Annotated in this window: 44 protein-coding genes and 1 tRNA gene (1 of these 45 running past the window's edge); 25 read left to right on the top strand and 20 right to left on the bottom strand. The window is 62.0% G+C overall.

Features of this window, described 5'->3' with window-relative positions; all coding sequences use genetic code 11:
- The 4 genes from betC to betB all read left to right on the top strand — a co-directional run.
- Window positions 1–491, top strand: the 3' end of a protein-coding gene (gene betC / locus EN824_RS08565; protein WP_127277706.1) for a choline-sulfatase. The gene continues 1,039 nt to the left of window position 1, outside the view; only the last 491 of its 1,530 coding nucleotides appear in the window; its start codon lies beyond the left edge, outside the window; it ends in the stop codon at window positions 489–491.
- Window positions 488–1,492: a threonine/serine dehydratase gene (locus tag EN824_RS08560; protein WP_189343612.1), complete on the top strand. Its 1,005-nt coding sequence runs from the start codon at window positions 488–490 to the stop codon at window positions 1,490–1,492. The genes betC and EN824_RS08560 overlap by 4 nt, the downstream gene beginning before the upstream one ends.
- Window positions 1,485–3,137, top strand: coding sequence for a choline dehydrogenase (betA, locus tag EN824_RS08555; protein ID WP_135863648.1), 1,653 nt, complete (start codon window positions 1,485–1,487; stop codon window positions 3,135–3,137). Before EN824_RS08560 ends, betA begins: the two co-directional genes overlap by 8 nt.
- Before the next feature lie 78 nt (window positions 3,138–3,215).
- On the top strand, window positions 3,216–4,679 hold the full coding sequence (gene betB, locus EN824_RS08550) for a betaine-aldehyde dehydrogenase (RefSeq protein WP_127277705.1): 1,464 nt from the start codon (window positions 3,216–3,218) through the stop codon (window positions 4,677–4,679).
- Between the two features lie 6 nt (window positions 4,680–4,685).
- Here the strand turns inward: betB and EN824_RS08545 are convergent, their stop codons facing one another.
- Window positions 4,686–6,920: a mannose-1-phosphate guanylyltransferase/mannose-6-phosphate isomerase gene (locus EN824_RS08545; RefSeq protein ID WP_127277704.1), complete on the bottom strand. Its 2,235-nt coding sequence runs from the start codon at window positions 6,918–6,920 to the stop codon at window positions 4,686–4,688.
- A 51-nt stretch (window positions 6,921–6,971) separates the two neighbouring features.
- Window positions 6,972–7,871: a LysR family transcriptional regulator gene (locus EN824_RS08540; RefSeq protein ID WP_127871316.1), complete on the bottom strand. Its 900-nt coding sequence runs from the start codon at window positions 7,869–7,871 to the stop codon at window positions 6,972–6,974.
- A gap of 113 nt (window positions 7,872–7,984) precedes the next feature.
- Here EN824_RS08540 and EN824_RS08535 point away from each other — a divergent pair, with 113 nt between their 5' ends.
- Complete coding sequence (locus EN824_RS08535; protein ID WP_135863645.1) at window positions 7,985–8,878, top strand: NmrA/HSCARG family protein; 894 nt, start codon at window positions 7,985–7,987, stop codon at window positions 8,876–8,878.
- 1 nt (window position 8,879) lies between these two features.
- On the opposite strand, the gene EN824_RS08530 is transcribed toward EN824_RS08535, so the two are convergent.
- A complete protein-coding gene (locus EN824_RS08530) occupies window positions 8,880–10,400 on the bottom strand; it encodes a phosphomannomutase/phosphoglucomutase (protein ID WP_127277703.1) in 1,521 nt (506 codons plus the stop codon).
- A 199-nt stretch (window positions 10,401–10,599) separates the two neighbouring features.
- Between EN824_RS08530 and EN824_RS08525 the strand changes: the two genes are divergently transcribed.
- The 7 genes from EN824_RS08525 (at window position 10,600) to EN824_RS08495 (ending at window position 19,721) form a co-directional block, all read left to right on the top strand.
- A tRNA-Pro gene (locus tag EN824_RS08525) sits at window positions 10,600–10,676 on the top strand.
- A 221-nt stretch (window positions 10,677–10,897) separates the two neighbouring features.
- A complete protein-coding gene (locus tag EN824_RS08520) occupies window positions 10,898–11,587 on the top strand; it encodes a response regulator (RefSeq protein ID WP_135932145.1) in 690 nt (229 codons plus the stop codon).
- A complete protein-coding gene (locus EN824_RS08515) occupies window positions 11,587–12,624 on the top strand; it encodes a HAMP domain-containing sensor histidine kinase (protein WP_135932144.1) in 1,038 nt (345 codons plus the stop codon). The genes EN824_RS08520 and EN824_RS08515 overlap by 1 nt, the downstream gene beginning before the upstream one ends.
- A 117-nt stretch (window positions 12,625–12,741) precedes the next feature.
- Window positions 12,742–13,011, top strand: a complete 270-nt coding sequence (locus EN824_RS08510) for a hypothetical protein (RefSeq protein WP_135932143.1) — start codon at window positions 12,742–12,744, stop codon at window positions 13,009–13,011.
- 97 nt (window positions 13,012–13,108) lie between these two features.
- Complete coding sequence (locus EN824_RS08505; protein ID WP_135932142.1) at window positions 13,109–14,665, top strand: class I SAM-dependent DNA methyltransferase; 1,557 nt, start codon at window positions 13,109–13,111, stop codon at window positions 14,663–14,665.
- The gene (locus tag EN824_RS08500; RefSeq protein ID WP_189522143.1) at window positions 14,662–16,023 is read left to right on the top strand and encodes a restriction endonuclease subunit S; all 1,362 of its coding nucleotides are present in this window, start codon (window positions 14,662–14,664) and stop codon (window positions 16,021–16,023) included. The genes EN824_RS08505 and EN824_RS08500 overlap by 4 nt, the downstream gene beginning before the upstream one ends.
- Window positions 16,024–16,517: 494 nt before the next feature.
- A complete protein-coding gene (locus EN824_RS08495) occupies window positions 16,518–19,721 on the top strand; it encodes a type I restriction endonuclease subunit R (protein ID WP_245520963.1) in 3,204 nt (1,067 codons plus the stop codon).
- Between the two features lie 12 nt (window positions 19,722–19,733).
- On the opposite strand, the gene EN824_RS08490 is transcribed toward EN824_RS08495, so the two are convergent.
- Window positions 19,734–20,342, bottom strand: a complete 609-nt coding sequence (locus EN824_RS08490) for a recombinase family protein (RefSeq protein WP_135932140.1) — start codon at window positions 20,340–20,342, stop codon at window positions 19,734–19,736.
- A 371-nt stretch (window positions 20,343–20,713) separates the two neighbouring features.
- On the opposite strand from EN824_RS08490, the gene EN824_RS08485 reads away from it, so the two are divergent.
- The 7 genes from EN824_RS08485 (at window position 20,714) to EN824_RS08455 (ending at window position 26,997) form a co-directional block, all read left to right on the top strand.
- The gene (locus EN824_RS08485; protein WP_135932139.1) at window positions 20,714–20,914 is read left to right on the top strand and encodes a hypothetical protein; all 201 of its coding nucleotides are present in this window, start codon (window positions 20,714–20,716) and stop codon (window positions 20,912–20,914) included.
- A gap of 260 nt (window positions 20,915–21,174) precedes the next feature.
- On the top strand, window positions 21,175–21,813 hold the full coding sequence (locus EN824_RS08480; RefSeq protein ID WP_135932138.1) for a hypothetical protein: 639 nt from the start codon (window positions 21,175–21,177) through the stop codon (window positions 21,811–21,813).
- 1,084 nt (window positions 21,814–22,897) lie between these two features.
- A complete protein-coding gene (locus EN824_RS08475; protein ID WP_135932137.1) occupies window positions 22,898–24,124 on the top strand; it encodes a site-specific integrase in 1,227 nt (408 codons plus the stop codon).
- 845 nt (window positions 24,125–24,969) lie between these two features.
- A complete protein-coding gene (locus tag EN824_RS08470; RefSeq protein WP_127278660.1) occupies window positions 24,970–25,260 on the top strand; it encodes a hypothetical protein in 291 nt (96 codons plus the stop codon).
- Between the two features lie 578 nt (window positions 25,261–25,838).
- On the top strand, window positions 25,839–26,069 hold the full coding sequence (locus EN824_RS08465) for a hypothetical protein (protein WP_127278659.1): 231 nt from the start codon (window positions 25,839–25,841) through the stop codon (window positions 26,067–26,069).
- On the top strand, window positions 26,066–26,515 hold the full coding sequence (locus EN824_RS08460; RefSeq protein ID WP_245464386.1) for a hypothetical protein: 450 nt from the start codon (window positions 26,066–26,068) through the stop codon (window positions 26,513–26,515). The genes EN824_RS08465 and EN824_RS08460 overlap by 4 nt, the downstream gene beginning before the upstream one ends.
- A gap of 137 nt (window positions 26,516–26,652) precedes the next feature.
- Window positions 26,653–26,997, top strand: a complete 345-nt coding sequence (locus EN824_RS08455; RefSeq protein ID WP_135867594.1) for a hypothetical protein — start codon at window positions 26,653–26,655, stop codon at window positions 26,995–26,997.
- 28 nt (window positions 26,998–27,025) lie between these two features.
- Here the strand turns inward: EN824_RS08455 and EN824_RS08450 are convergent, their stop codons facing one another.
- The 4 genes from EN824_RS08450 to EN824_RS08435 all read right to left on the bottom strand — a co-directional run bounded on the left by EN824_RS08450 (window position 27,026) and on the right by EN824_RS08435 (window position 32,489).
- Window positions 27,026–28,645: an ABC transporter ATP-binding protein gene (locus EN824_RS08450; protein ID WP_127871312.1), complete on the bottom strand. Its 1,620-nt coding sequence runs from the start codon at window positions 28,643–28,645 to the stop codon at window positions 27,026–27,028.
- A gap of 49 nt (window positions 28,646–28,694) precedes the next feature.
- Window positions 28,695–29,816, bottom strand: a complete 1,122-nt coding sequence (locus tag EN824_RS08445) for an ABC transporter permease subunit (protein WP_127279556.1) — start codon at window positions 29,814–29,816, stop codon at window positions 28,695–28,697.
- Entirely contained in the window at window positions 29,809–30,732 is a 924-nt protein-coding gene (locus EN824_RS08440; protein ID WP_127279557.1) for an ABC transporter permease subunit, read from the bottom strand. The genes EN824_RS08445 and EN824_RS08440 overlap by 8 nt, the downstream gene beginning before the upstream one ends.
- Before the next feature lie 164 nt (window positions 30,733–30,896).
- Entirely contained in the window at window positions 30,897–32,489 is a 1,593-nt protein-coding gene (locus EN824_RS08435) for a peptide ABC transporter substrate-binding protein (protein WP_135867593.1), read from the bottom strand.
- Between the two features lie 283 nt (window positions 32,490–32,772).
- On the opposite strand from EN824_RS08435, the gene EN824_RS08430 reads away from it, so the two are divergent.
- Both EN824_RS08430 and EN824_RS08425 read left to right on the top strand, forming a co-directional pair.
- Window positions 32,773–33,219: a TadE/TadG family type IV pilus assembly protein gene (locus tag EN824_RS08430; protein WP_189343786.1), complete on the top strand. Its 447-nt coding sequence runs from the start codon at window positions 32,773–32,775 to the stop codon at window positions 33,217–33,219.
- Window positions 33,220–34,989, top strand: coding sequence for a TadG family pilus assembly protein (locus EN824_RS08425; protein ID WP_127279559.1), 1,770 nt, complete (start codon window positions 33,220–33,222; stop codon window positions 34,987–34,989).
- Window positions 34,990–35,017: 28 nt separating this feature from the next.
- Here the strand turns inward: EN824_RS08425 and EN824_RS08420 are convergent, their stop codons facing one another.
- From EN824_RS08420 to EN824_RS08375, 10 genes are all read right to left on the bottom strand, one after another.
- Window positions 35,018–36,652, bottom strand: a complete 1,635-nt coding sequence (locus tag EN824_RS08420; RefSeq protein ID WP_127871308.1) for an alpha-glucosidase family protein — start codon at window positions 36,650–36,652, stop codon at window positions 35,018–35,020.
- On the bottom strand, window positions 36,652–38,649 hold the full coding sequence (glgX, locus tag EN824_RS08415) for a glycogen debranching protein GlgX (RefSeq protein ID WP_127276088.1): 1,998 nt from the start codon (window positions 38,647–38,649) through the stop codon (window positions 36,652–36,654). Before glgX ends, EN824_RS08420 begins: the two co-directional genes overlap by 1 nt.
- Before the next feature lie 196 nt (window positions 38,650–38,845).
- The gene (locus EN824_RS08410) at window positions 38,846–40,474 is read right to left on the bottom strand and encodes an alpha-D-glucose phosphate-specific phosphoglucomutase (protein ID WP_127276089.1); all 1,629 of its coding nucleotides are present in this window, start codon (window positions 40,472–40,474) and stop codon (window positions 38,846–38,848) included.
- Window positions 40,475–40,477: 3 nt separating this feature from the next.
- The gene (gene glgA, locus EN824_RS08405) at window positions 40,478–41,923 is read right to left on the bottom strand and encodes a glycogen synthase GlgA (protein ID WP_127276090.1); all 1,446 of its coding nucleotides are present in this window, start codon (window positions 41,921–41,923) and stop codon (window positions 40,478–40,480) included.
- 21 nt (window positions 41,924–41,944) lie between these two features.
- Window positions 41,945–43,210: a glucose-1-phosphate adenylyltransferase gene (gene glgC / locus EN824_RS08400; RefSeq protein WP_127276091.1), complete on the bottom strand. Its 1,266-nt coding sequence runs from the start codon at window positions 43,208–43,210 to the stop codon at window positions 41,945–41,947.
- Window positions 43,211–43,261: 51 nt separating this feature from the next.
- On the bottom strand, window positions 43,262–45,475 hold the full coding sequence (gene glgB, locus EN824_RS08395) for a 1,4-alpha-glucan branching protein GlgB (RefSeq protein WP_127276092.1): 2,214 nt from the start codon (window positions 45,473–45,475) through the stop codon (window positions 43,262–43,264).
- A gap of 71 nt (window positions 45,476–45,546) precedes the next feature.
- On the bottom strand, window positions 45,547–48,009 hold the full coding sequence (locus EN824_RS08390; protein WP_135915271.1) for a glycogen/starch/alpha-glucan phosphorylase: 2,463 nt from the start codon (window positions 48,007–48,009) through the stop codon (window positions 45,547–45,549).
- Window positions 48,010–48,143: 134 nt separating this feature from the next.
- Complete coding sequence (locus EN824_RS08385) at window positions 48,144–48,926, bottom strand: ATP-binding cassette domain-containing protein (protein WP_127276094.1); 783 nt, start codon at window positions 48,924–48,926, stop codon at window positions 48,144–48,146.
- Complete coding sequence (locus EN824_RS08380; protein WP_135932136.1) at window positions 48,923–49,984, bottom strand: ABC transporter permease; 1,062 nt, start codon at window positions 49,982–49,984, stop codon at window positions 48,923–48,925. Before EN824_RS08380 ends, EN824_RS08385 begins: the two co-directional genes overlap by 4 nt.
- A gap of 158 nt (window positions 49,985–50,142) precedes the next feature.
- Window positions 50,143–51,159, bottom strand: a complete 1,017-nt coding sequence (locus EN824_RS08375) for a sugar ABC transporter substrate-binding protein (RefSeq protein ID WP_167531230.1) — start codon at window positions 51,157–51,159, stop codon at window positions 50,143–50,145.
- 230 nt (window positions 51,160–51,389) lie between these two features.
- Here EN824_RS08375 and EN824_RS08370 point away from each other — a divergent pair, with 230 nt between their 5' ends.
- From EN824_RS08370 to EN824_RS08355, 4 genes are all read left to right on the top strand, one after another.
- Window positions 51,390–52,616 carry an ROK family transcriptional regulator gene (locus EN824_RS08370; protein ID WP_135884237.1) on the top strand — a complete coding sequence of 409 codons (1,227 nt, stop codon included), beginning with the start codon at window positions 51,390–51,392 and terminating at the stop codon, window positions 52,614–52,616.
- A complete protein-coding gene (locus tag EN824_RS08365; protein ID WP_127276098.1) occupies window positions 52,617–53,063 on the top strand; it encodes an RbsD/FucU domain-containing protein in 447 nt (148 codons plus the stop codon).
- Window positions 53,060–53,983: a carbohydrate kinase gene (locus EN824_RS08360; RefSeq protein WP_127871303.1), complete on the top strand. Its 924-nt coding sequence runs from the start codon at window positions 53,060–53,062 to the stop codon at window positions 53,981–53,983. The genes EN824_RS08365 and EN824_RS08360 overlap by 4 nt, the downstream gene beginning before the upstream one ends.
- Before the next feature lie 229 nt (window positions 53,984–54,212).
- Window positions 54,213–55,355, top strand: a complete 1,143-nt coding sequence (locus tag EN824_RS08355) for a DegT/DnrJ/EryC1/StrS aminotransferase family protein (RefSeq protein ID WP_127281072.1) — start codon at window positions 54,213–54,215, stop codon at window positions 55,353–55,355.
- A gap of 58 nt (window positions 55,356–55,413) precedes the next feature.
- Here EN824_RS08355 and EN824_RS08350 read toward each other — a convergent pair whose 3' ends face one another.
- Together EN824_RS08350 and cysQ are read right to left on the bottom strand one after the other, a co-directional pair.
- The gene (locus tag EN824_RS08350) at window positions 55,414–56,676 is read right to left on the bottom strand and encodes an O-antigen ligase family protein (RefSeq protein ID WP_135932135.1); all 1,263 of its coding nucleotides are present in this window, start codon (window positions 56,674–56,676) and stop codon (window positions 55,414–55,416) included.
- A 59-nt stretch (window positions 56,677–56,735) separates the two neighbouring features.
- Complete coding sequence (cysQ, locus tag EN824_RS08345; protein WP_167531229.1) at window positions 56,736–57,536, bottom strand: 3'(2'),5'-bisphosphate nucleotidase CysQ; 801 nt, start codon at window positions 57,534–57,536, stop codon at window positions 56,736–56,738.
- Between the last annotated feature and the right edge of the window lie 135 nt (window positions 57,537–57,671).

The following is a 57,671-nucleotide window of genomic DNA, read 5'->3' as shown; positions in this document are numbered from 1 at the left end:
GCGACCTCGCCGGCATCGACATCGGGTCGATCGCGCCGTGGACCGACGGCCAGTCGCTGCTGCCGCTCACCAAGGGTGGGCAGCGCACGGCACCGGTGTTGATCGAGTACGCCGCGGAAGGCTCCTATGCGCCCTTGGTGGCAATCCGCGAGGGCCGCTACAAATTCGTCCATTGCGAACTCGATCCGCCGCAATTGTTCGATCTCGAAGCCGATCCGCTGGAGCGGGACAATCTTGCCGATGATCCCGCCAATGTGGCGTTGGTGGCCGAGTTCATGGACAAGGTCAGGGCGCGTTGGGACATGGCCGGCTTCGACGCCGCCGTGCGCGAGAGCCAGGCGCGCCGCTGGGTGGTCTATCCTGCGCTGCGCAATGGCGCCTATTACCCCTGGGATTTCCAGCCACTGCAGAAGGCGTCAGAGCGGTACATGCGCAATCACATGAACCTCGACAATCTCGAAGAGAGCAAAAGGTATCCGCGAGGCGAATGATGACAGATCTTCTCGTTCCCACCCTCGATCATCTCATGCAGGCCTATGCCGTCACCTCCCAGGCGACACAGGTCACGCCGCTGCTGGAATCGACGGCACTCGCCAAGGAAACCGGTGCGGCCCGGGTCTTCATCAAGCCGGAATCGCTGCAATGGGCCGGATCCTTCAAGGTTCGCGGCGCCTATTGGCGGCTGAAGCGGCTTTCGCCCGACGAAGCAAGGAAGGGCGTCGTCGCCTATTCCTCCGGCAATTTCGCGCAAGGGCTGGCGGCCGCCGGACAGGCGCTCGGCATCCCGGTCACCATCGTCATGCCGATCGACGCCCCGGCCGCCAAGCGTGATGCGACATCAGGCTATGGCGCCCGCGTCGTGCTGACCGATCATGGCGATCGGGCGCGTGAAGAGGTCGCGGCCGCAAAGGCGCGCGAGATCGCGGAGACCGAAGGTCTGGCCCTGCTGCATCCCTTCGACGATCCGGAGATTGTCGCCGGCCAGGCGGGCGCCGGCCTCGAGGCACTCGACCAGTTGTCGGCCAAGGACGCCAGCGCTGATCTCTTGTTCTGCTCGGTCGGCGGCGGTGGGCTGATCGGCGGCGTTTCGCTCGCCTTCCACTATCTGTCGCCGGCGACCGAGATCATCGGCGTCGAGCCCGAAGGGTTCAACGGCATGGGCTCGTCACTGGCGCATGGCTCGATCGAGACCATGCCGATTGGCCCGAAGTCGATCTGCGACGGGCTGATGTCGCGCCGGCCCGGCGACGCCCCCTTCGCAGCAGTCAAGGCAGCGGGTGTTCGCGGCATCACCGTCGACGACCAGTCGGTGCGGCGGGCAATGAAGATCGCCTTCGAGCGGATGAAGCTGGTGCTGGAGCCTTCGGGCGCGGCGTCGGTGGCGGCACTGCTCGGTGGCAAGGTGGATGTGGCGGGAAAGACCGTCCTCGTGGTTGCAACCGGCGGCAATGTCTCGCTCGCCGATTTTATGGTGCATATGAACCATGCTTGAAGCGGATTTCGTCATCATCGGCTCCGGCTCCGCCGGCTCGGCCATGGCCTATCGCCTGTCCGAGGACGGCAAGCATTCGGTCATCGTCATCGAATTCGGCGGCACCGATCTCGGACCTCTGATCCAGATGCCGTCGGCGCTGTCGATCCCGCTCAACATGAACCTCTACGACTGGGGGTTCGCCAGTGAGCCGGAGCCGCATCTGGGCGGCCGCGTGCTGGCGACGCCGCGCGGCAAGGTGATCGGCGGCTCGTCCTCGATCAACGGCATGGTCTATGTGCGCGGCCACGCCCGTGACTTCGACCATTGGGCCGAACAGGGAGCGGCCGGCTGGGGTTTTGCTGACGTGCTCCCCTATTTCAAGCGCATGGAAGATTCCGACGGTGGCGAGGATGGCTGGCGCGGGCACGGCGGCCCGCTGCATGTGCAGCGCGGCTCGCGGCGCAATCCGCTCTATGGCGCCTTCGTCGAAGCGGGCCGCCAGGCAGGGTTCGAACTGACCGACGACTACAATGGCGCCAAGCAGGAAGGCTTCGGGCCGATGGAGCAGACCATTCTGGGCGGCCGCCGCTGGTCGGCGGCATCAGCCTATCTGAAGCCGGCGCTCAGGCGCAAAAACGTGAGTCTGGTCAAAGGCTTTGCGCGCCGGGTGATTATCGAGAATCAACGCGCCATCGGCGTCGAGATCGAAGCTCACAAACAGATTCAGGTCGTTAAGGCGCGACGCGAAGTGATCGTCGCGGCGTCGTCGATCAACTCGCCAAAAATCCTGATGCTGTCCGGTATCGGCCCGGCCGGGCATTTGCGCGAAAACGGCATTGCCGTCGTGGCCGACCGGCCCGGTGTGGGCGGCAACCTGCAGGACCATCTGGAGCTCTACATCCAGCAGGAATCGACCAAGCCGATCACCCTGAATTCGGTGCTGAACCCGTTCTCCAAGGCGATGATCGGGGCGCAGTGGCTGTTCTTCAAATCGGGCCTGGGCGCCACCAATCATTTCGAGGCCGCCGCCTTCGTTCGCTCGCAGGCAGGCGTCGACTATCCCGACATCCAGTACCACTTCATCCCGGCGGCGGTGCGTTATGACGGCAAGGCGGCGGCGAAATCGCATGGCTTCCAGGCGCATGTCGGGCCGATGCGCTCGAAGTCGCGCGGCTCGGTGACGTTGCGCTCGCCGGATCCGAAAGCGAAGCCGGTCATCCGCTTCAACTACATGTCGCATCCGGACGATTGGGCGGAGTTCCGCCATTGCATCCGCCTGACCCGCGAAATCTTCGGCCAGTCGGCCTTCGATGCCTACCGCGGACAGGAACTCTCGCCGGGCAGCCATGTGCAGTCGGATGACGATCTCGATATGTTCATTCGCGACCATGCCGAAAGCGCCTACCACCCTTGCGGCACCTGTCGAATGGGCCGGGTCGATGATCAATCGAGCGTCGTCGATCCGGAATGCCGGGTCATCGGCGTCGACGGATTACGGGTCGCCGACTCCTCGATCTTCCCGCGCGTGACCAACGGCAACCTCAACGCACCATCGATCATGACCGGCGAGAAGGCGTCCGATCACATCCTTGGCCGTACACCGCTCGCGCCGTCCAACCAGGAGCCATGGATCAATCCTCGCTGGCAGGCGTCTGACAGATAGGCCATGATCCGGGCAACCGATCGAGCCGCCTCGATAGATTGAGCCGCCCACTTGGGCGCAGACGATTTGGAGATCCCCATGCGCGCCCAGCCCACGGCTTCGCACTATGTCAACGGACGCTATATCGAGGACGAAGGCGGCGCGCCGCTGCCGGTGATCTATCCTGCCACGGGCGAGACCATCGCCATGCTGCGTTCGGCGACGCCGAACGTGCTGGAACTCGCTATCGAGGCCGCACGCGCCGCACAGCCGGCCTGGGCGCGGCTCAAGCCGGTCGAGCGCGGCCGCATTCTGCGCCGTGCCGCCGACATTTTGCGCGCCCGCAACGCCGACCTTGCCCGCATCGAGACGCTGGACACCGGCAAGGCGATCCAGGAGACGCTGGTGGCGGACGCGCCTTCAGCAGCCGATTGCCTTGAATATTTCGCCGGCGCGGTCGCCGTCTTCAATGGCGAAGCGGTCGACCTCGGCGGACCCTTCGCCTACACGCGCCGCGAGGCGCTTGGCGTCTGCGTCGGCATCGGCGCATGGAACTATCCGATCCAGATCGCCGGCTGGAAATCGGCGCCGGCGCTCGCCATGGGCAACGCCATGGTGTTCAAGCCATCGGAAAACACGCCGCTTTCGGCGCTGGCGCTGGCCGAGATCTACTCGGAAGCTGGTCTACCCGACGGGCTGTTCAACGTCGTGCAAGGCTATGGCGATGTCGGCGCCGGGCTGGTCGGCCATGATGTCGTCGCCAAGGTTTCGGTGACCGGCTCGGTGCCGACCGGGCGCAAGGTCCTGTCGCTGGCCGGCTCAGGGATGAAGCACGCGACGATGGAACTCGGCGGCAAGTCGCCGCTGATCGTCTTCGACGATGCCGATGTCGAAAACGCCATTGGCGGCGCCATGCTCGGCAATTTCTATTCGAGCGGCCAGATCTGTTCCAACGGCACGCGCGTCTTCGTGCAGAGCGGCATTCACGACCGCTTTGTCGAGCGGCTGGTCGAGCGAACCAAGAAAATCCGCATCGGCGATCCGCTCGATCCGGATACGCAGATGGGTCCGTTGGTCAACAAGGCGCAGCAAGACAAGGTCGTCGGCTATATCGCGGCTGGCAAGCAGGATGGCGCCACGCTCGCTTGCGGCGGCAACGTGCCGTCGCTGCAGGGCTTCCAGGGCGGCTTCTTCGTCGAGCCTACGGTCTTCACCGGCGTCACCGACACCATGCGCATCGCCCGCGAGGAGATTTTCGGCCCGGTCATGAGCGTGCTGAAATTCGACGGTGAGGACGAGGTTATAGACCGCGCCAACGACACCGAGTTCGGCCTTGCCGCGGGCGTGTTCACACGCGACCTGCCGCGTGCCCACCGCGTCATTGCCGAGTTGCAGGCCGGAACCTGCTGGATCAACGCCTACAATCTGACCCCTGTGGAAATCCCCTTCGGCGGGGTCAAGCAATCGGGCATCGGCCGCGAGAATTCGCTGGCGGCACTGGCGCTCTATTCGCAGCTGAAGTCGATCTATGTCGAGACCGGGGACGTGGCAAGCCCGTACTGATCCCGCCTACTTGTCCACAGTCCCATCCAGATACTGGGTCAGCGCACAGACCAGATGGTAGAAGATACTGGCCGGCACGTCTGACGCCAGCGAGCGGCCGCGTTCGTCGATGCGGTCGATCCAGAGGCCCAGCGGCGCCGGGTCGATGTGCCAGCGGAACAGCCGGCCGACGCGCGCCTCGATCTCCGGCTTGAGATCAGGGCCGCCCGAGCCATCCAGCGCGATCGCCGCCTTGAGCGCTTCGGCCTGCGGCCAACTGCGCGATATCAGGTCGAGCGGCAGGCCCTGCCGCGAGACTGCCCCATAGGCAAGGCCGGTGGCGCGGTTAAGGCCGTTGGCGATCGCCGAGGCATAGAGTTTTCGGGCATAGACGCTCAGCTCGGCCTGGCCGCTTCGATCGGCAAAATCGACCAGCAGCGATGCCCATTCGAAGTGATGGCCGGGTTCGGTCCAGGTTCCCTTCTCTCCCAAGACCGGTTTCCATTCGGCATCGAAATACTCGCCGAGCGTCCAGCTCTCGGGGTCGAAGAAATGGCTGCGGAAGAGGTCGATGATGCGGGCCGCGCGTCGCAGATGCGCGCGCTCTCCGGTCGCCTGGTGCCAGGCCAGGAAAGCTTCGAGCAGATGCATGTGCGGATTGGAGCGCCGCTCGCCGGCCCCATCCGATGTCTCGAGGAACCCCGTCATGCGGCTGTCCTCCAGATGCGCATCGAGGAAGGCGAAGGTCTCCTCGCCGAGCCGCAAGGCATCGGGATTGCCCGACATATGCGCGTGCGCCAGTGCCAGCAGAATGCAGGAATGATCGTAGGCGTCCTCGACCGGGTCGGCGACGGAGCCATCGACATTCAGCGTGCGCACCCAACCGCCCCGTTCGGTGCGGCCCTGCCCTGCCATGAAATCGATGCCATGCGCGATCAGCCGGTCGGCCGGGCCGGTCCAGCCACGTTCCTTGGCAACGGCGAAAGCATAGACCTGCCTGGCCTGGGTGCGCATGCGCTTGGGCTTGACGAGCGGCCTGGTGTCGAAACCCAACGCCTCGTGGAAGCCGCCATGGCGCTCGTCGACGCCTGATGTCGACCATAGCGGCAAGGTCTCCTGGAACAGCCAGTGATGCACGCGCCGCCGCCAGGCGCCGCTTTCGATGACGCGGTCGTGCGCTGGCGTGAATCTGGTTTCCAGCCGTCCCGATTTTTCGAGTTGTTCGACGATCTTCTTGACGTGCTGGCTGTGGCTCACCGGGGCAACGAAAGTGGCATCCGCCGTCGAGACGATGGCAACGTCCTTCATGCCGATCGCCGACAGCAGGCGGCCGTCGCTACGGATATAGGAATTCTCACAATCGATGGCGACGACATCACCGACGACGACGTTGCCTCGCTCGTCAGCGGGACCGACGTCGAGGAGCGATTGCCAGGAGCCGAGATCGTTCCAGCGGAAACCGGCCGGCACCATGGCGATGTCTTTTGCCCGCTCCATGATGGCATAGTCGATCGAGTTCGACGGGATGGCCGCGTAGAGCTCCAGCGGCATATAGAGGCCGGACAGGTCCGATGTCGCCGCCTTGTAGGCCGCTTCGGTAGTGCGCCAGATATCGGGCTGGAATGCCTCGAAGGCGTCGCGCATGGCACCCGCCCGAAACAGGAAGATGCCGGTGTTCCAGTAGAAATTTCCCGCCTTGAGATAATCATTGGCCGTCGCGAGGTCGGGCTTCTCGACGAAGCGCGAAACGTCGAACACCCCGCCCTTCTCGGCCGATACCTCGATATAGCCGTAACCGGTTTCCGGCTGGGTCGGCTTGATGCCGAACACCACCAGGCGGCCGGCGCGCGCCGCCTGCGATCCCGCTTCGATACTTTGCCAGAATTGCCCCGCCGTCGCTATTTCATGGTCGGAAGGCACCACCAGCACCAGGCTGTCGCCGAATTCCGACAGAGTGCGCAGCGTCGCCAGTGCGACGGCGGCGGCGGTGTTGCGTCCCGCGGGCTCGAACAGCGGGCCGCCGCCGGCAAGATCGAGACCGGCCAAGTCGGCATGGACACGATCGGCGTGACGTTCCGAGGCGATCAGGAAGATCGGCGTCTCGCCAGCCGGTCTCGCCGTCAGGCGGCGCAAGGTCTTGGCCAGCATGGAGCCATCGCCCGACAGATCGTGGAACTGCTTGGGATTGTCCTCGCGTGACAGCGGCCATAGCCGAGAGCCAACGCCGCCGCTCATGACAAAACTGACGATCCGCTCGGTCATTCAGGTCTCGCGCTCGGGAATTGGAGGTCGATTGGGTAGCACAGACGCCCTTTAAGCGGTATTTGCCCGATTGGAAATCCGCTCGGCCGCCAGTTCGATAAAGGCCTTCACCAGGGGCGAAAGGTGGCGGCTGCTCGGATAGAGCACATGCAGTCCGCCGGCCGGTGTCGTGTAATCCTCGAGGACGCGCTGCAGGCGCCCCTGATCGATCAGCCCTTCGGCCATCGCCTGGGGCAATTGGGCGACACCGAAGCCGGCGAGCGCGGCAGCAAGCACCGCCTGCATTTCATTGGCGGCGAAGCGCCCGGTGACCACGACCGTCTCCTGGCCTTGTGGTCCATCCAGCACCCAATGGGCGCCCGAGGCCGATGGGCCCGCGATGACGCATCGATGGCGCGCGAGATCCGCCGGGCCTTCCGGCATTCCATATCGTGCGAGATAGTCGGGGCTGGCGCAGAGCAACCTGCGCGCGGCACCGAGCTTGCGGGCGATCAGCGTCGAATCCTGGAGGGTGCCGGTGCGGAAGGCGAGGTCGATACCGTCCTCGACCAGGTTGAGCTTGTCGTCGGTGAGCCGAAGCTCGACATTGGTCTTCGGATACAGCGCCAGAAAGTCGACCACGGCGCGGATGAGGAAATAGCCGCCAAAACCTACCGGGGCCGAAATGCGGATGGTGCCCGACGGTTCCGCCCTCGCCTCCGCCAGACGCAGATTCGCCTCCTCGATCGTGCGCAGCCCCTGGCTGCTTTGCTCATAATACAGACGCCCGGCATCCGTCAGGTTGAGGCTGCGTGTCGTGCGCTGCAACAGGCGCACGCCGACCTCGCGTTCGAGCGCGGCGACACGGCGGCTGACCGACGTCTTGGGCATGGCAAGCAGACGCGCGGCGGCGGTGAAGCTGCCGGCCTCGACGACGCGAGCAAACACGATGACATCGTTGAGATCGATCATTGTACTCACCAGTGAGACAAAGTTTTCCAACTATAGGCAGTTATGCATCAATCCGACAGAGCCTAATTTTGCTCCAGGCAAACAAGCCGGACAGAGAAAAAGGAGCAGACGAAATGACCAGCAAACGAAACATTCTTGTGACCGGCGCCACGGGCCAGCAAGGCGGCGCGGTAGCGCGTGCGCTGTTGTCCAGGGGCCATCACGTCAAGGGACTGACGCGCAAGCCGGGCAGCGAGGGCGCGCGGCAACTGGCGTCGGCGGGCGCCGAGGTGGTGGCCGGCGATCTCGCCGAAGCGGGCTCGGTCGTGAGCGCCGCAAAAGGCGTCGACACCATGTTCCTGATGGGCAACAGCTATGAGGCCGGTCTCGAGGAAGAGACCCGTCTGGGCATCCTAGCCGCCGATGCGGCGAAGACCGCCGGCGTCGGACACTTGATCTATTCCTCCGTTGCCGACGCCGACAAGAAGACCGGCATCCCGCATTTCGAAAGCAAATATCTGGTCGAGAGGCATATCGAGCAGCTCGGCATTCCCTATTCGATCAGCGCGCCGGTGGCCTTCATGGAGAATGCCGTTGCGCCGTGGTCGATCGGTGCGCTCAACCAAGGCATCCATGCCTTCGCCATGCCACCCAAGCGCGTCCTCCAGCTCGTCTCGCTGGTAGATATCGGCGCCTTCGTGGCCGCTCTGGTCGAGCGGCGGGAAGAAGTGTTCGGCAAGCGCTTCGATTTCGCCGGCGACGAATTGTCAGGCGAAGAGCAGGCTAAAATCCTGTCCGGCGCCATCGGCCACCCGATCCGCTACCAGGAAATCCCGATCGCAGTTGCCCGCCAGCAGAGCGAGGACGCGGCGCTGATGTTCGAATGGTTCGACCGCGTCGGCTACGACGTCGATATCGCCGCCTTGCACAGGGAATTTGCGGAGGTGCGCTGGCACGGCTTTGCCGACTGGGCGCGCGATTTTGACTGGGGCGTGCTGACGGCCGCAGCGCCTGCAGCAGGGCGCTGACCTAGAAAGTCTGGTTATAAGCGCCGACTTCCGGACTGCGGCGCAGCACGGCGTCGACGGCATCGAACATCTGCCGGCGACGCTCGGACGAGACCGGGCTTTCGACGACCACGACCAGTTCCGGCTTGTTCGACGAGGCGCGCACCAGACCCCAGGTGCCGTCCTCGGCGACGACGCGGACGCCATTGACGGTGACGAGGTCCATGATCTTCTGGCCCGCGAAACTGGTACCGTCCCGCTGCATCGCCTGAAAATCGGAGACCACCCGTTCGACGACGCCGTATTTCACATCGTCCGCGCAGTGCGGCGACATGGTCGGGGTTCCGAAGGTCAGCGGCAGCGCACGGTAGAGATCGGCCATCGAGCTGGCCGGGTTGCGGTCCAGCATCTGACAGATGGCGATTGCCGTCACCAACCCGTCGTCATAGCCGCGCCCGATCGGCGGGTTGAAGAAGAAATGGCCCGACTTTTCGAAGCCGGCGACAGCGCCGAGTTCGGCAACGCGGCGTTTAATGTAGGAATGGCCGGTCTTCCAGTAGTCGGTAACGGCGCCATTGGCGCGCAGCACCGCGTCGGTGTTGAACAGTCCGGTCGACTTGACGTCGACGACGAAGGTCGAACCCGGATGGAGCCGCGAAATATCCCGCGCGAGCATGACGCCGACCTTGTCGGCGAAGATTTCGTTGCCTTCATTGTCGACGACACCGCAGCGGTCGCCGTCGCCATCGAAGCCCAGACCGACATCGGCCCCTGTCTCCAGCACCTTGTCCCTGATGGCATGCAGCATCCGCATGTCCTCCGGGTTGGGATTGTAGCGCGGGAAGGTATGGTCGAGTTCGGCATCGAGCGGAATCACCTCGCAACCGATGCGCCGCAAGGCTTCCGGGGCAAAGGCGCCGGCAGTGCCATTGCCGCAAGCAGCGACCACTTTGAGCTTGCGTGTGATGCGCTTGTCCCCGACCAGGTCGTCGAGATAGGTGGCGCGAAAATCGCGGACGAAATCATAGGAGCCGCCGCCTGTAAGGTCGAAATCGCCGGCGAGCACCATCGCCTTCAGCGCGGTCATCTCCTCAGGCCCGAAGGTCAGCGGCCGCGCGGCTCCCATCTTGACGCCGGTCCAGCCGTTCTCGTTGTGCGAGGCGGTGACCATGGCGACGGACTGCGTCTCCAGTGCGAACTGCGCGAAATAGGCCATAGGCGACAGCGCCAGGCCGATGTCCTTCACCCTTGCGCCGGCCGCCATCAGCCCGGAAACCAGCGCTAGCTTGATGCCAAGCGAATAGGACCGGAAATCATGCCCGGTGACGATGTCGGGTCCGGCGCCGAGACGGCGAATCAGCGTGCCGAGCCCCATGCCAAGCGCCTGGACGCCGATCAGATTGAGTTCCGGCGGCACCGTCGAACCGGGATGACCGAACCACCAGCGCGCATCATATTCACGAAACCCGGATGCCTTGATCAGCGCCGCGGTTTCGAATTTGAAGCTGTTGGGCCAGGCTTCGCCAACGATTTTTGGGGGCAAGACAGCAGGGCTCCAGGAGACAGAAACACGATCTATCGAGGCAGCGGCGTAGCACACAAGGCTTTAAGCCGCGTTTATCCCGGATGGAAATCCGAGCTTTCCGGCAAGCCCCGACGAAAGCGCACGAAATGCGACAGAAGTGCTGCCATTGCCGCTTGCAGGAACGAAGTGTGGCGGCTATAAGCCCGCGGTCTGGTCACGGAGTGTAGCGCAGCCTGGTAGCGCACCTCGTTCGGGACGAGGGGGTCGCAGGTTCAAATCCTGCCACTCCGACCAGAATAATCAAATACTTAGCATTTCCCGAAAATCGCTACCTACCTGATACCCTACCTGAAACGCGAAGGAGGCGTCGTTCTGCGAAATGCGCAGCCGACCGACTTGATCGTCGTCGGGTCTACCGATACCGTTTATGAGAGCGAGGTCTGGTTTTGGATTTTACGCCCTACGAGTAGGCAGCCATAAAGCTATTCGTCCATCAAATACCTGAGGAACACCTGGTGCTCATTTATCCGCTCCAAACCTACAAATCTAACGCGAAGCTGGCGGACTTCTATAAGCGGCAGTCCACGTCGCTTAATATAGCGCACAGGCGAGGGTCCGTAAAAATTGCGGCCATCGACGACGAGCCCTTCAGTCCGCAAACTAGTTTAAAAGCATTTGGCTACAATATTGACCACATCGGCGACATCAAAAGTGTTTCTGAAATAAAAGACTATCCAATCGTCTTATGTGATCTAATGGGAGTTGGAATTCATTTTGATAAATCTTCTCAAGGCGCGACCATAATTCGTGAAATTAAAAAAAACTACCCTGCAATTATTGTAGTTGCTTATACCGGATCTAGTCTGGGCTCACTTCAGGCACGGGCAGCGAAAGATTATGCAGACGCCGTCATAAAGAAGGACGCTGACAATTCGGAGTGGAGTTCCGCGCTTGATGGGTTGCTCGACCAAGCTTTGGACCCTCATGCCGTTTGGAAAAGAATTCGGGCGAGCCTTGTAGCGGCCGACGTGGACACGATCGACCTTGTGGTTCTTGAGGACGCTTACGTCCATGCAATTTTGTCACGAGATAGTTCGTTCGCTCGCCTTTCGGCCGCTGTGAAGGACCGCGGCCTTTCCGGTGATGCCCGCTCGATCGTCCAAGGCATAATAAGTTCGGCGATTTTCAAATTGATCGTCGGCTGATGTTCCCCATCTTTACCGTCATACGGACCGCAGACGAACGCATCGAAACCCACGAAGGAACTCTAATCCGAGTACCGGTCGAACTTCGAGATCAGGCGCGAATTCGGCGCTACGCTTTGATACGCTCCCCAGGGTGGTCAAGGTCGGAATTTGGATACAGTGCTTACGCGCGAGCCAACGAAAAAGGAGACTTCTACGTCTTCCCTGGGCTGATTGTCGCAAATGAGCGGAAGCCTGATCGGAATTTTGGCAACTATCGTACGGAGTTCCAAAAGACAGAAATTGAGAGCTACGTCGACGGCCTTTTCCGATTGATTTCAGAACGCGATGAACGAGTTGAGGAGAATTTGAACCTTCTCATTCACGATCTCCGGAGACTTTCAGGCGCGATTTACCACGCAGCCGAGGAAGCTAAGGGTTTTCTGGCTGCACGGGATTGGGACCAACTTGGCGTCCGCCTAAACAACGTCACGGCGGCTCAGGCGATGCTCGCCATCCGGACGGATATCGTCGATTTTCAGAAAGATACAACGCTCGCCTTTAACGAGACGGAGATACCGGTCTACCGCAGGGTGGATAAAGTTGTTCGATGCTTCACGCCGCTGGCCAATAAGAGTAATATCCGAATTTCCATCCAAGGCAGCTCATTCTCTTCGGTCGTTGGTCCAAACTTATTTGAGATCATACCCTATATATTGATAGATAACGCCGTTAAGTATTCTCCGCAAAATGCGGAAGTTAAAGTTCTTATTGAAGACAAGTCCGGAGAAACACGCTTTTCCGTAAATTCTATTGGCCCCGTGATCGAGGAGGCCGAGCGAGAACACATTTTTGACAAGAGTTTTCGTGGCAAGAATGCGATTAATTCGGGAAGGCCGGGTTCGGGCATTGGTCTTTTTCTCGCTCGGGCGTTGGTTGCACGTTTCGGTGGGACAATAACCTTGCAACAAAGCGACCGTCGCCAAGTGGTCGGCGAGACAACGATGACTAATGTGACTTTCACAATTGCCATACCCAATACGACGGTGTCGACCTAGACGGTCGGACGTCACCATTTTCACGCTCGCGGTCGTGTTCGACGGACGCCAGCTTTTAAATCATCCGTCTTACCTTTATATGCTCTTGGTACGATGCGATTACGCGATGAAAATCGGATGCGTTTGCTACGCGAGATGGAGCACGACATCCGCAATAGCCAGTTTTGGCGCCGGAAACCGAAGGGCGCTGACGCGGCGATCCGGAGGCTCTATTTGACTGGCGCCGGCGACTGCGGCGGCTCTCACTGGCCGTCCGATGCGCCGCAGGAGGTGGTTGACGCCCGCATCGCTTCTGAACGCAAGTTGGAGCGGGATTTCGAGGCGCTTTGGAAACGTGATGCCGAGTTGGCGCGGTCAATTGATTGGGACGCCTCCCGGACCGAGTGATCCGCGCGAGTGCCGATTTTGAGCAATCCTCTTCGCTTGCTTTACAGCGCCCCACGGGACGGCCTACTTTCCCCGCGACTGATTTGGGGGAAGCACAGTGGCGGCAGTAAACGGCAACAATTCCGATCTTAATTTCACGGCCGATCTTTTCCGGGCGGCTGACAAGCTGCGCGGAAACCTGGAGCCCTCGGAATACAAGCACGTTGCACTCGGCCTGATATTCCTGAAATACATCTCCGACGCCTTCGAGGGTCAGCACGCGAAGCTCGCGGCGGAGGCGCATGCCGACGCGGAAGACCCGGAAGAGTACCTGGCGGAAAACGTGTTCTGGGTGCCGAAGGAGGCGCGCTGGCCCTTCCTGCAAGCCAACGCCAAGCGTCCCGAAATCGGCAAGCTGATCGACGAGGCGATGGAGGCCATCGAAAAGACGCCTTCGAACGAAGGGCTGAAAGGCGTCCTGCCGAAGAACTACGCTCGTCCGACGCTCAACAAGACGATGCTGGGCGAGTTGATCGACCTGTTCTCCAACATCGGCATGCACGACAGCACCGATAAGGCGAAAGACTTGCTTGGCCGGGTCTACGAGTATTTCCTGTCGGGCTTCGCTGGTTCGGAGGGCAAGCGCGGCGGCGAGTTCTTCACACCGCGCTCGGTGGTGCGCACGCTGGTCGAGTTGCTCGAACCTTACAAGGGCCGTGTCTATGACCCATGCTGCGGGTCCGGCGGGATGTTCGTACAGTCGGAAAAGTTCATCGAGGAGCACGGCGGGCGGCGCGATGCCATCGCCATTTACGGCCAGGAGATCAACCACACGACTTGGCGTCTGGCGAAGATGAACCTCGCCGTCCAGGGCATTGACGCCGATATCCGCTGGAACAACGAGGGCAGCTTCCATCGCGACGAACTACCGGACCTGAAGGCCGACTTCATCCTCGCCAATCCGCCGTTCAACGTGTCGGATTGGGGTGGCGAACGGCTGGCCGATGACCAGCGTTGGAAATACGGCACGCCGCCGAAGGGCAACGCCAATTTCGGCTGGCTCCAACACATCCTGCATCACCTCGCGCCGCGCGGCACGGCGGGCGTAGTGCTCGCCAACGGCTCAATGTCGTCGCAGCAATCCGGCGAAGACGACATCCGCAAGGCGATGGTCGAGGCGGATGTCGTGGACTGCATGGTCGCGTTGCCGGGACAGCTGTTCTTCTCGACGCCAATCCCGGCGTGCCTGTGGATACTGGCGCGGGACAAGAGTGCCAACGGCCACCGGGACCGGCGGGGCGAAATCCTGTTCATCGACGCCCGCAAGCTCGGGTTCATGGTGGACCGCGTGCGTCGCGAGTTCAGCGCGGAAGATATCAACAAGATCGCAGGGAGCTACCATCGCTGGCGAGCCAAGCCTGAGACGCGCGCGGCAAACAATTGGGCCGAATACGCCGACCAACCTGGCTTCTGCAAATCGGCAGCGCTCGCCGAGGTTCGCGAGCACGGACACATTCTGACGCCCGGACGATATGTGGGCGCGGGTGACATCGAAGACGACGGCATATTGTTCGCCGAGAAGTTCGAGGAACTGTGGGAGCGATTGCAAAAACAGTTTGTCGAAGGGCGAGCGTTGGAAGAGCGGATTGAGCGGGCCTTGGGTATGTTATCGTGAGCTACTCACAAAAGCTCATTGGTGATTTTTGCCGTGAAGGCATTGTCGAGTTACAAACCGGCCCGTTTGGCTCGCAACTGCATTCATACGACTATGTAGAAGACGGTGTGCCCGTTATTCCGACGGAAGCTATTAAAGAGCGCCGGATCGTGTTGGATGGCTTGCCGAGAGTGGCTCGTGAGACAGCAGATCGCCTTTCGAAGCACCAGCTCTTACTAGATGACATCCTTTTCGCGAGACGTGGAGCCCAAGCTACCGGCCAGACGGCCATCGTTCGTGACCAGGATGTGGGCGCTATATGCGGGACTGGAGCCATACGGCTTCGGGTCCGACGAAAACAATCCTCGCTCCTTCCCGCCTTCCTCTCTCACTTTCTTTCGTCGCCAGAAGCAGTTGCATGGATACGGGCGCAGGCCATCGGCGCAACAATGCCGAACCTGAATGAGGGCATCATCAAACGGATCGCCGTTCCTGTGCCGCCGTTTGATCTCCAAACTCGAATGGCGACCACGCTCAACGACCTTGACGACAAAATCGAACTGAACCGGCGTACGAACGAGACGCTGGAGGCGGTAGCGCAAGCGATCTTCCGCGACTGGTTCATCGATTTCGGCCCAACCCGCCGGAAGATCGAGGGTGCTACCAATCCCCTCGAAATTATGGGGGGCCTAGTCATCGATCCCGAGCGAGTGCGGCAGTTGGCCGATCTTTTTCCGGCGACCTTGGGCGATGATGGACTGCCGGATGGCTTTGACGAATTTCAGCTGGAGGACATCGCCAGTCAGCATACCTCTACGTTAACTCCGCTCGCATTTTCTCACGAAACCTTCGCCCACCACAGCCTTCCGGCATTCGATAAAGATCGAAACCCTATCATCGAGACGGGGGCGGCCATCCTCAGCAACAAGACTATCGTCCCACCCTCATCCGTTTTGTTGTCAAAACTCAACCCAGAAATCTCAAGAGTTTGGCTACCGGCGGATCATGCTGATCATCGGGCGGTTTGCTCCACGGAGTTCCTCGCCTTTACGGCTAAAAAAGGGTTCGGACGAGCTTTAGTGTATTCTCTTTTCTCCAGCACACCGTTCCGTTCGCTATTAACTGGAATGGTGACAGGAACGTCCAAGAGCCATCAACGCATTTCACCGAAGGCTCTTGTCAGCCAGGTGGTACTTGCAACGTCTATGGGTGTTGGAGACGCGTTTGAAGCACTCGTCGCGCCGTTTCTTCAGCGAATACAGCACAATCGAGCAGAAAACCGTACCCTCGCCGGTACTCGCGACCTCCTCCTCCCCAAGCTGATGTCGGGCGAAATCCGTCTCTCCGAAGCCGAACAACTTGCTGGAGCCGCAGCATGAGCGTGCCGGAAATGCAGTTCAAAAAGGCGGTCGTCGCGCTACTCGACAAGGAGGGGCGCGAGCACAGGGAGAAGCATCAGGCGAATAAGGCCAATCGCTACACGATTTCGGCGGTCGGCGGATACTCGCTCGAAGTCATGTTCGAAAAGGGCCCGAAAGGGCCCCGCACCTTTGGTGCCCCCTCAAAGTCGCGGCACTTGTCGCCGACGTGCCCTGGGAACCATACCCTGCCGAAGCACTGTGGACGACGAAGAACAAGCAGGGCGAGCCGGAATACGGCCGCCACAGCGCCTTGCAAAACATGAGCCAGTTGGCGAAGGCCGACCTGGCGCGGTTCACGCCGGGGACTTTGAGCCAGGTTCGCGCAATCGTTAACGCCATCAAGAAGCTATCAGCGGGAAATGGCGCGCGATGAAGGTCCGAAGACGCGTTCCGCCAGCGGACGTAGTCTGGCAGCGCCCGCGACGGATTGGTGTGTTGGGGGACAGCTAGGCATGACGATCGGCGAAAACATGCTCTACGAACATCCAGCGGCGGACTATTCGCGCTCGGGCTTCCGCGAGGACATCGTCGAGGACGCGGCCATCGGCATTTTCAAAGACCTTGGCTACATCTACGCCCCAGCGGCCTGGATCGCGCCGGACGGCTCCGCGCCGGAGCGTGAGGCCTATTCCGACACCATCCTGACATCGAGGCTGGTGGATGCGGTCGCGCAGCTGAACCCGTCCATCCCGGCGGAGGCGCGGGCAGCCGCGATCAAGCAGCTTTTCGTGACGGTGACGCCATCGCTGGCCGAGGAAAACCGGCGCATCCATCGCCTTCTCACCGAGGGTATCGATGTTGAGTTCGTCGTCGCCGATGGCGAGATTAAGGGTGACAAGGTCTGGCTGGTCGACTTCGACAATCCCGACAAAAACAACTGGCTGGTGACCAACCAGTTTACCGTCGTCGAGGGCCGCCACAAGCGTCGCCCCGACATCGTCGTTTTCGTCAACGGCTTGCCGCTCGCCATCATCGAGTTGAAGAACGCCGGGGCGGAAGCCGCCGACATCAGCGCCGCGTTCAACCAGTTGCAGACCTACAAGGCACAGGTGCCGTCGCTGTTTCGCACCAATGCCGTGCTGGTGGCTTCCGACGGCGTCCTGGCGCGCATCGGCTCGCTGACCGCCGACGAGGAACGCTTCATGCCCTGGCGCACTGTCACGGGCGCTGACGGCGATTTTACGCCGCATGGCCCGCGTGAGATGGCGACGCTGTTGCGCGGCTTGTTCGACCGCGACCGCTTCCTCGCGTTGTTGCGCGATTTCATCGTCTTCGGCGACAAGGGCGAAGGACCATTCAAAATCATTGCCGGTTATCATCAGTTCCACGGCGCACGGAAGGCGCTCGCCAGCGCGATCGAGGCGGCGCGCCCCGACGGCGACCGGAAGATCGGCGTGATTTGGCACACACAGGGCTCGGGCAAGAGCCTGCTGATGGCGTTTTTCGGCGGGCTCGTGGTTCGGTCGCGGGAACTGGCGAACCCGACGCTGGTTGTTCTGACGGACCGCAATGACTTGGACGACCAGTTGTTTTCGACGTTCAGCCTGTGCCGCGACTTGATCCGCCAGACGCCGGAACAGGCCGACAGCCGCGACGAACTTCGCCGGCTGCTCAACCGCGCATCGGGCGGCGTGATCTTCACGACGGTGCAGAAATTCTCGCCCGAGGCCGGCGAGGAAAGCTTCCCGATGCTGACGGAGCGGCGCAACGTCATCGTCATCGCCGACGAAGCGCACCGCAGCCAATACGGCTTCGACGCCAAGCTCGACAAGGCAACCGGCAGGCGCCGCTATGGCTATGCGCACTATATCCGGCAAGCCTTGCCGAACGCATCGTTCATTGGCTTCACCGGTACACCGATCGAGGCCGACGATGTGAATACGCCGGCGATCTTCGGCGAGTATATCGACGTTTACGACATTAGCCGCGCGGTGGAGGACGGGGCGACTGTTCCAATCTTCTACGAGAGCCGCCTCGCCCGGATAGAGCTGGACGAGGACGAGAAACCGCGCATCGACGCCGAGATCGAGGCCATCCTTGAAGACGACGAGTTGTCGGAGCAGGAAAAGCTGAAGGCGAAGTGGACAACGGTCGAGCGGCTGGTCGGCTCGGAAAAGCGCCTGGCGCAAATCGCCGCCGACCTGGTCGAGCACCTCGAAGCGCGCCTTGCCGGCATGAACGGCAAGGCGATGGCGGTCTGCATGAGCCGTCGCATCTGCGTCGATTTCTACAAGCAGATCATTAAGCTGCGGCCCGAATGGCATTCCGACGATGACGACAAGGGCGCGGTCAAGATCGTCATGACCGGTTCGGCGTCCGACCCGCTCGATTGGCAGCCGCATATTGGCAACAAGAAGCGCCGCGACGAACTTGCCAAGCGGGCGCGCGACCCCGACGATCCGCTTAAACTGGTGATCGTGCGCGACATGTGGCTGACCGGCTTTGATGCGCCATGCATGCATACCATGTACATCGACAAGCCGATGCGCGGCCACGGCCTCATGCAGGCGATTGCCCGCGTCAACCGGGTGTTTAAGGACAAGCCCGGCGGCCTGATCGTGGATTACATCGGCATCGCCCAGAACCTCAAGAACGCGCTCGGGCAATATACCAAGTCGGATCAGGAAAAGACTGGCATCGACGAGGAAGAAGCCGTCGCGGTGCTGATGGAGAAGTTTGAGGTCGTGCGCGGGATGTTCCATGGTCACGATTACAGCCTCGGCATCGTCGGCCGGCCTCATCAGCGGCTCGCTGCGCTTGCAGACGCCATCGACTGGATTTTGAAATGGCAGGAGAATGAAGCCGCCAAGGTCGGCGGCACGGACGAGAAGAAAAAGGCCCATCGCCGCTTTCAAGACGCGGTGCTGGAACTCAGCAAGGCCAATGCGCTCGCCTCGGCTAGTGACGAGGCCCGCGCTATCCGCGACGAAATCGGCTTCTTCCAAGCGGTACGGGCGGCGCTGGTCAAAACGACTGGCACCGGCAAGATGTCGGACCGCGCCAAGAGCTTCGCGGTCGAGCAGCTTCTCGACCAAGCGGTCGCCAATGCGGAGATCGTGGACATATTGAAGGCGGCGGGCATCCAGTCGCCGGACCTGTCCATCCTATCTGACGAGTTCCTGGCGGAAATCCAGCAGATGGAGAAGAAGAACCTGGCACTGGAGGCATTGAAAAAACTTCTCAACGGCGAGATCAGGAGCCGGTCGCGGTCGAACCTGGTTGAGACGAAATCCTTTTCCCGGCGGCTGGAGGAGGCTGTCGCCCGCTATCATGCCAACGCGATTTCTACAGTGGAGATGATCCAAGAGTTGATCGCGCTGGCGAAGGACATCAAGGCTTCTGCCGCGCGTGGCGAGGAGCACGGCCTATCGCCGGAAGAGCTCGCGTTCTACGACGCGCTTGCCGAGAATGAGAGCGCGGTCGAGGCGATGGGCAGCGATCAGCTTCGCGTCATCGCTCATGAGCTTGTCGAACAGATGCGCGGGTCGGCGACCGTTGACTGGCAGCACAAAGCTAGCGCCCGCGCCCGCATGCGTATTCTCGTTAGGCGCATCCTGAAAAAATACGGCTACCCGCCCGATCTTGAGCAGGAAGCCGTCCAGACGGTGTTGGCGCAGGCGGAGGTAATGTTGCGGGAAGTGGCGCCGTCGGCGTAGCCGTCAAGGCGGCTATGTTCGCTTCGCGAGGCGGCTGAGCGTCGACCGCGAGCAGCCGGTGGCTGAAATTATGCTATTCCAGCTTTGGCCGTCCTTGAGCATCCCTACTATGGCGGCATTGCGCTTCGCATCTTCGGGGCGCCCTCGATACAAACCGCTGACTTTCGCCTTCTCAATGCCTTGCGCTTGGCGCCGACGACGATCCTCGTAGTCTTTGCGGGCGATGGCCGCGAGCATGTCGAGCATCATGCCGTTGATCGCGCCGAACATGCGGCCGGTGAACTCGTCGGCCGTCGTGGTCATCATCATATGGGAGGTCGGCAAGTCCAAGGCGACAACCCGCACCTTCCGGTCATCGATCTCGCGCTTGAGGCGGTCCCAATCCGTCGCGTTCAGGCGACTTAGGCGGTCTACTTGCTCGATCAGCAGAATGTCGCCGGGTTGGCAATCAGCGAGCAACCGAAAAAGCTCTGGACGCTGGAGCGACGCCCCACTCTCATTTTCGACGTAGGTTGCGGCGATTGCCAATCCCTTCTCCTTCGCAAACGCCTGAAGATCGGCCTTTGCCCGTTTTGCGTCCTGCTCTTTCGTCGATGCGCGTAAATAGGCCCGAATGAACATTAAAAACCCTCATAGTTCCATTTGGATGGTTCGCTATTATGCAGTTCGATTTGAGTTGTCAAATTGAATTAAAGAACCTGGATCGCGGGTGGTGCGTGAACAGTACACCCTAAGCGAACCATTGGTGGGTATCGCGTTGAGCTTCGATATCTCGGCGGACGCCAACCATTTTTAATTGTGTGAAATTTGTGCAAGCGGACTTGCACCGACGTCTGATGCAAAGTAGGGCTTAATGCAGGGCGTCGAACTGCGTCGGTCCGCCCCTAGAGAGCCGCCCCAAGCCGGGCGGCTTTTTTGTTCCCACCTTCGCGAGCCTTGATCTCTAGCGTTGTCACGCTGGAGCGCTTTCGCGTGCCCTGAGAGCTTTCCCCATGATTACGAAACTTGAAAACACTGTCACCGTTGCCGAGAGTGCGCGCCTTGCCGCCGTGCCACACCAAACAGTTTCTGGTTGGATCGAGCGCTGGCCCTCGATCGTAGCTTCCAAGAGCCGACCGCGCCGCCTTTACACCCAAAAGGTTCTCGAAATCATCCGCGCTCGCGAACTGGTTTTCGGGCGTGAGCCCACCTGACCCATAAGGACATCGACGGTGCAAAGCCCGGCCTCGCGCCGGGCTTTTTGTTGCCTGAAAGGCCCCGCACGGCCGTGAGCAAGTATCCACGTTTTTCCGACTGAGAACACCGGAGAAAATCCAGCGAGAACAGTATTTTAAACAGGGATAATGCGTCGCCAGAGACGGTCGCGCATTAGTAGTTATTCAGCGTGGTTGGAAAGTCCTTAAAAATACAGACAGGTGGATGGCCATCGACGGCATTGTTGACGCGCACAGAGATGCGCACGATCAACGACTTCGCGCACGCGGCCGAATGCAATGTCGTGGTCACTATAATGCCCTCCGTCTCCGGCGACGCCGAAAGCCTTCAGTATTGTGCAAAGGCTCGTTCCGACTTGAACGACATGCTCAAGCGGCGCGAAGCCCCCCTGCTCGCTCTAACGGTCTTTGAAAAGACGCCGACCGGCGACCTCCACGGTCACATGCTTGCACGCATCGACCGAGAGAACTTCGATACTCTTGAAAAATGGGCATGCCGCTATCCCAGGCGGGTCATTGATGTTCGGCGCATCTATGACCGTGCCGGTCTTGTCGCTTACCTCCAGAAGCAACGACAATGGCTCGGGCCGGAGATTGAGAGGGAACTTGTGAGGGTGCGGGGAAAGCGGCACCCGAAATACCAGAGAGGCGAACCGTTTCGAGGCAAGCGCGTGTCGCAGACGAAAGCGGCGGCGGCTCTACTGGCCGAAATCGAGGCGAACCGAGAGAATGTGTCAACTCTCCTTGCCCGAAGGCTGGCCTACTTGACGGCTCGCAGCGTGTCGATCGCGTCTTTGCCAAAGCTGATCCCGCCGGACCCGCCTCCCAAAAGAAAACCGCCTCCGAAGCGGAAGCCTCGAAAGCGGCAGCAAAGATAAACGGTTCCCAAACCGCTGCCGACAACACTACCAGCCAAAGGCCGCAAAACCAAGGTTTATAAGGCCGAAATCACCAGCCGATGCCGGGTTCCAACGCCCATAGCTGACAAAAGGCATCAGTCTCACAACCCCTCCATCGCCGCCAAATTTGACCGCCCGCGACTTCGCCCGGCGGCCCGCATTCGCGCGCGCATCAATGCCGACCGGCCGCCCTGAGCGGAGCGCCCTTCGGCTCTAATCGAAGGAAAAAACAATGCCTATGAACCATGGTCTTAAGCCTATTCGTCGCCGTCCTGCGCCTCGCGGCGCGTCGATGCGCTTCCTCTTGGAAGTCGCCCTGCTGCACGATACCAACGAATGCCTAATTTGGCCGCATGGTCGGAATGCCGACGGCTACGGTCGCATACGCATCGGGAAAAACCACGAATACGCGCACCGGTTCGTATGCAAGCGCGCTCACGGTGCTCCGACGACATCCAAGCATCAGGCTGCGCATACATGCGGTCGCGGACATGATGGCTGCGTCGCACCGGCTCATCTGGAGTGGAAGACGCCGAAAGAGAACGCGGCGGATCGGATCGCTCACGGCACAAGCATCTTCCGCAAGCAGACCCCTCGCAGGGTTGAAGCGATCCGCAATCTCCGAGGCGTGATGCAACATCGCACGTTAGGCAAACTCTTTCGGTTGAGCGGCGGTGCCGTGAGCAGGATCGTCCGGCGGCGCACTCACCGCGCCTAGAAGCCCGTTGATCCTCTCTATCGCGCCCCACGGCGCTCCCTGACCCATTCCTGTTCAATCTGACCACGCCGAACCTGTGTGCCCGCTCGCGGTCCGCACGGACGGGCTTGGCTTTGCCTGATGGTGCCACATGACAAAAACCGAACACGTTACAACAATGCCTCTTTGCAATTACCACAAAGATAGGCCGATCCGGCTTGACACGGCCGCAAGGATCGCGTTCCCCGATGGATCAATGGGAACGAAAGGCTTGCGCAGGGAACGCGACGCCGGTCGCCTCGAAACCGCTATTATTGCCGGCCGGGAGTACGTGACCTTGGCCGCGATCGAAAGGATGGTCCAGGCATGCCGCGTCCCTCCAAAGGTGCCCGCCTCGTCTGGCGAGACGAATACCGGAAGAAAAACGGCTCACTCATGCACGCCGCCGGCTGGTATATCCAAGACGGAGATCGTCGAATTGGCACAGGCTGCGGCCGAAGCGAGCTTGGCGAGGCTGAGAAACGCCTCCAAAAGCACCTCGCGGAAAAGCACGCCCCGGCGCGCGACCGTAACCGTGACCCCGATCAGGTAAAAATCAACGACGTTATCAACGTCTACTCGACTGACGTTGCCCCCGACCATGCGAGGCCGGCCGAAACCGCCGCCCGCCTCACCGCCGTCCTGAAGTTCTTCGGCCGCATGAACGTAAGCGAGATCAACGGCAAGGTCTGCCGCGACTACATGCGGCAGGCGGCAACCGCACCCGCCGGCCGTCGCCAGCTTGAAGACCTCCGCGCCGCCCTCAAGCACTACTACAGAGAAGGCTATGTCACCTCGATCCCGGCGATCGTGCTGCCGGACAAACCAGAAGGTCGCCAGCGCTGGCTTACGAGGGCCGAGGCCGCGCGTCTTATTCGCGCCGCGTGGCGGATGCGCCAGACGTGGAAAGGTCAAGCCAGCGACCGCTACACCGGCCGCCACGTCGCTCGCTTCATCTTGACCGCGCTCTACACCGGCACGCGGTCGGGCGCGATCTGTGACGCTGCAATCCGCCCTACTGAAGGCCGGGCCTATGTCGACCTCGATCGAGGCGTGTTCTTCCGCCGGGCGGACGGCGAGCGCGAGACGAAGAAGCGTCAGCCGCCGGTGCGGCTCCCCGACCGCCTGGTCGCGCATATGCGGCGCTGGTCACGGACGCCGATCTTCCTGAAATATGAGAAGCGACGGAAGAGCCTAAATTTAGGCCGCATGATCTCGCATGATTTCGTTGTCGAGTGGGAAGGCCAGCCGATCGGCTCTGTCCGCAAGGCGTTCAAGTCGGCGTGCGAGGCGGCCGGGCTTGGGTGGCATGACGAAGAGGGCAACTTCGAAACCGACGTAACGCCGCACGTCCTTCGCCATACCGCTGCAACGTGGCTTATGCAGAACGGCACCGATGTATCGCTCGCTGCCGACTATCTTGGCATGACGGAGGCGGTTCTCCGTTCGACCTATTACCACCATCATCCCGACTTCCAAGCCGAAGCGGCGGAGCGGATCACGGCGAAGGCTCCAGCCCTCAAGGTTAAGAGCAATGTCGTTCGGATGCGATAGAACGGGCCTAGAACACATGCCCGATACCTACCGGAAACCTACCGGAAACCCCGGAAATAAAGGGGAACAAACGGCCGGAACGGCAACAAAGGAGCCCGGAAATCCAGGCTTTCGGTCGCAAAACGCTTCGTTCGGGACGAGGGGGTCGCAGGTTCAAATCCTGCCACTCCGACCAGAAAGAACAATGTATTAGCGCATCCCGACTTTGGCGCAATCGGCGATTCACCTGATAGGCCTGCGTCCAGGCTGATGCCTTTTCCCTCAGCGCGGGGAACGGACACGAAATCCCTTTCCTCGCATGACGCATGAGCACCGAGGTTCCTGCATCGTGCCGGTCAATCTGCGGGGAGTGTTCGCGGCGTCGCTGCCACGGATCACACTCCGACAGGGCATGGCGCGCGGCGCCTAACGGAGGCCGAAGAAGCTCAATATCGCAATGACGATGACCACCGCTCCAACGAGCCAAATGATATTGTTCATAGTCTCTCTCCTGTTGCCTGGTGAGCCCGCGCCTCTGGCGGAGGACACGGGCCGATCAGCCTTTGCCGACTGATCTTCAGCAGACCTCAATTGTGATGCCTGCCGCGGAGATAGAACAGTTAGACCCTCCTAATGTTCCGCAGCCTGAGTGAAACCGTAGAGAACGCGATGCCGCGACTAGCCGTGGCATGAGGATGGCTAGGGGGCGGTGGCTAAATGTTGCGGTTTTTGCATCCTTGGCTAGCGACGCCATAGCCGCCCTTCGACCTGCCGCACGTCCCCGCCTGTCCCGGGAAACCCGGAACCAAAGGGGTCAGCGGCAGTTGTATCCAAGGAAGGGCTAACAAGGCAATGGAGAAATTGCAGTGAAAACAATGATCATGTGCGCTTTGGCGCTTTCGATGGGATTGCCCGCTTTGGCTTCGGCCGCTGAGGCGGACGTTGTCGTCACGACCCATCATCGACATCACAACCAGGTCAGGATCATCAACGAGGAAGGTCAGCGGCTTCATCACCGTCACCACGGAACGATTGCGTTCTACGACCATGGTCGCCGGCATCATTATCGGCAGGATCGGGATGCCGTTGTCGTCACCGGCTCCATCTCCACCCACCGTCACCACCACCCGGTGGTGATCGAAAACGGCGGTTACTGATTACCGACTGGTGGCCCGGCTCTCGATCAAGCCTGGCCACCAGATGACTTTCCCTGGCACGCTATGCGCGGCTGAAAATCCAGGCGCAGTGGACCGTGCCAGTCCTGAATACCCCATCACCGCTGGTAAGTTATGGAAGCTCGGCTCGGGTCAGGCAATTTTCCCGACGCTGGCCAGTCCAGCCAGGGTTTGTGCCAAATCCAGGGTTCGCTCGCCACTTGGAAGAGCGAGCGAACCCTGTCAGCGCAGGAAGGGACTGGATTGCGCCGATGTGCGAGGAGGTTAGCCGAGGACTATTGCGGCCACCATGAAAGTGATGGCCGTCGCGAAGATCGGTGCGAGCAACCAACGCGCCTGGTCAACACTCTTCTCCATCGGCTTCCTCCCACAATCTGCTAGCGGACAAACGGCGGCAATCAGCGGCCGTTCCGGGTTCCGCGCCCGGCAAGACCATTGCGTCCTGGTGCAAGACTTAAGTCCCGCGCCTTACCAGACCGAAGCCCTAACCGGGAACGTTTGCCCGCGCTCCAAGTTCGGTTGATTGGGCGCGAGGACCATCAAAAAACGAGACGGAATAAATGACCAGCACAATCTCGAATCGTGAAGACGCAAGATCCGATATCTTGCAGCTGCGCGTGGCAGACCTCCGGAGCAGGATGCGCAGCGCGCGGATCACCGAGGGCGAAATCAAGACCTTCCAAAAGGTCGCGGCGGTAATGGAGGACGGTCAAGGCCGGATCGATGGCGACGACTTGATCGCCGCATCCTTCGTTACCGACGCGCTGACGGACACGACACGTCCTGAATGACCATGCCAACAATCAGCAGGCTTTTTGAATCCCATCCCGAAGCGACCCGGATCGCCGGCAACCTTTTGGCGGCCGGGGTTCCGCGCGTACAGATCGCCATTATCGGGCCCTACCACGACGAAATCGGTGTCCTGAAATCTCCGGCAGTCATGCTTGGCGCTGCCGCCGGGCTGTTGGCGTGCCTGGGCGCTTTTGCTGCTTACGGCATCAATCCTTTCGCAACCGGCCTGTCGGCGATGGCCCTGACAGGCACGTTCTGCGGCTGCGCCCTCGGCGGCTTGCTCGGACCCTTGGTCGCGACCGCCAGAAGGCCGGAGCGCCGCAGTGTCGGCGAAGGGATCGTGCTGGTGACAGCCCATGTCGATGACAACGCGGCCGACATTGCCCAAATGGTGCTCGGCGGCGGTTGTGTCCCCATGACCGGATTGGCCGCCGAAGCAGCGTAAGAATTTTCGACGACAGTGAGACGGGCCGGTAACCAGCGCAGAGCCGGCCGGCCGGTCAAACTTTGACGAAAAGGGCATCCGCGCTAGTTTGACCGACGAATATGAGGGGGCCGGCACACGGCGAACCGGACGCGAATATGAATTTGATCTCAACAACAGGGTCAGCACCGGTTCTTCTGGCTGCCATGCTCCTGGTTGGCGGATGCGGGACGATCGGCGGAAGGGCCGATCCGGCCAAATACGAGAGCATGAGCTGCACCGAGCTTAACAGCGCCGTGGGAAGCAGCGCGAGCGACATCTCGCAAACCGCGATCACCCGCGGCAAGGTCGCCAACACCAGCGTGCCGCGCTGGCTGCTTGGCGGATCGCGCGTGAAGACGGCGGTCGCCAATCGTGAAACGGCCAGGATCGACCGGTTGAAGCAACAGCAGGATGCCGCTGTCGCCATGCGCGCACACAAGTGCGCGAGTTCGGCGGGCTGAGCGAACGGGCCTTACCTGCAGCGGCTCATCACGCGCTCAACCGGAACCGCGTGACGTCGATCGCGGCGTTCATCAGCGTCTGCGTATAAGGCGCTTGCGGGTTGCTGAAGATGGCCTCGGTCGGCCCCTCCTCGACGATCTTGCCCTGCTTCATGACGATGATGTAGTCGGCCATGGCGCGCACCACCGCGAGATCGTGGCTGATGAACAGGTAGGACAGTTCGTGGTCGGCCTGGAGTTTGCGCAGCAATTCCACGATCTGTTTCTGCACCGAGCGGTCGAGCGCCGAGGTCGGCTCGTCCAGCACGACCATCTTGGGCTTCAGGATCATGGCGCGGGCAATGGCGATGCGTTGCCGTTGTCCGCCGGAAAATTCGTGCGGGTAGCGGTTGCGGGCATTGGGGTCGAGGCCGACTTCGCGCAGCGCCTCGACCGCGCGCTGGTCGCGCTGCTTTCCCGAAAGGTTCGGTTCATGCACCAGCAGCCCTTCGGTGATGACCTGGCCGACGGTCATGCGTGGCGACAGCGAGCCGAAGGGATCCTGGAAGACGAGCTGCATCTGGCGCCGCAGCGGCCGCATCTGCTGCCGGTCGGCCGTGGAAATGTCGCGATCGCCGAACCGGATGAGCCCATCGCTCGGCAACAGCCGCAGCAAGGCTCGGCCGAGCGTCGATTTGCCCGATCCGGATTCGCCGACGATGCCGATGGTCTGGTTGCGTTGCAACCGGATCGAGATGTGATCGACAGCCCGCAGCATCAGGGGTTCGCCGGCCAGGAACCCGCCGCCGATCCTGAATGTGACTTCGACGTTCCTGCCTTCGAGCACCACGGGCGCGTTGGCGGGCGGAGGTGCCTTGGTTCCCGTCGGCTCGGCCGCCAGCAGCATCTTGGTGTAGGCATGCTGCGGGTTGGCGAAGATCGCTTCCGCCGCGCCTTCCTCGACGACCTCTCCCTGGCGCATGACATAGACCCGGTCGGCGAAGCGCCGCACGATGCCGAGGTCGTGGGTGATGAAGACGATCGCCATGCCGAGCTTGCGCTGCAGCTCGGCCAGAAGCATCAGGATCTGTGCCTGGATGGTCACGTCGAGTGCCGTCGTCGGTTCGTCGGCGATCAGGATGTCGGGGTCGTTGGCGAGCGCCATGGCGATCATCACGCGCTGGCGCTGGCCGCCGGACATCTCGTGCGGATAGGATTTCATCCGCCGTTCCGGATCGGGAATATGGACGAGCCGCAGCAGCTTGAGCGCCTCTTCACGCGCTTCGGCGGCGCTAAGGCCGCGATGCCTGCGGATCGGCTCCATCAGCTGGTTGCCGATCGAATAAAGCGGATCGAGCGAGGTCATTGGTTCCTGGAAGATCATGCTGATCTTGCGGCCGCGGACCTTGTTCAGCTCGGACTTGCTCAATGTGAGCAAATTGCGGCCGCGATAATCGACATGGCCCGACGCTTCGCCGTTGGAGGCCAGCAGGCTCATCGCCGCCATCATCGTCTGGCTCTTGCCGGAGCCGGATTCGCCCACGACTGCGACGGTTTCGCCGGCATTGACATGGATGTTGATGCCCTTGACCGCTTCGACGGCACCGTCGAGCGTGCGGAAGCGCACGCGCAGGTCCTTGACGCTGAGGATCGTTTCGGGAGTGGCCATGTCAGCGATCCCCATTTCTATCTAACCCCATTTTTACCGATCCCAATCTTTATCGATCTCTTGGGTCGAGCGCGTCGCGCAGGCCGTCGCCGACGAAGTTCAGGGCGAACAGCGTCGAGACGAGGAAGAAGGCGGGAAACAGGAGCAGCCAGTTGGCGGTGCCGATGTTCTTGGCGCCGACGGAGATCAGCACGCCCCAGCTGGTCATCGGCTCCTGGATGCCGAGGCCGAGGAACGACAGGAAGCTCTCCAGGATGATGACCTGCGGCACCAGCAGGGTCATGTAGATCACCACGGGGCCAAGCAGGTTGGGGATGACATGGCGCACCAGGATGCCGCGCTGGCCGATGCCCATGGCTTCCGCCGCCTGGACATATTCCTGCCGGCGGATCGACAGCGCCTGCCCGCGCACGATGCGCGCCATGTCGAGCCACAGCACGGCACCGACCGCCAGGAACATCAGCACGAAGTTGCGGCCGAAGAACACCACCAGCATGATGACGAAGAAGATGAACGGCAAGGAATAGAGCACGTCGACGATGCGCATCATCACCTCGTCGACCTTGCCGCCGGAAAAGCCGGCGGCGGCGCCATAGATCACACCGATCACCACGGCAACGATGCCGGCGAGCAGGCCGATGGCAAGCGAGATGCGCCCGGCCATCAGCGTGCGCGACAACAGATCACGGCCAGTGTTGTCGGTTCCGAACAGGAAATACTGCTGCTTGACCGATGCGCTCATCGTCACTTCGAGGCCGTCGGGGGACTTGCTCTCTATCTTGGTGTCGTCGAAGGCATCGGAACGGTCGAGGTAGCGGATGTTACGGTCGTCGATCGGCTTGGTCGACTTGACCGTGACGAAGACCTGGCTCCCCTCCTGGTGCCACTCCTTGATGTCGACCCGCATGCGTTTGATCGCTTCGGCAAGCGCCGTCTCGATCATATCGGGTTTCGGGTAGGCCGACAGGCTTGGCGGCATGCGCACATAGTCGGCGTAGATGGTCGTGTATTGATGCGGCACGAACCAGGGGCCAAAGACGCTGACGACACCGATCAGAATGAGGTAGTAGAGGCTGAACATGGCGGCGCGATTGGCCTTGAGGCGCGCCCAGGCATCGCCCCAAAGCGAGCGACCAACGATGGCGGGAGCCGTGGCCGTGATGTCAGTCATAGCGCACCCTCGGGTCGACGACCGCGTACATGACGTCGACGATCAGGTTGAAGACGATGGTGAAAATGGCGATCACCACCACCGTTCCCATCACCAGTGTGTAATCGCGGTTGAGCGCGGCATCGACGAAATAGCGGCCGACTCCGGGAATGGAGAAGATCGTCTCGACGATGACCGAGCCGGTCAGCAGTGCCGCCGCAGCCGGGCCGGTGAAGGAGACGATCGGCAGGATGGCGCCGCGCAGCGCGTGCTTGACCACCACCGACCAGTCGGAGAGGCCGAGCGCGCGCGCCGTTCGGATATGATGGGATCGCAGCGATTCGATCATCGAGCCGCGCATCAGGCGTGCAACGATGGCGATCTGCGGCAAGGCAAGTGTCAGCACCGGGCCGACCTTGTTGATGAAGGCGCCGTCGCCCCAGCCACCGATCGGCAACAGCCTCCAGGTCAGCCCGAAAAGGAGCTGGATCACCGGCGCGATGACGAAGGTGGGGATGGTGCTGCCGGCGGTCGCCAGGGCGATCACCGTATAGTCGCCAAGCTTGTTCTGGTTGAGCGCGGCAATGGTGCCGAGCACGCTGCCGAGCAACAGCGCCAGGATCAGCGCCGAGGCACCGAGCTGGACGGAAATGGGCAGGCCCTTGGCAAACAGTTCGGTGACGGTGAAATCCGGCATGTTGTAGCTCGGGCCGAAATTGCCGCGCAGCAGATTGCCGAGATAATGGACATATTGCAGCCAGAGCGGATCGTTGAGGCCGAACTGGGCTTCAAGATTGGCCTTGATCTCGGGGCTCAGACCCCGCTCCTGGTTGAATGGACCGCCTGGCGCGACGCGCATCAGGAAGAACGCCATCGTCACGATGACGAACAGCGTCGGGATGGCGGTCAAAAGCCGCCGGAATACGTATCGCAGCATCGGTGCCCCGCTTGATCCAGAGCAGGCCCGTCCACTCGGACGATTGCGCTCCAGCCTTCAAATCTTCGCACCGAACTTTCCGAAAATCGATTCCGCTTCCCGAGCCGATGCGATGGCAAACCAGCGCCGCCGCGCATTCGGTTGCGCGGCGGCTTGGCCAGGGATCAGTCCTTGCTGACGAAGCGCGACGGATGCACGTCCATCACATTGTCGACGAAGCCATGCAGCTTCGAGGAAACGATATCGTGGTAGCTGTAGTACAGAAGCGGGATCTGGCCGACATCGTCGATGAGGATGCGCTCGGCCGCGGAGAGATCCTTCATGCGCTCTTCGGGCTTGCCGCCGGCGGCCGCGGCCTTGTCCATTGCCGCTTCGTATTGCGGGCTGTTGTAGTTCGAATAGTTGTTGCCGCTGGCCTTGCGCGTGATGCCGAGGAAGGTTTCCGGATCCTTGTAGTCGGCGATCCAGGCGGCGCGCGCCACGTCATAGTCGCCCTTCTGCTCGAGGAAGGAGTAGTGGGTCTTGGTGTCGGTGTTGAGCAGCGTGACGTCGACGCCAAGCGGCTTCAACTGTTCCTGGATCGCCACAGCGGTGTTCTTGTGGTTTTCCGAGGTGTTGTAGCGGATTTCCATCTTCAGCGGATGCTCGGGCGTGTAGCCAAGCTTCTCGAGGATCTTCTTGGCGGCGTCCTCGCGGTCGATCTGCGGCATGTCGGCGTATTTGGCCATTGCGGGCGCATAACCCTCGATGCCGGGAGGCACCATCGAATAGCCGGGCAGCATCGAGTTCTGCCAGACCTTTTCAGCGATGAAGTCACGGTCGATCGCCATCGAGATGGCGTTGCGCAGCTCCGGATTGTTCCACGGCGCCTTGTCGGTCTTGATCGCATAGTAGTAGGTGCCGAGATACGGTCCGACATGGATCTGGTCGCCGAACTTGGTCTTGAGGTCGGCCAGCTGTTCGGTCGGCAGATCGTCATAGCTGTCGAGTTCGCCGGCCTCGAAGCGCTTCATCGCCGACGAACGATCTTCGGTCGGGATGTAGTTGACGACGTCGAACTTGACGGTCGCGGCGTCCCAGAATTTCGGATTCTTGACCAGTTTCATGTGGTCGTTGGGAACCCATTCGGCGAGCGTATAGGCGCCGTTCGAAACCAGTTTGCCGGGCTTGATCCAGTCGGCGCCGAGCTTTTCAATCGAGGCCTTGCTGACCGGATAGGTCGCCTGATGGGTCAGCATCTCCAGGAAGTACGGCGTCGGCGCCTTCAAGGACACTTCCAGGGTGTTGGCGTCGATCGCCTTGACGCCCATGTCTTCCGGCTTGCCCTTCTTGGTGTTGACGTCCTCCGCGCCCTTCACCGGATACAGCATCGAGGCGTATTCCGCGCCGGTCGCCGGATCCTCCAGCCGGTGGAAGGCATAGACGAAGTCGTCCGCCGTCACCGGGCTGCCATCCGACCACATGCCGTCCTTGCGCAGCTTGAAGGTATAGACCGTGCCGTCATCCGATACCGTCCAGCTTTCGGCGGCGCCCGGAATGAGGTTGGCCTTCTCATCCTGCATGACCAGTCCCTGGAACAGGTCACGCAGCACGTTGGCTTCATAGACCGTCGAGGTCTTGTGTGGGTCGACCGACTCCGATTCAGCGGCGGTGCCCCTGTTATAGACGGTCTCGGCGAAGGCTGGCGTCAAGAAAGTGCCGGCAGCCAAGGTCATGGTCGTGGCGAACACCGTCGCCTTCAGCATGTTTTTCAGCATGAAGTTCTCCCTGTCGGCGCTGCCATGGGCGCGCCTTAACGTGTTGACGCCCCGGAACCGATGTCTGATTCCTTTGAGCGCGCCGCCGGTTCCCTCCGGCGGCTGGTGGCAGGAGACTAGACAGGAGGTCAGCTCTTTTCAACCGAGTACTGATTGACCTTAAGTCAAGCCTCATGATTGCAGAAGCAATGACTAAATTAGAGAGTCTTTTTCAATCGAGCACATCCTTTGGTTGCGTCCAGAGTTTTCGCTTTCTGCATGCGAACTTGGGCATGCTGCAGCCATGGTTGACAACCTCATTTGCAAGGTCCGAAGGCGCCAGTTCCGAACAGACAATTCGGGCACTTCAGCGGTCGAGTTCGCCCTGCTGTCGCCGCTCTTCATGCTTCTCTTGCTCGGGATGGTTGGGTACGGCATCTATTTTGGCGCCGCCAATTCGATACAGCAAATTGCAGCCGACGCCGCCCGGACGGCTATCGCCGGGGTGAACCAGACCGAGCGCCAGACGCTCGTGGCCAGCTACCTCGCCAACAACGCCGGCGGTTACCCCTTCGTGGACGCCAGCAAACTGACCTACCAGGCCAATGACAGCGTTGCCGACGGAAGCCAGTTCGTGGTGTCCATCTCGTACGATGCCCGCAACCTGCCGATCTGGAATCTGTTCCCGGGCATAGCCATGCCAGGGACGACCATCAGGCGTCAGTCAACGATCAGGGTCGGGGGTATCTGAATGCTGCAGCGGGCGGGCAAGGGCATCGGCCGGCTTGCACGGTCGATGATGGGGGACAGGAAGGCGAACTTCGCCGTCATGACCGCATTGAGCGCGCCGGTCGCGCTGGCCCTGGCCGCGGTGGCGATAGACGAGGCCTCCATCTACACCGAGCGCCGGGAAGCCCAGGCGATGGTCGACCTGGCAGCGATCACCGCTGCCTCGAACATCAACAACGTCAACACAGCCGTCGTCACCACGCTCACCGACAACGGCATGCCGGGTGTCGTTGTTCAAGCTTCGGGCCAGACCATCCCGGCGGCCGCCGGGAAGACGGTGGTGACGGTTACGCAAGGCCGATATGCCTCATCGACCGCTAATGTCAGCCAGCGCTTCCAGGCGGGCGTGACGCCTTACAATGCCGTCCGGGTGACTTTGGCGAAGATCCCCAAGCGCTACTTCGCAAGCTCGCTGATCCCCACTCCCGTCATCGGCACCCAAGCCACCGCCAGCATGACGCCGCAGGCGACATTCTCGGTCGGGTCGAGATTGCTCAGCGTCAATGGCGGCATCCTCAACGCACTTTTGAGCGGACTTCTCGGCGGCAACATCTCGCTCAGCGTCATGGATTACAACGGACTGATCTCGGCCGATGTAAGCGTGCTTTCCTTCGTCAGTGCGCTCGGCACACAACTGAACATCACGGCCGGCACCTATTCCAACGTTTTGGCCTCGAAGGCGACCGTCGGCCAGATCGCTACTGCCATGGCCAATGTTCCCGGTCTCGGCAATACCGCCAAGGTCGCCTTGCAGACCATCGCCTCCAAGTCGACCAGCACCGTCAAGATCCCACTCAGCAGTCTTGTCAACCTTGGTTCCATCGGCAGCCTGGGCCTCGGGCAACAGCCGTCCGGCCTTGGCGTAGACGCAAGCGCAATGGGGATGCTGACGGCGGCGGCCGTACTCGCCAACGGCACCAACCAGGCCGCGGTCGATCTCGGCGCGACCATCCCGGGGCTGCTCTCCACCAAGCTCAGCATCGCCATTGGGGAGCCGATGCAATCCTCGCCCTGGCTGGCCATCGATGGCATCGGCACCGTCGTGCGGACCGCCCAGACGCGCATCAAGCTGACGGCCTCCGTCGGTGTCGGCACGCCGAGCCTGGCCGGCGGCATCAGCCTGCTTGCCGTCAATCTGCCGCTCAATGTGGAAGTCGCCTATGCCGAGGCCAAGCTGACCGACATAAGCTGTCCGACAGGGCCGTCCAGCATCAATGTCTCCATCGCCGCGCACCCCGGCATTGCGCGTTTGAACCTGGCCAACAGCAACAACCCGTCCGGCTTCGCCGATTTCAGCCAGCCGCAGACCTTCACCGACGCCGAGATCGCCGATGTGAGTCTGAAGCTCCTGCTGATCAACATCCCGCTGATTCAGGTGATGGGTTCGGCCGCGACCGCGATCACCAACAACAGCCCGCAGACCTTGACCTTCAACGCAACCGACATCGCCAACAAGACGATCAAGACCGTTTCGACGCGAAACATCTCGCAGTCGCTCACCACGTCTCTGGTCAACAACCTGTCGCTTTCGGTCAATGCGCTTGGTTTGGGCATCGATCTGACCGCCCTGCTTGGAACGGTCAAACCGGCAGTGGTGGCCCTGCTCAACACCGTAACGGCGCCCGTCGACGACTTGCTCTACAATGTGCTTTCAGCCCTGGGCGTCGGTGTCGGCCAGGCCGACGTGCGCGTCACCGGTGCGACCTGCGGACGGGCAGTGCTCGTTCAGTAGGACCGCTTGGCCGCAACCGAAGCGCCGATCAGCCGAGCCGACCGAGGAAGCAACCGAGAGCCGGCAGCGAAAGCGCGTTTTCCTCGACAGCCGCGGTACCGCCCAGGACAGCCGCGACGGTTCCGATATCAGGCAGCAAGGGCCACGTCGCCGGCTCCCCGGCGAAATTGAAGACACAGAGCAGCCTCTCCCCGTCTCCTTCGCGGATGAAGGCGAGCATGTCTCCCTCGGCGTCGAGAAAACGGATCGAACCACCGACCAGTGCCGGGTGCTGTCTGCGCAAGGCAAGCGTGGAGCGGTAGACCGACAGCACCGATTGCTCCTCGCCGTTCTGCGCATCCGCCGCACGGGCGCGATGGCTTGCCGGCACAGGCAGCCATGGTTTTGTGGTGGAAAAGCCCGCATTGTCGGCCCCGACCTCCCAGGCCATCGGCGTGCGGCAGCCGTCCCTGCCCTTCACGCCCGGCCAGAAACGGATGCCGACGGGATCGCGCAAATCTTCATAGGCAAGCTCCGCTTCCTCAAGGCCGAGTTCTTCGCCCTGATAGAGGCAGATCGAGCCGCGCAGGCAGGCGAGCAGCATGATCGAGAATTTGGCCACCAGATCGGGATCGCCATCCGGCCGCGTCCAGCGGCTGACATGGCGCACGACGTCATGGTTGGAGAAGGCCCAGCAGACCCAGCCGTCGGCAACCGCATTCTCAAACGCCTCGACGCAACCACGCACATGCGCCGCCGAAAATTGCGAGCCGAGCAAATCGAACGTGTAGCTCATCTGAAGCTTGTCGCCGCCGGAGGTGTAGGCTGCGAGCGTCTGCAGCGAGCGGCCTTCATCGCCGATCTCGCCGACGGCGGCGCGGTCGCCAAATTCGTCGAGCAACGCGCGGAAACGCCTGAGGAACGCCAGGTTCTCCGGCTGCGTCTTGTCGAACAGATGCTCCTGATAGAGGTAGGTGTTGGTTTCCGTGTTGGTGCCGGCAACGCTCGAAGCCAAGGGCGGATTGCTGCGCAGCCAGCGGTCGTGGACATAGTAATTGACCGTGTCGAGCCGGAAGCCGTCGACACCGCGCTCCAGCCAGAACCGCACCGTGTCCAGCAACGCGTCCTGGACTTCCGGATTGTGGAAATTGAGATCCGGCTGCGAGGCGAGGAAATTGTGCATGTAATATTGGCGACGGGTCGCGTCCCACTCCCAGGATGGCCCCCCGAAGACCGACAGCCAATTGTTGGGCGCGCCGCCGTCGGGCCTGGCGTCGGCCCAGACGTACCAGTCGGCCTTGGCGGTGTCGCGGCTGGCGCGACTTTCGATGAACCATTCATGCTTGTCGGATGAATGCGACAGCACCTGGTCGATGATGATTTTCAGGCCGAGCCGATGCGCTTCGGCGACCAGCGCGTCGAAATCCGCCAACGTGCCGAACATCGGGTCGACGTCGCAGTAGTCCGATACGTCATAGCCCATGTCGGCCATGGGCGACTTGAAGAAGGGCGACAGCCAGACAGCGTCGACGCCGAGGGAGGCGATATGGGCGAGCCTTGCCGTAATACCTTTGAGATCGCCGCTGCCATCGCCGGTCGTGTCCTGGAAAGAGCGCGGATAGATCTGATAGATGACGCAGCCTCGCCACCACTCGGCTCCCTGCCTGGCATTGTCGTCGGCCATTACGAACCCTTCCCGGCGCCACCGTTTCCGGTCCGGCCCTCGATCATGAAATTGACGCTGCGGCCCGGCAGCGGGCGCAGGAGGTCGATCGCCTGTGTCTCGATTGCCGGGCGCCACTGGAAGCCATCGCGCGCCGGCAAGGTGAAGACGCATTGGCGGCGGTCACCATTGATCATGACGGCAAGCCTGCCATCCTCGCCGCCAAGCAGCATGACAAGGCGATGCCGGCTGGAGTCGTTCCAGTCGGTCTCTGCGAGCGGCTCACCCGTCTCGGTCAGCCAGGCGACGTCGGGAACGCCTGAAGCCTCGACCGGTTCTCCGGCCAGGAAACGTGTGTCCGACAGTGCCGGCACCGCCTGGCGAAGCGCTGCAAGCGCCGATGCGTAACGCTCCAGCGCCTGATCGCGGCCTGTCCAGTCAAGCCAGGTAATGGCGTTGTCCTGCGCATAGGCGTTGTTGTTGCCTTGCTGCGTTCTGCCGAATTCGTCGCCTGCCGTCAGCATGATGGTGCCGCGCGAGGCGAACAGCGTGGCGAGCAGTGCGCGTTGGTCGTCGAAGCGCGCCTTGATGATCGCTGCCTCGTTCGTGTCTCCCTCGACGCCATTGTTCCAGGACAGGTTGTCGTTATGGCCGTCGCGGTTCTGCTCGCCATTGTCGGCGTTGTGTTTGCGCTCGTAGGCGACGATGTCGGCCAGCGTCATGCCGTCATGGGCGGCGATGAAGTTCACGCTGCGGCTTGCCGGCTCCCCTGCCCTGTTGAACACGTCGGACGAACCGGCAAGGCGCGTGGCGAGAGTGCCGACCATGCCGGCATCGCCGCGCCAGAAGCGTCTGACATCGTCGCGGTAGCGATCGTTCCACTCGAGGAACGGTGGCCGAAAATTGCCCAGTTGATATCCGTTTGCCCCGATATCCCAAGGCTCGGCGATCAGCACGCGGTCGCAAAGTACCGGATCATCGGCAATGGCCCGGAGCAGTGGTGCTTCCGGATCGAACAGACCATCGACCCGGCCCAGCACCGGAGCCAGATCGAACCGGAAGCCGTCGACGCCAGCCCGGCGCACGAAATGACGGAGCGTGTCGAGCACCATTTCGCGCACCACCGGATGGTCGCAAGCGATGGTGTTGCCGGTGCCGGTGTCATTGACCAGCCCGCCATCCGGCCGATGCCGATAGTAGGCCTGGTTGTCGAGGCCGCGCAGCGAGAGCGTTGGCCCCAGCCTGTCGCTTTCGCCGGTATGGTTGAAGACGAGGTCGAGAATGGTGCCGATGCCAACCCGGCGCAGCGCTGCGACCGTGTCCTGTAATTCCGTCAGGCCGCCGGGTGCGAGGCGAGGGTCGAGCGCCATGAAGGTGACGGGATTGTAGCCCCAGGCGTTGCTCAAGCCCAGCGGCGGCAGATGCCGCTCGTCGATCGACGCCGTCACCGGCATCAATTCGACGGCGGAGACGCCGAGCCTTTGCAGATGCTCGATGATGGCCGGATGGGCAAGTGCGGCGATCGTACCACGCTGTTCTTGCGGCACATCCGGGTGGAGCTTGGTGAAGGCGCGGACATTCAGTTCGTAGATCAGGCCGCCCGGACGAAACAGCGGCGGCAGGATCGGTGGGGCCGCGGGCAAGGCCTTGGCCACGGTCTTGGGCATCAGCGACGCGGTGTCGGCACCCTCATTGCGCCGCGCGGCGAGCCGCCAGTGATAGGCATAGGGCCGGTCGATTTCGGCGGCATAAGGATCGGTCAGCAGCTTGTCGGGGTCGAACCACAGCCCACGCTCGGGTGCATAGTCGCCATCGGCACGAAAGCCGTAGCGGGTGCCGGCGGCGAGACCCGCGACGAACAGGGCGTAAAAACCCTCGCCTTCGGGCTGGAGTTCAAGCCGCTCGATTTCGTGGTCGCCGGTTTCATCGAAGATCGACACCCAGAGCCGCCGCGCCGACGACGACCAGGCGGCGAAGCGGATGCCTTCGCTGGTGATGGCGGCGCCGAGATTGTTCACGTGAGCGCCTTCCCTTCTCCCCTTGTGGGAGAAGGTGGATCGGCGCGCACCGCCGAGACGGATGAGGGGTGTTGGAAGGAATGAGGCATCGGTGTCCCGGGCGCCGGTTTGCGCCAAGCTGGAGCACCCCTCATCCGTCGCCTTCGGCGACACCTTCTCCCACAAGGGGAGAAGGGGGAGTCGCGCCTCCCCACCCTCAAGTAATCACGCTCGGTTTGTCGCGGCCGGTGTGGCTCTTGATCCCGGCAATGTCGTCGGCGGCGGCGATGAGATCGGCGAGCGCCTCCTGCGTGTCGAGATCGTGCCTCGACTTGTCCGGCTCGTAGCGCTCGATGTAGACGCGGAGGGTCGCGCCCGAGGTGCCGGTGCCGGAGAGGCGGAAGACGACGCGTGAGCCGCCTTCGAACAGCACCCTTATGCCCTGGTGCTCGCTGGTCGAGCCGTCGACCGGGTCGTGATAGGCAAAATCGTCGGCATTGGCGATCTTCAAGCCGCGCACGCTGGTGCCGGGCAGCGAGCCGAGCTTGGCCCTGAGTTCGTCGACCAGCGCATTGGCGCGGTCGCTCTCCACCTCTTCATAGTCATGCCGCGAATAGTAATTGCGCCCATAGGCCGCCCAGTGCTCGGTGACGATCTGCTGGCAGCTTTCGCCGCGCGCGGCGAGGATGTTGAGCCACAGGAGCACCGCCCACAGACCGTCCTTTTCGCGGACATGGTTGGAGCCGGTGCCGGCACTTTCCTCACCGCAGATCGTCGCCATGCCGGCGTCGAGCAGATTGCCGAAGAACTTCCAGCCGGTCGGCGTCTCGTAAATGCCGATGCCGAGCTTGTGAGCGACGCGGTCGGCGGCACCGCTGGTCGGCATCGAGCGGGCGATGCCCTTCAGCCCGTCCTTGTAGCCGGGCGCCAGGCGGGCATTGGCGGCAAGCATGGCGACCGAATCCGACGGGGTGACGAAAATGCCCTTGCCGATGATCAAATTGCGGTCGCCGTCGCCGTCGGAGGCGGCGCCGAAATCCGGCGCGTCCGGCCCCATCATCTCGTCATAGAGGTGCTTGGCATGGACAAGGTTGGGATCGGGGTGATGGCCGCCGAAATCGGGCAGCGGCTTGAAATTGCGGCAGGTGCCGTTCGGTGCGCCGAGCCGGTGTTCGAGGATTTCCTTGGCGTAGGGTCCGGTCACCGCGTGCATGGCGTCGAAGCGCATGCGAAAGCCCGACTTGAACAGTTTGCGCAACGCGTCGAAATCGAACAGGCTCTCCATCAGTTCGGCATAGTCGGTGACCGGATCGATGATCTCGACGGTCATGCCGCCGGCCTTGACGGTGCCGACCGTATCGATGTCGATTGGATCGATGTCGGCGATCTTGAAGCTCGAAATCGCCTTGGTCCTGGCAAAGATGGCGTCGGTCAGCTTTTCCGGCGCCGGGCCGCCATTGCCGGCATTGTACTTGATGCCAAAATCCTCATGCGGGCCGCCGGGATTATGGCTGGCCGACAGGATGATGCCGCCGAAGGTCTTGTATTTGCGGATGACATGCGAGGCCGCCGGCGTCGACAATATGCCGCCCTGCCCTACCATCACCTTGCCGAAGCCGTTGCCGGCGGCCATGGCAATGGCCTTCTGGATGACCTCGCGGTTGTAGAAGCGGCCATCGCCGCCGATGACCAGGGTCTTGCCGGCAAATCCGTCGAGCGCGTCGAAGATCGACTGGATGAAGTTCTCGGCATAGTGCTCCTGCTGGAACACTGGCACCTTCTTGCGCAGTCCCGACGTGCCGGGCTTCTGGTCGGAATAGGGCTTGGTGGGGACGGTGCGTATCATGCTTCAGGCAACCCTTTTCGAAAGCAGCAGGCGATAGAGTTCGACGTATTTTTCGGCGCTTCGATCCCACGACACATCGGTCTTCATGCCCTGGCGCTGGATGGTCTCGAAGGTTGCGGAACTGGCGTGGGCGTCGGCCAGGCGGCGGATGGCGTGCAGCAGCGCGCCGCCATTGTTGGGGGCAAACTGGAAGCCGGTCGCCACGCCGGCTGCAATCGCCGCTTCGTTGGCGTCGATGATGGTGTCGGCGAGGCCGCCGGTGCGCGCGACGACCGGCACGCAGCCATAGCGCAGGCCGTAAAGCTGCGTCAGCCCGCAAGGTTCGAAGCGCGAAGGGATGACGATGGCGTCGCAGCCGCCCTGCATGATGTGCGACAGCCCCTCGTCATAGCCGACGACCACACCGATGCGGCCACGGTGGCGTGCGGCGGCCGCCAGCAGCGCGCCTTCGAGGCCGGCGTCGCCCGAGCCGAGGATAGCCAGCCTGGCGCCTGTCGCAACGATGCCGTCGATCACCGTCGCCAATATGTCCATGCCCTTCTGCCAGGTCAGCCGGCTGACGACACAGACAATCGGGCTGCCGTCGCGGTCGAGACCGAAACGGTCCTCGACGGCCGCCCTGTTGGGCGCGCGGGCCTTCAACGTTTCGGCCGTATAGGTCGACACCAGATGTCTATCGGTTGCTGGATCCCAGATGGCGGTGTCGATGCCGTTGACGATGCCATGGAGATCGCTTGAACGCATGTTGATGAGACCATCGAGGCCCATGCCGAATTCCGGTGAACGGATCTCCTGCGCATAGGTCGGGCTCACCGTGGTGATTGCCCAGGCCGCCTGCAGACCCGCCTTGAGGAAGCCGACGCCGCCATAATATTCGACGCCGTCAAGCGCCATCGCCGCGGCCGGCAGACCGAGTTCGCCGAAGATGCCGGCGCCGAACTGACCCTGGAAGGCGAGATTGTGGACGGTCATCATTGATGGCGTGCCAACCGCCTTGCCGTAACGCATATAAGCCAGCGTCATCGCCGACTGCCAGTCATGGGCATGCACGATGTCAGGCAGGTAGCCCGAAATGGCGCCGCCGGCGATATCGGCGCCGGCCTGGCTCAGCGCCGCGAAGCGCCGCCAATTGTCCGGCCAATCCGCGCCCGAGGCGTTGCCATAGGGGCCGCCGGGGCGGTCGAACAGATGCGGCGCGTCGAGCACGAACAAATCGAGCCCGGCGACCTCGACGGCATGGATCGCGGCCTTGCCGCCTTGCAACAAGGGGTATTGGTAGACGGCCTTCTTTTTCTTGAAGGCGCCCATCACCACCGGAAAACCCGGAATGAGCGTGCGCATGGTCACGCCCTTGGCCGCGAGCGCGATCGGCAGCGCCCCGGTTACGTCGGCAAGCCCGCCGGTCTTGATCAGCGGGAAGATTTCGGGCGTGACCGACAGAACATGCATGCGCCTACAATCCGATCCGGCCTAAAGCTTCAGCTTGTCGATCATGTCCTGGGTGACCAGGCAGATGCCCTTTTCCGAAACCCGAAAACGCTTGGCGTCGAGCGCGGGATCCTCGCCGACCACCAGCCCTTCCGGTATCCTTACACCGTGGTCGATCACGACGCGCTTCAACTTTGCGTTCCGGCCGACATGAACGTCGGGCAGCATGACGACTTCTTCGAGTGCCGAATAGGAATTGATGCGCGCGCCGGTGAAGATCAGGCTCTTCTTCAGCGAAGCGCCCGAGACGATGCAATCGCCCGACACCAGTGACGACACGGCAGAACCGCGCCTGCCATCCTCGTCGTGGACGAATTTTGCCGGCGGCTTCAGCTCGGCATAAGTCCAGATCGGCCAGTCGCGGTCGTAGAGGTCGAGTTCCGGCGTCACGTCGGTCAAGTCGATGTTGGCTTCCCAATAGGCATCGACCGTGCCGACATCGCGCCAGTAGGCCTCGTTCTCGGCGGTCGAACGCACGCAGGACTTGGTGAAGCGGTGCGCGATCGCCTTACCGTGCGTGACGATATAGGGGATGATGTCCTTGCCGAAGTCGCGGCTGGAGCCCGGCTCGGCGGCATCGCGGCGCAGCTGTTCCATCAGGAACTTGGTCTTGAAGACGTAGATGCCCATCGAGGCCAAGGCGAATTCCGGGTTACCCGGAATGCCGGGCGGATCAACGGGCTTTTCGACGAAGGCGATGATGTTGTCCTTGGCATCGACATGCATGACGCCGAAGCCTGTCGCTTCCATGCGCGGCACTTCGAGGCAGCCGACCGTGACATCGGCGCCGGCATCGACATGCTGGCGCAGCATCAGCTCGTAATCCATCTTGTAGATGTGGTCGCCGGCCAGGATCACCATGTATTCCGGGCCATAAGCCTCGATGATGTCGATGTTCTGGTAGACGGCGTCAGCCGTGCCTTCATACCATTGCGTTTCCGACACGCGCTGGCTCGCCGGCAGGATGTCGAAGCTCTCGTTTCGTTCGGGCCGCAGGAAGTTCCAGCCGCGTTGCAGGTGGCGGATCAGCGAATGCGCCTTGTACTGGGTGGCGACGCCGAGGCGGCGGATGCCAGAGTTCAGTGCATTGGAGAGCGCGAAATCGATGATGCGCGTCTTGCCGCCGAAATAGACCGCCGGCTTGGCGCGCCGATCGGTCAGCTCCTTGAGGCGGCTGCCGCGTCCGCCGGCCAGCACATAGGCCATGGCGTCGCGGGCCAGCGGCTGGGTTCTTTTCAAGTCTGCCATTTATACCCTCCCAAGTTACTCGTCTTTATGCGTTGACCAGCCTTAACGAGTTCAGTCGTCGGCGAGTTCAAGCATGATCGTCGACAGCGGCGGCAGAAGCATCGTTGCCGAGATGCTCTTGCCCTCCGCCCTCGCCTCGACCACGCCGCCATTGCCCATGCCGGAGCCGCCATATTCGGAAGCATCGGTGTTGATGATCTCGCGCCACTTGCCGGCCTTCGGCAGAGGTACACGATAATTGTCGCGCGGCACCGGCGTGAAATTGGAGATGACGGCGACCGGATTGCCGCCAGGAGCGTTGCGCACCCAGGCGAAAACCGAATTCTGGCTGTCGTCGACGATCAGCCAGGAAAACCCTTCGGGCTCGCAGTCGCGGCCATGCAGGGCCGGACGTGAACGGTAGAGATAGTTGAGATCGCGCACCGTCTGCCAGACGCCGCGATGCGGCCGGAAATCGAGCAGGTTCCAATCAAGCGCGCGCGCCTCGCTCCATTCGCGGCGCTGCGCGAATTCCTGGCCCATGAACAGCAGCTTCTTGCCGGGATAACCCCACATGAAGCCGTAATAGGCACGCAAGGTCGCGAATTTCTGCCAGTCGTCACCGGCCATCTTGCCCAGCAGCGTGCCTTTGCCGTGCACGACCTCGTCATGCGAGAGCGGCAGCACGAAATTCTCCGAGAAGGCGTAGGTCAGACCGAAGGTCAGCTCGTTGTGATGGTGCTTGCGGAAAATCGGCTCCTTGGAAAAATACTCCAGCGTGTCGTGCATGAAGCCCATGTTCCACTTGAAGCCGAAGCCCAGCCCGCCTTCATGAACGGGCGCCGAGACCTTTGGCCATGAAGTCGATTCCTCGGCGATAGTCATGACACCGGGATGGTGCCCGTAGAGCTCCTTGTTCATCTTCTGCAGGAAGCTGACCGCCTCGAGGTTTTCGCGCCCACCCTTTTCGTTGGGAATCCATTCGCCCTGCTTGCGCGAATAGTCGAGGTAGAGCATCGAGGCCACCGCGTCGACGCGAAGACCGTCGACATGGTATTTTTCGGCCCAGAACAAGGCGTTGTTGACGAGGAACGACACCACCTCGCGGCGGCCGAAATTGTAGATCGCGGTGTTCCAGTCCGGGTGGAAGCCCTTGCGCGGGTCGGCATGCTCGTAGAGCGCGGTGCCGTCGAAATGGACCAGACCGTGCTCGTCGACAGGAAAATGCGCCGGCACCCAGTCTAGGATTACGCCGATGCCGGCACGATGGGCGCCATCGACAAAGCGAGCAAAGCCGTCCGGATCGCCGAAGCGGGCCGATGGCGCGTAGAGGCCGGTGGTCTGATAACCCCAGGACGGGTCATAGGGATGCTCGGAGATCGGCAGGAATTCGATGTGGGTGAACCCGGCCTCGACCACATAAGGGATCAGCCGGTCGGCCAGCTCATCCCAGGACAGGAAGGTGCCGTCGTCGCGAAGCTGCCAGGAACCGGCATGGACTTCGTAGATCGAGATGGCTTCGCGCCGGGGGTCGGCGTTGCGCCAGAAATTGCGATGCGCCTCGTCGCCCCATGGATGCGCCGGGGGCACCGCGGTCACCGAGGCCGTTGCCGGGCGCAGCTCCGACTTGAAGGCGAATGGATCGGCTTTCAGCGGCAATCTCACGCCGTCGGGACCTATGATTTCATATTTATAGGGCCGGCCGGCGCCGATATCGGGAATGAACAGCTCCCAGATGCCGGTGTCGCGACGGTCGCGCATCGTATGCCGGCGCCCGTCCCAGTCATTGAAATCGCCGACCACCGAGACGCGCCTGGCATTTGGGGCCCATACCGCGAAATGCACGCCGGTGGCGCCTTCGTGCTCAATGACATGGGCGCCGAGCTTGTCGAACAACCTGAGATGCGAGCCCTCGGCGATATAGTAATCGTCCATCGGTCCGAGCACCGGACCGAACGAATAGGGATCGGTCAGCCACCAGTCGCCGCCGGCATTGCGCGCGTGGTAGCGGAGCGGCTGGCGCTTCCTGATCGACAGCTTGCCCTCGAAGAAACCGGCTTCGTCGCGCCTGGTCAATTCGCCTGCCTCGATGCCGGTCAGCGTGTAGGCGGTGACGGACTGCGCATGCGGAACGAAGCAGCGCGCGAACAGGCTCTTGCCGGCCTCCTGAACACCGAGAACCGCAAAAGGATCACCGTGCGTACCGGCGACAATCGCCTCGACATCGCTGGCTGACGCCAGTCCGTCCGGCCCGCTTGTCGCAGCGGTCGCGCGCGGCTTCCTCATCAGGCGGTCGCCCTCCCCGGGCACCAAATGTTTGTTTTTGCGGCCATCGTTCGTGGCCTCATGCAATCATATCAGACGGGCACGTTCCAGATTTCTTTGGCGTATTGGCGGATCGTGCGATCGGAAGAGAACCAGCCGACGCGCGCGACGTTGCGGATGGCGCGGGCGTACCAGTCCGGGCTGTTGCGCCAGACGGCATCGACGTCGCGCTGGCAGGCGGCATAGGCGTCGAAATCCGCCGCGACCATGAACCAGTCGCTGTCGTAGAGGCCGTTGATCAGATCGCGGTAGCGATTGGGATCATCGGGGGAGAAGACGCCCGAAGAAACGGCCGCGACCGCCTGCGCCAGTTCGGGGGACGCCTCGATGACGCCGCGGGGATTGTAGCCATTGTTGCGCCGCTCGGCGACTTCTTCGGTGGTGAGGCCAAAGATGAAGATGTTGTCGTCGCCGACATGCTCCTTGATCTCGACATTGGCGCCGTCGAGCGTGCCGATGGTCAGTGCGCCGTTCAGCGCGAACTTCATGTTGCCGGTTCCCGACGCTTCCATGCCGGCGGTCGAGATCTGCTCCGAGAGATCGGCGGCCGGCATCAGCACCTCGGCCAGGCTGACATTGTAGTTCGGTACGAACACGACCTTGAGCAGGCCGCGCACCGAAGGGTCACTGTTGATCACCCTGGCGACGTCGTTGGCCAGTTTGATGATCAGCTTGGCGTTGTGGTAGCTGGGCGCGGCCTTGCCGCCGAAGAATTTCACGCGTGGCATCCAGTCGCGCTCGGGATGCGAGCGGATCTGGTCATAGAGCGCGATCGCTTCGAGGATGTTGAGGAGCTGACGCTTGTATTCGTGGATACGCTTGACCTGAATGTCGAAGAGCGCCGAAGGGTCGAGCTTGATGCCGAGGCGGTCGGCGACCAAGTTGGCTAGCCTCACCTTGTTCTGGCGCTTCACGGCGGCGAATTTTTCGCGGAAGGCGGTGTCGTCGGCGAGCGGATCGAGCCCCTTGATCGCCTCGATGTCATCCATGAAGCGATCGCCGATCGCCTCGCGGGCGAGCGCGGTAAGGCCCGGATTGCACTGGATGAGCCAGCGCCGCGGCGTGATGCCATTGGTCTTGTTGTTGATGCGGTCGGGATAGAGCCGGTGCAGGTCGGCGAACACCGTCTCCTTCATCAGTTCGGTATGCAGCGCCGACACGCCGTTGATCGAATGCGAACCGACAAAGGCCAGATTGCCCATGCGCACCCGGCGGTCGCCATTCTCCTGGATCAGCGAGATACGGCTGATCTGCTCATCGGAGAATTGATCAGTGGCGCGCGCCTCCAGCAGCACCTGCGCGTTGATGGCGTAGACGATCTGCATATGACGCGGCAAAAGCCGCTCGAACAGCGGCACCGGCCAGCTTTCCAGCGCCTCGGGCAGCAGCGTGTGGTTGGTGTAGCCGAAGGTACGCTTGGTGATATCCCAGGCGAGATCGAAATCCATGCCGTGGACGTCCATCAGAAGCCGCATCAACTCCGGCACGGCGATCGCCGGATGGGTGTCGTTGAGGTGGATCGCCGCCTTGTCGGGAAGCGACTTCAGGTCGCCATATTGGCTCAGATGCCGCTGGACGATGTCCTGCAGCGAGGCGGTGGAGAAGAAATATTCCTGCCTGAGCCTGAGTTCCTGTCCGGCCATGTGGGAATCGGCGGGATAGAGCACGCGCGACAGCGCATCGGCCTTGTTGCTTTCGGCCAGCGCCCCGATGTGGTCGCCGGCGTTGAACTTGTCGAGCAGGATCGGATCGATCGGCATGCCTGACCAAAGGCGCAACGTGTTGACGCGCTTGGCGCGCCAGCCGGCCACGGGCGTGTCATAGGCAACCGCCAGAACATGCTCCCTCGGTTTCCAGACATGGCGTTCGAGCCGGCCGTCCCTGGAGGTGATCGATTCGACCGAACCGCCGAAGCCGACTTCGAAGGAGCGCTCGCGCCGCTCGAACTCCCAGGGGTTGCCGTGGTCCAGCCAGGTCTCGGGCAGTTCGACCTGCCAACCGTCATGGATTTCCTGGCGGAACATGCCGTTGGCATAGCGGATGCCGTAGCCATGCGCGGGAATGTCGACGGTCGCCATGCTTTCCATGAAGCACGCGGCGAGCCGGCCAAGGCCGCCATTGCCAAGGGCAGCGTCCGGCTCGAGCGCGGCGATCAGGTCGAGATCGACGCCGAGCGAGGACAGCGCCTCACGCATGTTCTCCATCAGGCCGAGATTGGAAAAGGCGTCGCGCATCAGACGCCCGATCAGGAACTCGAGCGACAGGTAATAGACGCGCTTTTCCTGCTGGTCGTAGGCTTCCTTGGTCGCCTGCATCCAGTGGTCGACGACGCGGTCGCGCACGACCTTGATCGAGGCGGTCAGCCAGTCGTACTGGGTCGCGACGGTGGTGTCCTTGCCGACCCGGTATTTGAGCGACATCAAGACTTCTTCGGCGAGCGTCTTGGGATCGGGATTGTCGAGAGCGGGGGCTTCGATCGTCATGGCGGATGTCATATCGCCTCTCGTTCGGTTTGGCCTGATCATACCGGCTTTCACCGTTTCTCCCAGCCCATCCTAGTGCATTGCAGCATGTTTTCAATCGATTTAGAGAACACCCCCGCCTCCTTACCCAGCGGCAATCAGGCAGTTCAGGCCGCCAATGCCGTCTCCGGGGGTGCTTTTGCACCGGTCATGAAGGCAACGGCATCAGACATCGTATATTGCTTGGGGTCGATGACGCACAGGCGACGGCCAAGACGGTGGATGTGGATGCGGTCGGCCACTTCGAAGACGTGCGGCATGTTGTGCGAGATGAGCACGATCGGCAGGCCGCGCTTCTTCACGTCGAGGATCAACTCGAGCACGCGGCGGCTCTCCTTGACGCCGAGCGCCGCCGTCGGCTCGTCCATGATGACCATCTTCGAGCCGAAGGCGGCGGCGCGGGCCACCGCCACGCCCTGGCGTTGGCCGCCCGACAGCGTCTCCACCGCCTGGCTGATGTTCTGGATGGTCATCAGGCCGAGTTCGGTAAGCTTGTCGCGGGCGCGCTTTTCCATTGCCGGACGGTCCAGCATGCGAAGCCACTGGCCGACGAAGCCGGGTTTGCGGATCTCGCGGCCGAGGAACATGTTGTCGGCGATCGACAGCGCCGGCGACAGCGCGAGGTTCTGGTAGACGGTTTCGATGCCGGCTTCGCGCGCTTCCATCGGCGACTTGAAGGAGACGGGTTTGCCTTCAAGCCGGATTTCGCCCTCGTCCGGCACGGCCGCGCCGGAAATCGCCTTGATGAGCGACGACTTGCCGGCGCCGTTGTCGCCGATGACGGCAAGGATTTCGCCGGGGTATAGGTCGAAATCGGCATTGTCGAGAGCGGTGACGCGGCCATAGCGCTTGACCAGGCCGCGCGCGGTGAGGATGGGTTCCTGGGTCATGCCGAAACCTTTCTGATCCATTGGTCGATGGCGACGGCGCCGATGATCAGCACGCCGGTGAGGAGCACTTTCCATTGCGGATCGGCGCCCAGCATGTTGAGGCCCATCGAGACGACGCCGACGATCATCGCGCCGAACAAGGTGCCGAGGATGGAGCCGCGGCCGCCGAAGAGAGAAATACCACCGATCACCGTCGCGGTGATGGCCTGCAGATTGTAGTCGGTGACGGCGGCTGATGGCGAGATCGAGCCGTTGCGGCCGATGGAGACCCAGGCCGCGAAAGCGGCGATCAGCCCGGCAAGGGTGTAGACCGTCACCAGCACCTTCTTGGTCTGGATGCCAGACAGCTTCGCCGCCTCCTGGTCGTCGCCGACGGCGTAGACATGACGGCCCCATGCGGTGTGGTTGAGCACGTACCAAAGAACCATCACGAGCACGACGGTGGCAATGACACCGAGCGTCAGCACCGCCGTGCCGACCTTGAAGCTCAGGGCGAACAGATGCAACATCGGCGCTTGAGTGTCGACGTCGGTGTCGCGGATCGTCTCATTGGCCGAATAGATGAAGTTCGTGGCCATGACGATGTTCCAGGTGCCAAGCGTCACGATGAAGGGCGGCAACTTCATATAGGCGACCAGCAGTCCGTTCAGCAGCCCGCAAGCCGCACCGGCGGCAAGCCCGATCGCCACGGCGAGCACGCTCGGCATGCCGTAGCTGACCGCGCAATTGCCCATGATCACGGCCGAAATCACCATGATCACCCCGATCGACAGGTCGATGCCGGCGGTTAGGATGACCAGAGTCTGCGCGGCCCCGAGAATGCCGACGATGGCGATCTGCTGCAGGATCAGCGTCAGCGTGTAGGACGAGAAGAACCGCCCGCCGATCGCGATGCCGAAGATGATGATCGACAGAAGCAGCACGATCAGCGGCACCGCCGCAGGCGTCGAATGCAGAAAATGCTGGATGCGCTTGACGGCTGATTTGTGCTCGTCGAAAGCGGCCACGCTTGTGTCGCTGGCCGAGAGAACCTTCTCGAATTCCTGAGCTTGAGCCATGTTTCCTCCCCGTAGGGCTTCAGCCACGCGCTGACGCCGTCCACGCCTTCCGGTCTGTCGCCGGGATTGTTCGCGTTTACAGTGATGTATCGTCCACCCGATGCGGCCGGGGATCAAGTCCCCCCGGCCGATCGGTTCTGTTACCGGTCAGGCCAGCATCAGCCCCAGCACTTGGCGAGGCCTTCCTTGGTGTCGATGGACTTGACGCCCTTGGCCGGCTTGTCGGTGACGAGGTTGACGCCGGTGTCGAAGAAGTTCTTGCCCTCGGTCGGCTTCGGCTTGGTACCATCCTTGGCGAAAGCGGCGATCGCCTCGATGCCGAGCGCGGCCATCTGCAGCGGATATTGCTGCGAGGTGGCGCCGATGACGCCTTCGGTGACCGACTTCACGCCGGGGCAGCCGCCGTCGACCGAGACGATCAGCACCTGGCTTTCGAGGCCGACGGCCTTGAGCGCCTGGTAGGCGCCGACCGCGGCCGGCTCGTTGATGGTGTGAATGACGGTGATGGTGTTGTCCTTCTGCAGAAGGTTTTCCATCGCCTTGCGGCCGCCCTCTTCATTGCCGTTCGTCACATCGTGGCCGACGATACGCGGATCGGTCTCATCGCCGATCTTGTTGGGATCCTTCACGTCGATGCCGTAGCCCATCATGAAGCCCTGATCGCGCAGAACGTCCACGGTCGGCTGCGAGGGGGTCAGGTCGAGGAAGCCGATCTTGGCGTCCTTGGCCTTGTCGCCCAGCGTCGCGGCGGCCCAGGCGCCGATCAGCTTGCCGGCCTCCAGATTGTCGGTGGCGAAGGTCGCGTCGGCGGCGTCGATCGGATCGAGCGGCGTGTCGAGCGCAATCACCAGCAGGCCCGCATCGCGCGCCTTCTTCACCGTCGGCACGATGCCCTTGGTGTCGGACGCGGTGATCAAAATGCCCTTGGCGCCGTCGGCGATGCAGCTTTCGATCGCCGCCACCTGGCTCTCGCTGTCACCGTCGATCTTGCCCGCATAGGTCTTGAGATCGACGCCGAGTTCCTTGGCCTTGGCGGTAGCGCCCTCCTTCATCTTGACGAAGAACGGATTGGTGTCGGTCTTGGTGATCAGGCAGGCGCCGACGCCGGCGGCGGATGCGGACGAAGCGAACGCCATCAGACCCAGCGCGGCCGCCGCAAAAACGGTGGACTTCAACAATTTTGTATTGGTCACGATTTTCCTCCCAGTGGAACATTTTCGAATGCCGGCCAACCGGCACCCGCACGGCATCCAGGCGACTTCTCCCAGCGCGGATGCCAGATCAAAAAACACCAGACCAAGGCATCTGTCAATAATTAAATCACTCTTATTTATTATTGACAGCCTTGCGTCCTTCACTCATTCTGACCCAAAAGCATTGCCGGGGAAACGACGGGAGGAACAGGGTGGAGACCGCCACTGCGAGGCATGGTTCGCCCGAAGCGAATGAGAGCCTTATTCACCGCGGCACCAACCAGAGCGGCATGCGCGATCACAATGAGCGCCTGGTGCTTTCGCTGGTGCGTCAGCACGGCAGTCTGGCGAAGTCCGACATCGCCCGCATGACCGGACTTTCCGCGCAGACGGTCTCGGTCATCATGCGCGAACTGGAGGAAGAAAGCCTGCTCGTGCGTCAGGCGCCGTTGCGCGGCAAGATCGGCCAGCCCTCGATCCCCATGGCGCTCAACCCCGAAGGCGCCTTCTTCATCGGCCTCAAGATCGGCCGCCGCAGCGCCGAACTCGTGCTGATCGATTTCCTCGGCAACGTGCGCGCAATGCTGCAGCACTCCTACCGCTACCCTGCCCCACGCGAAACGGTCGAGTTCGTCACGTCAGGCATGAAGACGATGCGCGGCGCGCTGACACCGGCGCAGGACAAACGCATTGCCGGACTCGGCATCGCCATGCCGTTCGAGCTGTGGAACTGGGCCGACACCGCCGGCGCGCCGCGCGAGGTCATGGACGAATGGCGCCATCGCGATATCAGGACCGACATCCAGACGCAGTGCGATTTTCCGGTCTATCTGCAGAACGACGCCACCTCGGCCTGCGGCGCCGAACTGGTCTTTGGCCAGACGGGCGCGGCGCGGGACTTCGTCTATTTCTACATCGGCGCCTTTGCCGGTGGCGGCATCGTGCTCAACGGCCGGCTGTTCGGCGGACCGACCGGCAATGCCGGCGCGCTCGGCTCCATGCCCGTGCCCGGGCCGGGTGGAAAACCGACCCAGCTGATCGACGTGGCCTCGATCGCCATGCTCGAAAAAACACTCAATGCGCGTGGCGTCGAGGCCTCGTATCTGTGGACCTCACCCGAGGATTGGGGGGAGATCGGCGCCGAACTCGACGAGTGGATCGCCAGCGCCTCGCAGGCACTCGCTTACGCCATCGTCGCAGCGTCCTCGGTCATCGATTTCGAGGCCGCGGTGATCGACGGGTGGATGCCGAAGGCCGTGCGCCAGAAGCTGGTCGAGGCGGTCGTGACGGCAATCGGCGCCATCGACGGCGAAGGGCTGAAACTTCCGGCGGTCCGCGAGGGAAGCGTGGGCATCCATGCACGGGCGCTCGGCGGCGCCAGCCTGCCGCTTTCCGAACGCTTCCTGATCGGTTCGACGACGATCGCCAGGAGCGCCTGAATGCTGATCGGGATTCCGGCGCTGCTTGGTCCGGAGCTTCTGGCAACGTTGCGCGCCATGGGGCATGGTGACGAGATTGCCCTGGTCGACGGGAACTATCCGGCGCTGGAGCAGGCAAGACGCCTCATCCGGACCGACGGCCATGCCCTCATTCCCGTGCTCGACGCGATACTGACGCTGCTTCCGGTCGACGATGCGGTTCCGGAGGCGCTGTTTCGAGCCTCGGTGAAAGGCGATCCGTCGCTTGCCGACCCTGTCCATCGTGAAATGGAGGCGATCTGCGCCAAGCGCGCACCAGGCCGCAAGGTGGTTGCGCTGGCCGGCGCCGACTTCTATGCACGGGTCAAATCGGCGCATGCCATCGTCGCGACGAGCGAGCCGCGGCTTTACGCCAACATCATCATCCGCAAGGGCGTGATCTATCCGCCGGAGACCAGGAAGCCATGATCCTCTGCTGTGGCGAAGCCCTCATCGACATGCTGCCGCGCACCACCACGCAGGGTGAGCCGGCCTTCGCTCCCTATGTCGGCGGCGCTGTTTTCAACACGGCGATCGCACTCGGCCGGCTCGGCGCGCCGGCCGGCTTCTTCTCCGGCCTGTCGTCGGACCTGTTTGGCGGGCAATTCAGGGAGGCGCTCGGAGCGAGCAAGGTCAGTTCGACCTACGCGCACACATCGCCCCGGCCGACGACACTGGCCTTCGTGCGGCTGAACAACGGCCAGGCGACCTACACCTTCTATGACGAGAACACGGCCGGGCGCATGCTGACCATCGAGGACCTGCCGCAACTCGGCGGCGAGATCGAGGCGATGCTGTTCGGCGCCATCAGCCTGATCTCGGAGCCGGCTGGCTCGGCCTATGAGGAATTCATGCGGCGCGAGCACGAGGCCCGCGTGATGATGCTCGATCCCAACATCCGGCCGAACTTCATCCCCGACAAGGCCAAGCACCTCAGGCGCATCCGGGAGATGATGGCGATGGCCGACATCGTCAAACTTTCGGACGAAGACCTCAACTGGTTCGGTGAAGCCGGTTCGCACGAGGATGTCGTGCGCAATTGGCTCGACCGCGGCCCGAAACTGATCGTCGTCACGCATGGCAGCGAAGGCGCCGTTGGCTATAGCAAGCAGCACCGTGTCACCGTCATGCCGGAGACAGTGAAGGTGGTGGACACCGTCGGCGCCGGAGACACGTTCAATGCCGGCATCCTTGCCTCCCTGCATGAGCAAGGCCTGCTGACGAAGGCGGCGATTTCCAGCCTGTCGCAAGACGCTATCGGCAAAGCATTGGCGCTCGGCGCCAAGGCGGCGGCGGTGACGGTATCACGGGCCGGCGCCAATTCCCCATGGCGGCACGAGATCGGCTGATCGGCCCTCCAGCGCGATCACTTTATGTTTCCATGCGCCGGAAAACCGCGATAGACATGGCCTGAATTGCGCCGCCAAGGCCGGATTCCCGGCTTTTTAGGCCAATGCGCCGGCAAAACACGGTAACGGGCTGCGACACTTGCGCCATATGCCCGGCCCGCAGCCGGCTTTTTCAGCCGCGCCAAGTCTGGTACCAGCGGGCCGGTTAGTGGCAGGTATTGAGGCCGACATGCAGTTCATCGATCTTGGCGCGCAGCGCGAACGAATCCGCGACCGGCTGAAAGCCGCGGTCGACCACGTCGTCGAAGATGGCCGCTACATCCTAGGCCCCCAGGTCGCCGAATTCGAGAAGAAGCTCGCCGCCTATGTCGGCGTCAAGCATGTGGTTGCCTGCGCCAACGGCACCGACGCATTGCTTTTGCCGCTGTTCGCCGCCGGCATCGGCCCAGGTGACGCGGTGTTCGTGCCGAGCTTTACCTTCGCCGCCACGGCGGAAGTGGTGGCGCTGGCCAAGGCCGAGCCGGTTTTCGTCGATGTCGATCCGAAGACCTACAACATCGACATCGCCAGCCTCGAGGCGGCGATCGCGGCCATCAAGAAGGAAGGCCGACTGAAGCCGAAGGCGATCATCCCCGTCGACCTGTTCGGTCTTGCCGCCGACTATGAGGCGATCATGGCCATCGCCAATCGCGAAGGCCTATTGGTGATCGAGGATGCCGCCCAGTCCATGGGTGGCTCGCTCGAAGGCAGGATGTGCGGCGGGTTCGGCCATGTCGGCTCGACCAGCTTCTATCCGGCCAAGCCGCTCGGCTGCTATGGCGACGGCGGCGCGATGTTCACCAATGACGACGCTCTGGCCGACGCGCTGCGTTCCTTCGCCTTCCACGGCAAGGGCGAGACGCAGTACGACAACGTCCGCGTCGGCATCAATTCACGGCTCGATACGCTTCAGGCGGCGATCCTGATCGAGAAGCTCGCCATCCTCGAGGAAGAAATGGTGGCGCGGCAAGTGGTCGCCCAGCGTTACGCGGAAGGCCTCGGCGACATCGTCACCGCCGCCCGCAACCTGGATGGCAGCCGCTCGGCGTGGGCGCAATACGCGATCGAGACGCCGAAACGCGATGGCCTTAAGGGGCATCTGAGCGAAAAGGGCATCCCGTCCGTCATCTACTATGTCAAGCCGCTGCATGAGCAGATCGCCTATCGCGACTACCCGCGCACGCCGACCGGTCTCGCGGTTTCGGAGGACCTGCCGAAACGCATCCTGTGCCTGCCGATGCACCCCTATCTCAGCGAGGCTGACCAGAACCGGATCATCGAAACGATCCGCAACTATATCGGCTCGAACTCGGCGCAGGCCGCGGCCGAATAAGGCGCCGGATACCAGAGGCGACACCTCGCCGGCATAGGCGGTCGTGCGCTTCGCGCCGCTATTTTGAGAAGGTCGCCGCGCGTCTTGTGATCCGGTCATCCGTTCCCGGCCGGGCCACGGAACGGCACTGCAATATGCAGATGCCCGCTGTGAAGACCAAAGTGCCCAGCACCCATGACAACCAGATCCGATGGTCGACCGACAGTTCGACAACAGCTATGATCAGATAGCTGCTGGCTATGAAATGGCAGGGGCCGCTCAAACGGCCGATCATTCTTATGATCGTGCCCAGGAGCACCCCGTACACAATGATGCCCAGCGCTCCCAACTCGTACCACAAATCGAATACGATATTGTGCGCGCTCGGAAGATCCGCCTGCGCGTAATATGTGGGATTCACCACGACCCCGACCGCGTTTCTCATCGTATTGGCGCCATGGCCGAGAACCGGCTGCTCCGCAATGTGGGGCGAGATCATCTGCCAAAGATCAAGCCGCGCGGCGAACGTTCCCGGATAGAAAGCCAGCCAGCCCGTTGTTTTGAGGTAGGCAAACAGCGGCGAGACGACGAAAGGGGCAATCAGGGCAAGAGACAAATAGGCGGCGAAGAATCCGACCAAGGCGTGCTGGCGGTATTTGGCGGGCATGACAAACATCGCCGCCACGAAGACAATCGCCAGATTGACGCCGGTCGATTGGCCGTAGAGCAATGTCATCACGGCAAAGAGAGCCGCAAGCCCCTTCCAGACCAGCCTCGGCTGCGCAAGAAATATGACGGCAAAAAAAGCTCCGTAGACCGTGATCTTGTGGAGGGTGAAAACATTTTCCACAAATCTTGGATCTTCGGTCAAAAACGCAAAATACAGTTCCCAACCCATCACCGACACCAGGCCAATCAACATGCCGAATAACGAGACCCGTGCCAGCCGGTCGCGTTGAGCGTCCGGAAGCGCCAGAATGCACTCAAACAGCAAGATGGCGGCGACCGAGTAGCCAAACACGTCCTTCGCCGCCATGAGAGAGCGGCTCGCGTCGATCGACCACAGGGCGCTCGACAGGACAAAGCCGGACAAGAGAGCCAGAGTGACGGCCAGGCCTATCGTTGCCCTGCCAAAGCGTGCCCCCTTGGTAAAAAGTGTAAGAGCACCCATGAGTGCCGCGACAAATGCCAGGGCAGTGGGAGACATTTCGACGAAGACGAAAAGGGCGGGAGAGAGGGCGTAGAGGCCCAGCAACATCCTGAGGCCTAGTTCATCGCGACTGCTGGTCCATACCGGAAATCCGCCCAAAGTGACGGCATGGCATTTCTGAAAAAAGGACATTCAACTACCGACTCAGGGAACGTCCATACAGGATAGGCCATCTACGGGAGGTTTCCACCTCAACGTTCGATGCGCCTTCCGGTTGCAGCGCTGCCGCTGGCAATGAAATGCGGATTGGCAAAGTCCTCGTCATCGGCCTGGTTGCGCTTGCCATAGGCCAAGGGCTTGCCGTCCAGCGTGCGCGTCGTGCCGCCGGCGGCGCGCAGCACCGCGTCACCCGCCGCGGTGTCCCATTCCATGGTGCGACCGAAGCGCGGATAGACATCCGCCTCGCCATTGGCGAGGAGGCAGAATTTCAGCGACGAACCGACCGAGACGATCTCGGCGGCGCCAAGGTCGCGAATATAGGCTTCGGTTTCCGGCGTGTTGTGCGAGCGGCTGGCGACCACTGCCAGCGGCGACGCGGCCGTTCTCACCGAAATTGGCCGACGGGCGATAATCTGGTAATCGCCGTCGATGTCGAGGACTTCCGCCCTGCCCGGCAGACCGGAAAAGAAGCGGCCACCGCAAGGGGCGAAGACGACGCCAACTTCCGGCACGCCATGGCGGACAAGCGCGATATTGACGGTGAAGTCGGTGCGCCGGTTGACGAATTCCTTGGTGCCGTCAAGCGGATCAACAAGGAAGAAAGCCTCGCCAAGTTCGCCCGGCATGACACCGGCAGCCGCTTCTTCCTCGGCCACGCAGGGAATGTCGGGGAATTCCGTACGCAGGCCGGCAAGAATGATCTTCTCGCTCTCGCGGTCCGCCTCGGTCACTGGCGAGGAGTCCGATTTGCGGTCGACCGCGCAGCCGGCATGGAACACGCGCATGACCTCGCGCCCGGCCGCCAGCGCCAGCCGCTCGAAGATTTCGAGCATCGGCCTGTCGTCAGATGCCGCCGCCATTGTCATATTGCTCTTCGGCAATGTCACGCTCGTCCAGCCAGTGTTCCAGGGTATCTACCATCTCTTCGGCCGACTTGCCGAGCGTCTTGAGATGGATCTCCGGTTTCT

Origin of the sequence: Mesorhizobium sp. M8A.F.Ca.ET.181.01.1.1, from assembly GCF_004792025.1 — a bacterium.
GTDB lineage: Bacteria > Pseudomonadota > Alphaproteobacteria > Rhizobiales > Rhizobiaceae > Mesorhizobium.
Note: the sequence above shows the minus strand (reverse complement) of the source record. Positions and strands in the feature narration are given on the sequence as shown.

Excerpts from the sequence above, each read along its gene's own strand:
- EN824_RS08430 (WP_189343786.1), top strand. The coding sequence starts at position 32,773 with ATGGTTGACAACCTCATTTGCAAGGTCCGAAGGCGCCAGTTCCGAACA.
- EN824_RS08540 (WP_127871316.1), bottom strand. The coding sequence starts at position 7,871 with ATGATCGATCTCAACGATGTCATCGTGTTTGCTCGCGTCGTCGAGGCC.
- EN824_RS08480 (WP_135932138.1), top strand. The coding sequence starts at position 21,175 with ATGCGCACGATCAACGACTTCGCGCACGCGGCCGAATGCAATGTCGTG.
- EN824_RS08365 (WP_127276098.1), top strand. The coding sequence starts at position 52,617 with ATGCTGATCGGGATTCCGGCGCTGCTTGGTCCGGAGCTTCTGGCAACG.
- EN824_RS08450 (WP_127871312.1), bottom strand. The coding sequence starts at position 28,645 with ATGGCCACTCCCGAAACGATCCTCAGCGTCAAGGACCTGCGCGTGCGC.
- glgB (WP_127276092.1), bottom strand. The coding sequence starts at position 45,475 with ATGAGGAAGCCGCGCGCGACCGCTGCGACAAGCGGGCCGGACGGACTG.
- EN824_RS08425 (WP_127279559.1), top strand. The coding sequence starts at position 33,220 with ATGCTGCAGCGGGCGGGCAAGGGCATCGGCCGGCTTGCACGGTCGATG.
- EN824_RS08475 (WP_135932137.1), top strand. The coding sequence starts at position 22,898 with ATGCCGCGTCCCTCCAAAGGTGCCCGCCTCGTCTGGCGAGACGAATAC.
- EN824_RS08485 (WP_135932139.1), top strand. The coding sequence starts at position 20,714 with ATGATTACGAAACTTGAAAACACTGTCACCGTTGCCGAGAGTGCGCGC.
- EN824_RS08465 (WP_127278659.1), top strand. The coding sequence starts at position 25,839 with ATGACCAGCACAATCTCGAATCGTGAAGACGCAAGATCCGATATCTTG.
- betA (WP_135863648.1), top strand. The coding sequence starts at position 1,485 with ATGCTTGAAGCGGATTTCGTCATCATCGGCTCCGGCTCCGCCGGCTCG.
- EN824_RS08460 (WP_245464386.1), top strand. The coding sequence starts at position 26,066 with ATGACCATGCCAACAATCAGCAGGCTTTTTGAATCCCATCCCGAAGCG.
- EN824_RS08440 (WP_127279557.1), bottom strand. The coding sequence starts at position 30,732 with ATGCTGCGATACGTATTCCGGCGGCTTTTGACCGCCATCCCGACGCTG.
- EN824_RS08420 (WP_127871308.1), bottom strand. The coding sequence starts at position 36,652 with ATGGCCGACGACAATGCCAGGCAGGGAGCCGAGTGGTGGCGAGGCTGC.
- EN824_RS08360 (WP_127871303.1), top strand. The coding sequence starts at position 53,060 with ATGATCCTCTGCTGTGGCGAAGCCCTCATCGACATGCTGCCGCGCACC.
- EN824_RS08380 (WP_135932136.1), bottom strand. The coding sequence starts at position 49,984 with ATGGCTCAAGCTCAGGAATTCGAGAAGGTTCTCTCGGCCAGCGACACA.
- EN824_RS08350 (WP_135932135.1), bottom strand. The coding sequence starts at position 56,676 with ATGTCCTTTTTTCAGAAATGCCATGCCGTCACTTTGGGCGGATTTCCG.
- glgC (WP_127276091.1), bottom strand. The coding sequence starts at position 43,210 with ATGGCAGACTTGAAAAGAACCCAGCCGCTGGCCCGCGACGCCATGGCC.
- EN824_RS08445 (WP_127279556.1), bottom strand. The coding sequence starts at position 29,816 with ATGACTGACATCACGGCCACGGCTCCCGCCATCGTTGGTCGCTCGCTT.
- EN824_RS08410 (WP_127276089.1), bottom strand. The coding sequence starts at position 40,474 with ATGATACGCACCGTCCCCACCAAGCCCTATTCCGACCAGAAGCCCGGC.
- glgA (WP_127276090.1), bottom strand. The coding sequence starts at position 41,923 with ATGCATGTTCTGTCGGTCACGCCCGAAATCTTCCCGCTGATCAAGACC.
- EN824_RS08535 (WP_135863645.1), top strand. The coding sequence starts at position 7,985 with ATGACCAGCAAACGAAACATTCTTGTGACCGGCGCCACGGGCCAGCAA.
- EN824_RS08385 (WP_127276094.1), bottom strand. The coding sequence starts at position 48,926 with ATGACCCAGGAACCCATCCTCACCGCGCGCGGCCTGGTCAAGCGCTAT.
- EN824_RS08495 (WP_245520963.1), top strand. The coding sequence starts at position 16,518 with ATGACGATCGGCGAAAACATGCTCTACGAACATCCAGCGGCGGACTAT.
- EN824_RS08435 (WP_135867593.1), bottom strand. The coding sequence starts at position 32,489 with ATGCTGAAAAACATGCTGAAGGCGACGGTGTTCGCCACGACCATGACC.
- EN824_RS08490 (WP_135932140.1), bottom strand. The coding sequence starts at position 20,342 with ATGTTCATTCGGGCCTATTTACGCGCATCGACGAAAGAGCAGGACGCA.
- EN824_RS08560 (WP_189343612.1), top strand. The coding sequence starts at position 488 with ATGATGACAGATCTTCTCGTTCCCACCCTCGATCATCTCATGCAGGCC.
- EN824_RS08390 (WP_135915271.1), bottom strand. The coding sequence starts at position 48,009 with ATGACATCCGCCATGACGATCGAAGCCCCCGCTCTCGACAATCCCGAT.
- EN824_RS08355 (WP_127281072.1), top strand. The coding sequence starts at position 54,213 with ATGCAGTTCATCGATCTTGGCGCGCAGCGCGAACGAATCCGCGACCGG.
- cysQ (WP_167531229.1), bottom strand. The coding sequence starts at position 57,536 with ATGCTCGAAATCTTCGAGCGGCTGGCGCTGGCGGCCGGGCGCGAGGTC.
- betB (WP_127277705.1), top strand. The coding sequence starts at position 3,216 with ATGCGCGCCCAGCCCACGGCTTCGCACTATGTCAACGGACGCTATATC.
- EN824_RS08515 (WP_135932144.1), top strand. The coding sequence starts at position 11,587 with ATGTTCCCCATCTTTACCGTCATACGGACCGCAGACGAACGCATCGAA.
- EN824_RS08510 (WP_135932143.1), top strand. The coding sequence starts at position 12,742 with ATGCGTTTGCTACGCGAGATGGAGCACGACATCCGCAATAGCCAGTTT.
- EN824_RS08455 (WP_135867594.1), top strand. The coding sequence starts at position 26,653 with ATGAATTTGATCTCAACAACAGGGTCAGCACCGGTTCTTCTGGCTGCC.
- EN824_RS08545 (WP_127277704.1), bottom strand. The coding sequence starts at position 6,920 with ATGACCGAGCGGATCGTCAGTTTTGTCATGAGCGGCGGCGTTGGCTCT.